The sequence below is a fragment of the Streptomyces sp. BJ20 genome (genome assembly GCF_022869105.1).
In the GTDB taxonomy this organism is placed as follows: Bacteria; Actinomycetota; Actinomycetes; order Streptomycetales; family Streptomycetaceae; genus Streptomyces; species Streptomyces griseoincarnatus.
This window is the reverse complement of sequence record NZ_CP094918.1, coordinates 2,168,328-2,224,210: the sequence shown is the minus strand read 5'-3', so window position 1 is coordinate 2,224,210 and position 55,883 is coordinate 2,168,328. Positions and strand designations below refer to the sequence as shown.

The window sequence follows — 55,883 nt, the reverse complement described above, 5'->3', positions numbered from 1 at the left end:
AACCCCAGGACCCCGACGTCGCCAGCCACCACAACGGCGCGGCGATGTCCCGGTTCCGCTGGCTGCTGATGAGCGACCAGCTCCCCGAGGCCCGTACGGCCATCACGGCGCTGCTGCGGGAAGCGCGGCGGCGCGGCATGGTCGAGAGCGAGGTGCACTTCTCCCGGCTCCTCGCCGACACCGAGCTGCGCTTCGGGCACTGCGGGCGCGCCCTGGACCTCGCCGGGGAGAGCCTGCGCCTCGCCCGTGACTCCGGCATCGGGGAGAGCGCGTCCGCGATGCTCGCCTCCGTCGCCGAGGCGTCCGGCGGGGACGTGGACCGGGCGCTCGCCCTGGCCCGCGAGTCCGCCGACCACGCCGAGGTGGACGGCGACCAGCTCTACCTGTCCCTCGCCCTGGCGGCCCTCGGGTACGCCCAGCTGGTGTCCGGGGAGGCGCAGGCCGCGGTGCACTCGCTGCGCCGGGTGCGCGAGCTGGAGCAGGGCATGGGCATCACCGACCCGGCGCGCGGCCGCTGGCAGGGCGACCTCGCCGAGGCGCTGGTGCGGATCGGCGAGCCCGGCGAGGCACAGGAGCTGATCAACGTCACCCGGGTGCACGCGCTGCGGCTGAACCGCGCGAGCGTGCTGGCGGTGCTCGACCGCGCGGAGGCGCTGGTGCGCGCGGCGCGCGGCGAACACCAGGCCGCCGTCGCCCAGCTGACGTCGGCGCAGGAACGCCTGGCCAAGCTGGGCTACGGCCTGGAGGAGGCGCGGGCCTCCTTCGCGCGGGCCCGGCTGCGCTCCCGGGGACCCGGTCCCGCCGGGTACGACGAGGCGGCGCGGCTGTTCCGGCGGTGCCGTGCGCTGCCGTGGCTGCGGCAGGTCGACGAGGCCGTGGCGGCCGGACCGGCGGAGGCCGACCCGGTGCCCTCGGCGACACCGGCCGCGCTGGACGGGCTGGCCTCGATGGAGCGTCAGGTCGCTGCGCTGGTCATGGAGGGCGCCACCAACCGGGAGATAGCCGGGCGCCTGTTCATCAGCGTCAAGACCGTCGAGGCGACGCTCACCCGGGTCTACCGCAAGCTGGGCATACGCTCCCGCGTGGACATCGTGCGGCTCGCGGCGGGGCGCCGGGCGCCGTAGGTGACCCGGGTCATCGGGCGTCCGTGACGCATGCCACGATGGACGCCGCGCTTCCGCCGTGGCGGACGCCGCGCCTCTGCCCCGACGGGCTCGTGTCGGCCTTCCGAGGGCGCCGTTGTCGGCCGCCGTGGCCGGAAACCGGCTGGTCCGGCCCCCGGTGACCGAGGGTTTTCCCTGTCCGACTCCCCTTAGGGGGTTCCCTCATTGGGACGGCCCCGGGACCGGTCCTAGCGTGTGACACGTGCCGATCGCTCGGGCACATCGGGGCTCGCTCCCGATGCCCGAACCCCCACCCGTGCGACCCCCACCGGCAACTGGAGGAGACCCATGCGAGGGCTCAGCCGCACCAGACGGTCCGCCCCCGGACGCGCCGCCGCCGCCGCGACCGACGCCGTCTCCTTCCTTCCTCTTCCTGTCCGCCCCGTCGTCGTCCGGGGCTGATCCCATGATTTCCTGAGCAACCCTCAGGTCACGACCAGGGGGCGTTGCGGGCTTCCACGAGCAGCCCGCAGCGCCCCCTATCCAATGCACCGGCGCCCCCTTCGGACGTCACCCCCGTACCGTCCCGAAGCGGATGTCGTACGCCGTCCCCGGGTGCAGGACGCCGAGCATCCGCTCCGCCTCCGCCGTCACCTCCGCCCACCGGGTCCGGTCGAGGTGCCCGAAGGGCTCGATCACGAGGGCGTCACCGTCCAGGCGCCACAGCCCCGCCAGCGCGCCGTCCACCAGCAGGGTGCGGTAGGCGATGTTCCCCTGCCAGTGCCGGCCCTTCAGCTCGGGCGGCACCACGCGGGTGCGGTCGGCGTGGGAGAGCAGCAGGTTGTCGAACTCGGGCAGGAAGCGGGGCGGGGCCGGGGTGTCCGGGTCCGGGCGGGGCGCGTCGGGGAGGTCGAAGAGTTCGGCGCCGTTCTCGTCCCGGAAGGTGACGAGCCGGGGCCGCAGGCGCTCGAAGGCGTCACGGAGCCGGGTGAGTCCGGCCCAGGTCTGCATGTCCTTCACGGAGGCGGGTCCGAAGGCGGCGAGGTAGCGCAGCACGGCGGCGTCCGGCGCGGGCGCGGGTCGGGCGGGCCGGCCCAGCCAGTGTTCGGCGGTGGTCAGCCGGACCTGGCCGCTGCGGCCCCACAGCCCGCGCGGGGTGACCTGCACCAGCGGCAGCTTGCAGCGGGCGGCGACGGAGAGGGCCTGCGGATCGGCGTCCGGCCAGTCCTCCAGGAGGGCCTCGCGCAGCTCCTTCATCGTGCGCGGCTCCTCCTCGACGAGGGCGCGCGCCGTGGCGGCGAGGCGGTCCAGGTCGACACCGGCGAGCCCGGCGCGGAAGTGGTGCAGCTCCCGGTCGCGGGCGGCCTGGACCAGGGGCCTCAGGGTGAGGCAGTCGTCGGCGGTGTGGGTGTGGATGGTCGAGCGCAGGGTGACGATCCGGACCACCTCGCGGTCGGCCATGGGCCGGGACAGCGCCTCCGGGGTGAAGCCGTCGAGGCGGGCGGCGAGGGCGTAGTAGGGCGGCTTGACGTTCTGCGCCTGAAGGCCGACCAGGTGGTCGACGGCGGCCGTCGCGGACATCGGCGAGCGGCTCAGCAGGAGCTGCCGGGCCAGGGTCGCCCGGTTCAGCGCGCGAGGGCCTAGGACGGGCGGCGACGGCGGGGCGGCGGTGGTCCGCTTCGACTTCGTCATGCGGCCACGCTAGCGAGGATGTAGGCCGGATCCTGTCCTCCTTCCTGTTCAGGACAGCTCTCTCTTTCCTGGACAAAACGCTGCGGAGTGTAACGCCGTGACCGTCCGGCGGCGCTGAACATCTGGGGCCGGACTCCGGCCCCGGTGCACGACATCCCCCCCACGAAGGAAAGACCCATGACTTCCTCCGCCCCCTCCCCCGACGGCCTCCCGGTCTACGACGAACTCGTGCGCGAGCGCGGTGACGTCGTGGCCGAGGTCCGTGAGGTGGCCGAGCGGACCCAGTTCGAGGTCCGCCAGGCGCTGGCGGGCACCGTCCGTCCCCGGCCGCCGCAGAACGGCCCGCGCCAGCAGCAGGGGCCCGGCGGCCCCCGCCACCCGCACGGTGGCCCGCGCCAGCCGCAGGGCGGACCCCGGCAGCAGCAGGGGCCGGGGCTGCCGCAGGGGCAGGGCCAGGGTCAGGGGTCGGCGCAGGGGCAGGGGCAGGGGCAGTCGCAGGGCCCTGGGCAGGGGCCTGGGCAGGCGCAGGATGGTCAGCGGCCTTCGCAGGAGGCCGGACTGCCCCAGAGGCCCGGACTGCCCCAGAGGCCCGGGCAGCCGCAGGGTCCCGGTCCGCAGGAAGGTGGTCCGCAGGGTGCCGGTCCCCAGGAAGGTGGTCCGCAGGGTCCCGGTCCGCGGCCGTTCGGGGACGGGCCCCGGCAGGACGACGGCGGCCCGCAGGAGGGCGGCGACGCGCGCCACGAGGAGCCGCGGCACCCCGACGCGGGCTGACCGCTGCTCGCGGAGGGCCCCGCCGACCTCGGCCGGGTGCCGACCGTCTCGGCGTGCGCAAGACCCTGGTCTCCGACCTCCGAATCTGGCGCATGCCGATTGCCGTCCGGCCGGGAGGGGCACTCGGTGCGCCGTGCGAGAGCAAAGCCGAACGGCACCGCGCAGGGTCCTGCTGACCGGATGGTTCAGCTTCCGCGACGGGGAGGCGACCGCCGGGGACGTGCTGGCCCTGCACCGGGTCGAGACGGTCCTGCGTGGGTCGGGCACCGCGTACGAGATCGCCTGGAGCCCCGGCTTCCGGCCGGACGCGCTGCACCTCGACGACGCACGGCCCCATGACTACTCGCACCTCGTGTTCGTGTGCGGGCCGCTGCACGGGCCGCAGGTGGAGGAGTTGCACCGGCGGTTCGCGCACTGTGTGCGGATCGCGGTGGGGACGTCGGTGATCGATCCCGACGAGCCGGCGGTCACCGGGTTCCACCGGGTGCTGGCCCGGGACGCGCCCGGCCGTGCGCCCACCGAGGACCTGGCGGCCCGCGCGCCCGCCGTGCCGCCGCGGCCGGTCGTGGGGGTGATCCTCACCCACGGACAGCACGAGTACGGGGCGCAGCGGCGGCACGGGGAGGTCGCCGAGCGGGTGACGCACTGGCTGGCCGGCAAGGACTGCGCGCGGCTGGAGCTGGAGACACGGCTCGACGCCCGGGACTGGCATCTGAACGCGACTCCGGCGCAGGTGCAGTCGGTGCTGGCGCGGCTCGACCTGGTCGTCACCGACCGGCTGCACGGGCTGGTGCTGGCCCTGCGGGTCGGCACGCCGGTGGTGGCGATCGACCCGGTGGCGGGGGGCGCGAAGGTGACGGCGCAGGCGCGGGCCTGCGCGTGGCCGGCGCTGCTGCAGGCGGAGCAAGTGGACGAGCGGCGGCTGGACCGGTGGTGGGACTGGTGTCTGACCTCGGGCCGGGTGGCCGCGCGGCAGGCCCGCGAGACGTTCCGCGAGGGGCGGCTGCCGGACGGCGCGGACCGTCTGCTGGAGGCTCTGACGTCCCGCGGGGGCGCCGGTTAGGGCGCGGATCCGCCGGGCACCCGGACTCCAGGTCCACCCTGGCGGTCGTTGGAGGAAGACGGTGTCCCTCGGTCGGCTCCCTGAACATGAGCAGCACATCCTCGACGAGATCGAGCGGTCGCTGCGGCGTGACCGTCGCCTCAACCGGCTGCTGCGGGGGCGTCCCGCCCGCCGCGGCCCCGATCCGAAGCGGTTCGCGGCCCGCGTGGCCCGCTGCGACCCGCGCGGCCGGACGGTCGCCCTCCTGACCGTGGTGTCGGTGGCCTTGATGGTGACGGGCCTCGTCACGTCGGCGCCGTGGGCGATCTGGACCTTCGCCGTGCTGTGGCCGGTGGTGGTGTTCCTGGGCTTCCGCCTGCTGTCCAGGTGGTCGGGCGACGCGGGCCCGCCCGGGGGACGCTAGCGATCCGGGCGGGCGGCGGGACGCCCACGCTCCGACCGCCCCCCGCCACGAGTCTGCCGCCGGGCGGAGGGGCACGGTGCGGGCGACGCCTGCGCACTCCCGGCGCAGGCGGGCAGCACCGCGCCGAGGGTGCCCGCGGGCCGCAGCCGTTCCCACCGGGCCCCCTGGCGCGAGGCTGCCGGGACGGCGGACCGCCCGACGAGCGCGAAGGAACCGCCGGGCGGAGGGGCACGGTGCGGGCGACGCCTTCGCGCTCCCGGCGCAGGCGGGCAGCACCGCGCCGAGGGTGCCCGCGGGCCGCAGCCGTTCCCACCGGGCCCCCTGGCGCGAGGCTGCCGGGACGGCGGACCGCCCCACGAGCGGGAAGGAACCGCCGGGCGGACGGGTGCCGTGCCGGACGAGGCCACCAGGCCTCAGACGCTCTCGCGCGGCCTCCCCCGGCACGAGCAGCCTGCCGCCGGAGCGGAGCAGCACCGTACGGGCGGTGACCCGCGCGCCGCGGGTACCCTCACACCGGCCATCCCGGCACCTGCCGGGCGGACGGCGGACCGGCCCGCCTGGGCGGGACGCCGCTCGAGCCCCCGGGGGCCGAGCACTTGGCCGGGGCGAAGGCCTGAACCCGCACGGGACGGGGGCGATGCGGGGAGCTCCGCACGGGGCCGGGGCGACGTCCGGAACCGGCACTGGGCCGCGGCGGCGCCCGGACCCGAGTGACGGGGCAACGCGATGACGCAAGGGACCGGGGGTGCGGTCCTCGCACCGTGGCCGGGCGTGAGGCCCGTTGGCTGGTGTGCGGGGTCAGCCCGTGTAGCGGCGGGCCTTCGAGGCGCGCTGCGTGGGTTCCAGGAGGCGGAGGCGGGTTTCGACCTCCGGCGGGAGCACGCGGCGTTCGCGGAGGATCCACGGGAGGGCGGCCGCCGCCTCCGTGAAGGCGAGGAGCGACGTCGTGTCGCGCGGAACCGTGCGGGCCAGGTCGAGGGTACGGCGCAGGGCGGGGACGACCGGGCGGCGGAGCCAGGTGAACCACAGGGTGTTGCGGATGCCGTGGCGGCGGCGCAGGGTCGCGTCGCGGGCCTCGGACGCGTGATGGTGGATCGTGAGGTCGTCGGCGTAGACGAGCCACCAGCCGTCGGCGGCGAGGTCGACGGCGAGCAGCTCCTCCTCCCCGCCGAGCCACAGCTTGGGGTGGAAGCCGCCCGCCTTCCGGAAGGCGTCCGTGCGCAGCACGGTGGCGGCGGCGAGGAAGGAGCCGAGGGCGGGTCCGGGCAGCCACGGTGGTCCCGGTACGGGCGACTCGCGCAGCTCGCGGACGATCGGGTCCTCGGTGCCGTGCGGCTCGACGACGATGCGCGCGGTGACGGAGACGACGCCGGGGTGCCGGTCGAGCAGGTCGGCGGCGCCGGTCAGGGAGCCGGGCGCCCACCAGGAGTCGTCGTCGCAGAAGGCGACGTACGGCGTGGTGACCTCGCGGACCGCCAGGTTGCGCCCGACCGCGCCCAGGTTGCGGCCGGGGCGCAGCAGCCGGACCTCCGGGTGGTGGCGGGCGACGGCGTCGGCGGTGCCGTCGGCGGAGGCGTTGTCGGTGACGATGACCTCGGGCCGTTCGGGGAGTTCGGCGAGCCGGTCGAGGGTCCGCAGCAGTTCCCGGCGGCGGTTGTGGGTGATGACGACGACGGTCGTGCGCGGGTCGGTCATGCGGTCGCCCCTTCGAGGTCCAGCAGCCGGGCGGCGCGTTCCACGTGCGGGGGCAGCGGGCGGCGGGCGCGCAGGGCGGCGGGCAGCAGGGCGAAGGTCTGGCGCAGGGCACGCCGGGCCGTCGTGTCGGCGCGGGCTTCGGCGGCGAGGGCGCCGGTGCGGGCGAGGGCGTAAGGGACGGGGCGGCGCAGCCACGCGGTGAGCACCTCGTTGCGGCGCTGCTGGACGGGCCGCCCAGGGCGGCTTGAGGTGGCCGGGTGGTGGTGGGCGACGACGTCGGGGCAGTGGGACACGCCCCAGCCGCGGGCGGCGAGGTCGTAGGCGAGGCAGGTCTCCTCCCCGCCGAAGAACAGCACCCGGTGGAAGCCGCCCGCGTCGAGGTAGGCGATGCGTCGGACGACGGAGGCGCAGGCGAGGAAGCCGAGCACCTGGATGCCGGGGAGATCGGTGGCGGGGCCGAGCGGGGAGCGGGCGAGGAGGTCGTTGAGCGGGTCCTCGGCGTTCCCGGGGCCGACCAGGGTGCGGGCGGCGATCAGTCCGAGCCGGGGGTGGGCGTCGAACAGGTCGGCGGCGCGGTCGAGCGCGCCGGGCGCCCACCAGGAGTCGTCGTCGGCGAACGCGACGTACGGGGTGTCCAGGGCGCGGGCTCCGTAGTTGCGGGCGAGGGCGCCGTGGTTGCGGGTGAGGGCGAGGACCCGCACGTGGGGGAAGTCGCGGGCGGCCATGGCGCGGGTGTCGTCGGTGGAGGCGTTGTCGGCGACGAGGATCTCCGGCCGCTCGGGCAGGTCGGTGAGGTGCCGCAGGGTGACCGCGAGGCGTTCGCTGCGGTTCCTGGTGGCGATGACGACGCCGACGCGGCGGTGGCGGGTCATGGGGCGGGCTCCTCGGGTGGGGGCAGGCGGTGCAGGGCGTCGAGTACGTCGTCGGGGGTGATGCGCAGCAGCGCCGGGTCGGGGCGGCGGGCGTGCGGGTCGCCCTCGGGGCCGTGCCACAGGGCGAGGTGCCGGGGGTGCGGAGGCGGGCCCCAGTGGCTCGGCGGGACGGGGCCGAAGAGGGTGACCGTGGGCGTGGCGTGGGCGACCGCGAGGTGGGCGATCCCGGTGTCGCCGCTGACGACCGCGCGGGCGCCGGCGACGAGGGCGGACAGCCGGTGGAACGGCAGGCCGCCGGAGAAGACGTCGGTGTCGGGCAGCCGGGCCTCCTTGGCGAGCCGGGCCACGAGGTCGTCCTCCCCCGCGCCCCCGGTGGCCACGACACGCAGCCCCCGCCCGCGCAGGGCGGAGGCGACGGCGACGTACCGCTCGACGGGCCAGCAGCGCGCGGGCGCGCCGGCGCCGGGATGCAGGACGACCGCGCCGGGGGCGGGTGAGGGGGCGTCCGGCCGGGGCAGCCGCAGGTCGGCGGGGTCGGCGTCGACGCCGTGGAAGTCCAGCAGCCTGCACCAGCGGTCGCGTTCGTGTTCGTCGCGGTACCAGGCCGGGCCCTCGATGTCGGGGGTGTCCGGGTGGGCGAAGGCGAACAGCCGCGCGGGGCGCAGGGCCTGCAGCAGGCGGTGGCTGGGCGGGCCGTTGCCGTGGAGGTCGACGGCGACGTCCGGGGGCGGGCCGGTCCAGCCGAGCGTGCGGGGGACGCCCCGGCCGGGCGCGGAGGCGGGCAGCAGCCGGTCGACGGCCCCGGTCGCCTCGGCGACGGGGGCGAGGGCGGCGGGCGCTGCCAGCACGATCTCGTGGCCCGGGAAACCCCGCCGCAGCGCCCGCAGCGCGGGCACCCCGGCGAGCAGGTCCCCGAGCCCGAGCGCCCGCAGGACGAGCACCCGGGGGGACGTCATCGCGTGACCTCTTTGAGGAGGCGTTCCCAGTCGTCGAGGAAGCGGGGCAGGCCGTAGCGGGCGAGGGCGGCGGCGCGGGCCAGTTCGCCGGTGCGGCGGGCGCTCAGCGGGTCGGCGACGAAGTCCCGTACGGCGTCGGTGAGCACGTCGAGGCGGTTGGAGACGACGCCCGCGCCGGGCGGCACCGCCTCGGTGACCTCGGTGGTGGCGAGGGCGACGACGGGCATGCCGAGGTGCATGGCCTCCAGCAGGGACAGGCCGAGGGAGGTCCAGCGCACCGGGTGGACGTAGACGCGGCGGCGGGCCATCTCGGCGTGCAGGCGGGCCTGGGTCAGCTCGTGGGAGCGGCACCGGTCGGCGGGCAGGCCGAGGTGGGCGGCGAGGCCCTCGGTGCCCATGCCGAACACGTCGAGCGGCGCGGCGGCGGCGAACGGCGGCAGCAGGTCGGTGCCGGTGGTACGGCCGCGCCGCACCGGTTCGTTGACGACGACGGCGGCGTGCGGCAGTTCGCCCGTCCACAGCGGGCCGGGGTCGACGATGCCGTGCTCGATCACCGTCGTGGAGGTGGAACCGGCGTCCCACATCAGCCGGTTGAAGTGGGTGACGTGCACGAGGGTCACGCCGGGGATGTCCGCCGCGGGGTGCCGGGTGTCGGGGACGTCGCCGTGCGGGGCGTTGTGCTCCAGGTAGACCAGGGGCGGGCGGCGGCGCAGCCAGCGGTCCACCAGGCCGATCTCGTGCGGGCGTTGCAGCACGACCACGTCGACGTCCTGCTCGGCCAGGAGTTCCGGCTCCACCTCGACGACCGTGTCGGGCCAGTCGAAGGTGCGGGCGCGGCCGAGCCCGTCGGGTCCGCGGTCCGGGGTGACGGGGACGACGTAGGTGTGCGGTCCCTGAACGAAGGCCGTGGTCCACGACCCGTGCACATGCCACAGCAGGATCCTCATGCCACCTCCACGAGCTTGTCGACCGCGGCGACGACGTCGAGCGCGGTCACGGTGTCCAGGCAGGGATGGCCCGGTACGGGGCAGCGCCGCGCGCGGCTTCCGGCGCACGGGGCGTCCTGGTCGCCGAGCAGCAGGTGGGGCACGCCGTAGGGGCGCCACCGCTCGGCGGGGACGACCGGCGCGAACAGCGACACCACGGGGGTGCCGACGGCGGCGGCGAGATGGGCGGGCCCGGTGTTGCCCGCGACGACGCAGTCGGCCCCGGCGAGCACCCCCGCGAGCCGCGCGGCGTCGGTGCGGCCGCCCAGGTCGAGGGCGCGGCCGCCGGCGACGTACGCGGTGAGGTCGCGCTCCCCCGCGCCTCCGGTGACGACGACGCGCCGTCCGGCGGCGGTCAGTTCGCGCACCGCCTGGGCGCAGCGTCCGGGGCTCCAGGCGCGGGCGGGCACGCTGGCGCCGGGGTGGACCACGACGTACGGTCCGTCGCCGGTCAGCGTGTCGGCGGCGGGCGGCGGGAGGACCCGCAGGCGGCCGTCGTCGACGCGGGGGAAGCCGGCCGCCTCGGCGAGGTCGAGGGCGGCCTCGGCCTCGTGGGCGTGCGGGGCGCGGTGGTGGCGTACGTCGAGGAGGCTGCCGGGGTGGTCCTCGCTGTCGGCGGCGACGAAGGGCACGCCGGCCAGCCGCAGCAGCAGCGCGGTGGGCAGCGGCGACTGGTGGAACGAGGTGAGGACGAGCGCGGCGTCGGCGTCGAGGGACGCGACGAGCTTGTCGATGTCGTCCCGGTCCACGGGCGGAGGCCGGAACCCGGTCCACGGGGACTCCCAGACGAGCACCTCGTCCACCCCGGGCAGCAGCCGCGCCGCGGGCGCCCCTTGCGGTCCGCACAGCAGGGTGACGTGGTCGGCGCGGGCGGCGACGGCCCGTACGGCGGGCCCGGCGAGCAGTACGTCGCCGAAGCTGTCGAGCCGGGTGACGAGGGCTCTCACAGGTACCTCCGGGTCCGGGGCGGCGACGGGTCAGGGCCGCCGGACAGGTGCCGGGCAGGCCGGCCCGCCGCCCGCGCGTGTTCGGCGCCGGCGTGCGGCCCGGGCGCGGGGGCGCCGTCCGGGGCCTCCCACGGCGGGCCGTCGAGGATCATCCGTACGGCCGCGGGCAGGTCGCGTGCCACGTGCGGGGCGGCAGCGGTCTCCTCGGCGCGCGTGACGGGTGTGGGGACGAGGACGGCGTGCGCGCCGGCCCGGCAGGCGGCCTCGACGTCGGAGCCGATGTCGCCGACGACGACGCAGTCGGCGGGATCGACGCCCAGCTGCCCGGCGGCGTCGAGGATCATGCCGGGCCGGGGCTTGCGGCAGGGGCAGCCGTCGTCGGGTCCGTGCGGGCAGAAGGCCCGGACGTCGAACGGGCCGAGGAGCTCTTCCACGCGCTTGTTGACGCGCCGGACGTCGGCCTCGGTCAGCAGGCCGCGGGCGACGCCGGACTGGTTGGTGACGACGCCGAGGCGGATGCCGCGGGCGCGCAGCGCGTCGAGCGCCTCGCGCGCCCCTTCTACGGGGCGCACGCGCTCCGGGGCGGCGTTGTAGGGAACGTCGTGCACCAGGGTGCCGTCGCGGTCGAACAGCACCGCCCGTACGGGGCTCATCGGGCCACCTCCCGCCAGGCGGGGGCGTGTCGGTGGCGCCAGGCGCCGGCCAGGCGGTGCCAGGTGGCGGCGGGCGGGATGACCACGCTGGTGGCGAGCACGGTCGCCACCTCCTCGGGAGTGCGCGGCCCGGGCGCGATGCGGGCGCGGGCGAACTCGGCGGTGCCGGCCGCCCATCCCGCCGCGCAGGCCGCGGCGGCTCCGCGGTGTCCGGTGACGGCGAGCGCGCACGCGGCGGCGCCGGCGGCGGTGATCGCGGCGTGCCGGCGGATGCGTCCGCGCGGCGCGACGGCCCTCTCCCACCAGCCGGGGCCGTGCAGCCTCCGCATGAGGGCGTCGTCGGCGTGGCCGCGCTGCTTGCGCACCGACGCCCAGCGGGAGGCCGGGCGCACGGGGTGCAGGGTGGTGCGGCAGCCGCGGCGGATGCGCCAGCCGGCGTCGAGGAGCCGCAGCGCGAGGTCGGCGTCCTCGCGGTGCGCGCGGGGGAAGCGTTCGTCGAAGCCTCCGGCCCTGCGGAGGACCTCGGTGCGGTAGGCCATGTCGGCGCTGATCCAGCGGGCGCGGGCCAGTCCCGCGGTGCCGCGTTCCCAGTCGGTGGGGCGGCGTCCGCCGGGCAGCGGCACGGTGACGACGCCCGGAACGCCCGCGGTGTCGGGCGTCGCCTCGTCGAGGTCCTCGTGGAGCTGGGCGCACCAGTGCGGCCCGACCTGGACGTCGTCGTCGACGAACACCACCCAGGGTTCGGTGACGGCGCGCAGTCCGGTGTTGCGGGCGGCGGCGGGGCCGCGCGCCTCTCCCGGCAGCACGGTGGTGCGGGCACGCAGGTCGCCGAGGACGTTCAGCGCGTGCTCCAGGGGTTCCGGGTCGGGGACGGGCGTGGCGGGACGGTCGTCGACGAGGACGATGCGCTCCGGGCGCGGTCCGCGCGCGGCGGCCAGCGCGGCGAGGCAGTCGGCGAGGCTCTCGCGGACCAGGGTGGGGATCACGACGGCGTACGGCGTCATCGCGGCGCCCACCTCCCGCGCCCGGCGTACGGCCCGCCCGGGCGCGGGCCCGCGGGGGTGGGGCGGCGCTCGGGGAACGGGGCGTGGTCACCGGGGTCGTGCATGGGGAGTCGGCTCCGTCCCTGGGTCGGGCGAGTACTGCGGGGAGCGGGTGCCGCACCCGACCTGCGTCAAACCGTTGGGCATGGCTTGTCCCGCTCCGTGTGGATATGCGGTGCTCTGCACCAGCGTGCACCGAGACGGAGGTCCGCGCAGGTCGGAGGGCGGGAGGGGCCGGGGGCCGCCCGGCGGTCCGGTGACAACTGCCACAGGGCGCGATCACCCGTTCGGAGGCACGCGACAGCGGACTACAGACCCGGCGTACAGCCGGTGTGTGCAGTCCGCGCATGCCTTTTCCGACCAGGAAGGCGACGACAACGGGGGCCGTGTTCCGCGCCCTTGCGGCCGGGACCGCGGTGGCCGCGCCGACGCCGACCGGGCGCACGCGCGCGCAGTCGACCGCGCGCGGCACCGTCCGGGGAAGGCGGAGCCGGAGGCGGTGTATCGCCGGGGGCGGGAGCGGCGTGGGGCTCCTAGGATCGGGGCGTGGCCACCTTCGAGCTCCAGCGCACCGTGTCCCTGCCCCCCGCCGAGGCCTGGCGACGGGTCACGACATGGCCCCGGCACGGTGAGGTGGTCCCGCTGACCCGGATCACCGTCACCACTCCCCCGCCCACCGGCGAGGGCACCCTGTTCGTCGCCCGCACGGGCGCGGGTCCGCTCGGCTTCGACGACCCGATGGAGGTCACGGCGTGGCGTCCCCCGGCGGGCGACTCCCCCGGGTTCTGCCGACTGGAGAAGCACGGACGGACCGTCCTGGGGTGGGCGGAGATCGAGGTGCACGCGCGTCCCGGCGGACGGTGCCGGGTGGTGTGGCGGGAGGACGTCCGTGTGCGGTTCCTCCCGGCCGCGTGCGACGGGCTGCTGGCGCGGGCGGGACGCGTGATGTTCGGTCGGGCGATGGACCGGCTGCTGCGGCGGGGCTGAGCTCCGGGAGGCCCGCCACGGGGTCCGGATTCCGTGCGCCGGAAAAGCAGTCGCGTCGCCCGGCGCGGGCCACTACCTTCCCCGTTGCATCTGCCCCGACCACGGGAAGGCCTGGCATGGGCACCGAGGGCGCACGGACCGACCGCTTGAGCATTCTGCTGGAGCAGTTCGACAAGGCGACGGACATGGCCCGTGCGCGACTGTCGGGACTGGGCGACGAGGAGTACCTCTGGGAGCCGGTCCCCGGCTGCTGGTCGATCCGGCGGCGCGGCGAGGCGGTGACGCCCCGGGCCTTCGGGCCCGGCGAGTGGGTGCTCGACGAGGGTGACCCGGACATCCCGGCGGGCGAGTACGCGGAAGTGGCCCGGCAGGCGGCCTCCGGGATGAGCGTCGAGAAGATCGCCGAGGACTGGAGCGTGAGCGTGGCACGGGTCGAGGAGGTCCTCGCCCACACCGGGGAACCGGAGCCCGACGACACGCCGCTCACGACGATCGCGTGGCGGCTGAGCCATCTGCACTACGAGTTCGCGGGCGGCTGGGAGTGGGCCTTCGGTGAGCGGCGGCAGGACCCGAAGCAGATGGTCGACTTCACGCCCTCCGCCGCCGTCGCGCTGGAGCGGTTCTGGGAGACCGTCGACCGGTGGCGGACCGCCGTGGGCGGCGTCACCGAGGAGGAGCTCGACACGATCGGCTTCTCGCAGTACCCCTACGGTTCCGACCCCGACGATCCGTTCGTCGGCGTGATCGCGGGAGCCAATCTGGAGTTCGTCCACCACATGGCCGAGATCGCGCTGCTGCGGGACCTGTGGCGGATCCGGCACGCGTGGTCGGGGCGGTGACGGCCCCGGCAGCCTGGTGGACGGCGGTGGCGAGAGCTCTCTCCCTCCGCGCCCCTGTCCGGACGGTGACCGGCCCGGCCGCCGAGCCACCGGGCTGATGCGGCGGGCCGGGCCCGCGGGTGCGTGGTGGACGGGTGCGGGACGGCGCTCCCCGCGCCCTCCGGCGGGTCAGACGCGCACGCGGGGCAGCGACCGACGAGGCCCCCTCAGGCCACCGGGCCCATGGTGCGGGCCGGAGGCCGGGGGTCGCGGTGGATGGGGGTGTGCGCTCCCGTGAGGGCGGCGCCCGTGCCGCCTCGGCGGTCGGCGACGATCTCCGCCGCGATGGACAGGGCCGTCTCCTCCGGGGTACGGGCGCCCAGGTCGAGGCCGATCGGGGACCGCAGCCGGGCCAGCTCCAGCTCGGTGACGCCGGCCTCGCGCAGGCGGGCGTTGCGGTCCAGGTGGGTGCGGCGGGAACCCATCGCGCCGACGTAGGCGACCGGCAGACGCAGCGCCAGCTTCAGCAGCGGCACGTCGAACTTGGCGTCGTGGGTGAGCACGCACAGCACCGTGCGGGCGTCGACCTCCGTGCGGGCCAGATACTCGTGCGGCCACTCCACGACGATCTCGTCCGCCTCCGGGAAACGCGCCCGGGTCGCGAACACCGGCCGCGCGTCGCACACCGTGACGTGGTGGCCGAGGAACGAGCCGACCCGTACCAGCGCCGCCGCGAAGTCGATCGCGCCGAACACGATCATCCGGGGCGGCGGCACCGACGACTCGACCAGCACGGTGACCGGCGCCCCGCAGCGCGACCCCTCCTCCCCGATCTCCACGGTGCCGGTGCGGCCCGCGTCCAGGAAGGCGCCCGCCTCTGCGGCGACCGTGCGGTCCAGCTCCGGACGCGCGCCGAAGCCACCCTCGTACGAGCCGTCGGGTCGGACCGTGAGCGCGCGGCCGCGCAGGTGGCCGGGGCCCTCGACGACGCGCGCGAGCGCCGCCGCCCGCCCGCCGGCCGCCGCGGCGAGCGCGGAGGCCAGCACAGGGCGCGCGGGGTCGGACGCCCTCACGGGGGTGACCATGACGTCGATGATCCCGCCGCAGGTGAGGCCGACGGCGAAGGCGTCCTCGTCGCTGTAGCCGAACCGCTCGAGGACGGTCACGCCGTCCTCGAGCGCCCGGACACACAGCTCGTACACCGCGCCCTCCACGCACCCGCCGGAGACCGAGCCGACCGCCGTGCCGTCGGCGTCGACCGCGAGCGCGGCGCCGGCCCCGCGGGGCGCGCTGCCGCCGACGGCCACAACGGTGGCTACGGCGAAGTCACGGCCCTCGGCGACCCACCGGTCCAGCTCCTCGGCGATGTCCAGCATGTCTCGCTCTCCTCAACTGCGGTGACGTGAAAGGCGGAGTGGCCCTCTCAGCGCACCCCGAGCCAGCTCTCGATCGGGGCGAGCGCGAAGAAGACCAGGAAGACGAGGGTCAGGACCCACATGAACGGTCCGACCTCCCGCGCCCGGCCCTGACCGGTCTTGATCGCGACGTACGAGACGACACCGGCGGCCACGCCCGCGGTGATCGAGTAGGTGAACGGCATGACCACCACGGTCAGGAAGACCGGGGTCGCGGTGGCCCGGTCGGCCCAGTCGACGTGACGGGCGTTCGACATCATCATCGCGCCGATGACCACCAGGGCCGCGGCGGCGACCTCGCCCGGCACGATCGCCGTCAGCGGCGTGAAGAACAGGCACGCGGCGAAGAACAGGCCGGTGACGACGGAGGACAGGCCGGTACGGGCGCCCTCCCCCACGCCGGTCGCGGACTCGACGAACACCGTCTGGCCGGACGCGCCCGAGACGCCGCCGATCGCGCCGCCGGCCCCGTCGATGAACAGCGCCTTCGACAACCCCGGCATCCGGCCCTTGGCGTCGGCGAGCTTCGCCTCCGTGCCGACGCCGATGATCGTCGCCATCGCGTCGAAGAAGCCGGCCAGGACGAGGGTGAAGACGATCATCCCGACGGTCATCGCGCCGACCTCGCCCCAGCCGCCGAACTCGACGTGCCCGAAGAGGGAGAAGTCCGGCATCGACACCGCGCCGCCGTTCAACTCGGGCGGGCCGCTCGCCCACTGCTTCGGGTCGATCACGCCGGACGCGTTGAGCACGACGGCGAGTACGGTGCCGCCGACGATGCCGATGAGGATGGCGCCGGGGACCCCCCGGGCCTGCAGCACGAAGACGGCGAGCAGGGTGATCGCGAACAACAGCACCGGCCAGCCCGCGAGTTCGCCCGACGGGCCGAGGGAGACCGGGGTGGACTCGCCCTGGTGCACGAAGCCCGCCTTGTAGAAGCCGATCAGGGCGATGAACAGACCGATGCCCATGGTGATCGCGTGCTTCAGGGCGAGCGGGATGGCGTTCATGATCATCTCGCGGAGGCCGGTGACGACCAGCAGCATGATGACCACGCCGTACATCACGCACATGCCCATCGCCTGCGGCCAGGTCATCTCCGGGGCGACCTGGGAGGCGAGGACGCCGGACACGGAGAGGCCGGCGGCCAGGGCGAGGGGCACCTTGCCGAAGAAGCCCATGAGGAGCGTGGAGAGGGCGGCGGCGAAGGCGGTGGCGGTGATGAGAGCGGTGGGGGCGAGGGTGTTCCCGGCGGCGTCCTCGCCGGACAGGATCAGGGGGTTGAGGAGGAGGATGTACGCCATCGCCATGAAGGTGGTGGTGCCGCCGCGGAGTTCGCGGGCGAGGGTCGATCCTCTGTGGGTGATGTGGAAGTAGCGGTCCAGCCAGGACCGTCCGGCCGGGACGCGGGATCCTGTTCCCGCGTCCTCGGCCGTGGTCGTCGGTTGCAGTGACTGTTGGGTCATGTGGGCCTGCTCCCAAGGTTCATAGGGGCACCCGGCACCCACCCTGCGGTGGGGACGGGATTTGGGGAGGTGCACGACCCGGGGGACGGCCCGAGACGAACGAGGTACGCCTGAACGGCGTTGGTGTGCCTGCGGCGGCCGGGGCTGAAGCACGCCTTCAGGGGCGGGTGCGGGGCTCTTGCAGCGGGCGTGACGGCACCGCGCCTTCAAGGGCGCGGGGAACTGCGCGACCAGCCACGGAGGACCCGCACCCGGCGTCGGCGGGGTGCCGCTGCGCCCACCCGTGCCGCCCTGGGGTCCCCCCAGGCCCTCAAGGCACTGGGGGAGGCACGACCGCCCGCAGCCAGGGCGGCAGCCGGCCCGCACCCGGCGTCACGACGTGCCCGTCAGGTGTTCCGGCCGGACCGGAGTTCTGTTCAACTCCAGACCCGTCGCCGCCCGGATCGCCGCCAGGACCGCCGGGGTCGACGACAGCGTCGGGGCCTCCCCGACGCCTCGGAGGCCGTACGGGGCGTGGTCGTCGGCGAGTTCCAGGACGTCGACCGGGATGGTCGGGGTGTCGAGGATCGTCGGGATGAGGTAGTCCGTGAAGGACGGATTCCGTACCTTCGCCGTCCGCGGGTCTACCAGGATCTCCTCCATGACCGCCACGCCCAGGCCCTGGGTGGTCCCGCCCTGGATCTGGCCCACGACGGACAGCGGGTTCAGCGCCTTGCCGACGTCCTGCGCGCAGGCCAGCTCGATCACCTTCACCAGGCCCAGCTCCGTGTCGACCTCGACCACCGCGCGGTGTGCGGCGAAGGAGTACTGGACGTGGCCGTTGCCCTGGCCGGTGCGCAGGTCGAAGGGTTCGGTGGGGCGGTGGCGCCACTCCTCCTCGACCTCGACGGCCTCGTCGCCGAGGACGTCCACGAGATCGGCGAGGACCTCTCCCCCGTCGGTGACGACCTTGCCGCCCTCCAGCAGGAGTTCGGCGTGCGCCCAGGCCGGGTGGTAGGAGCCCAGCTTGCGCCGGCCGAGCTCCAGCACCTTCTCCCGGACCAGCCCGCAGGCGTGTCTGATCGCGCCGCCGGTGACGTACGTCTGGCGGGACGCGGACGTCGAACCGGCCGAGCCGACGCGGGTGTCGGCCGGGTGGATCGTCACCTGGGTGACGCCCAGCTCCGTGCGGGCGATCTGGGCGTGTACGGTGACGCCGCCCTGGCCGACCTCGGCCATCGCCGTGTGCACGGTGGCGACGGGCTCGCCGCCGACGACCTCCATGCGGACGCGGGCGGTGGAGTAGTCGTCGAAGCCCTCGGAGAAGCCGACGTTCTTGATGCCGACCGCGTAGCCGACACCCCGGACGACGCCCTCGCCGTGCGTGGTGTTGGACAGGCCGCCGGGGAGCTGACGCACGTCGGCTCCCTCGCTGGACTCCCACTGGCGCTCGGGCGGCATGGGCATCGCCTTGACGCGGCGCAGGAGTTCGGCGACCGGTGCCGGCGAGTCGACCGGCTGCCCCGTGGGCAGGAGCGTGCCCTGCTCCATGGCGTTGCGCTGCCGCAGCTCCACCGGGTCGATGCCGAGCCGAGCCGCGAGCTTGTCCATCTGCGCCTCGTAGGCGAAGCACGCCTGGACCGCGCCGAAGCCGCGCATGGCGCCGCAGGGCGGGTTGTTGGTGTAGAGGGCGATCGCCTCGATGTCGACGTCGTCGACGGCGTACGGCCCGACGCCGAGGGAGGAGGCGTTGCCGACCACGGCCGGGGAGGCGGAGGCGTACGCGCCGCCGTCGAGGACGATGCGCGCCTTGACGTGGGTCAGCCTGCCGTCGGCGGTGGCGCCGTGCTCGTAGTACAGCTTGGCGGGGTGGCGGTGGACATGGCCGAAGAAGGACTCGAAGCGGTTGTAGACGATCTTGACGGGTTTGCCGGTGCGCAGGGCGAGCAGACAGGCGTGGATCTGCATGGACAGGTCCTCGCGCCCGCCGAACGCGCCGCCGACGCCGGCCAGGGTCATCCGCACCTTGTCCTCGGGAAGGCCGAGCACGGGCGCGATCTGGCGCAGGTCGGAGTGGAGCCACTGGGTGGCGATGTAGAGGTGGACGCCACCGTCCTCCTCGGGCACGGCGAGGCCGGACTCGGGGCCGAGGAAGGCCTGATCCTGCATGCCGAAGGTGTACTCGCCCTCCACGATCACGTCGGCGCGCCCGCGGGCCGCCGCGACGTCGCCGCGCACGATGGGCTGGCGGTGCACGATGTTGGGGTGCGGGACGTGCCCGATGTGGTGGTCGTCGCGGTGCTCGTGGACCAGGACCGCGTCCGGTGCGGTCGCCGACGCCTCGTCGGTGATCACGGGCAGTTCGCGGTAGTCCACCTTGATCTTCGCGGCGGCGCGGCGGGCCGTCTCGGGGTGGTCGGCGGCGACGATCGCGACGGGCTCGCCGTGGTGGCGTACCTTGCCGTGCGCGAGGACCGGGGTGTCCTGGATCTCCAGGCCGTAGTGCTTCACCTCGGTGGGCAGGTCGTCGTACGTCATGACGGCGTACACGCCCGGCGTGGCGAGGGCCTCGGCGGTGTCGATGGAGACGATCTCGGCGTGGGCGACGGTGGAGCGCAGGATCTGGCCCCAGAGCATGTCCTCGTGCCACATGTCGGAGGAGTACGCGAACTCTCCGGTGACCTTGAGGGTGCCGTCGGGGCGGAGGGTGGACTCCCCGATGCCGCCCTTGGTGCCGGACCCCTGTGTGATCTTCGTGGGAACGCCGTTCGTGGGCATGCTCAGACCCCCTCGGACTGGCGGGCGGCCGCGAGGCGGACCGCGTCCATGATCTTCTCGTAGCCGGTGCAGCGGCACAGGTTGCCGGAGAGCGCCTCGCGGATGTCCGCGTCGGACGGGTTGGGACGGCGCTCCAGCATCTCGTCGGCGGCGACCAGCAGCCCGGGGGTGCAGAAGCCGCACTGGACGGCGCCGGCGTCGATGAACGCCTGCTGCACGGGTGAGAGTTCCGCGCCCTCACCGGTCTGCGAGTCGGTGCCGTCGGCCGTCCATCCCTTGGCCTCGTCGAGGGAGGTGCCACAGGTGCCGCCGGCCCCGCGGGCGCGCCGCCGGGCGTGGTCGGCGAGGCCCTCCACGGTGACGACCTCGCGGCCCTCGGCCTGGCCTGCGGCGACCAGACAGGAGCACACGGGCACGCCGTCGAGCCGTACGGTGCAGGAGCCGCACTCGCCCTGTTCGCAGGCGTTCTTCGAGCCGGGCAGGCCGAGGCGCTCGCGCAGGACGTAGAGGAGGGACTCGCCCTCCCAGACGTCGTCGGCCTGCTGGGGGCGTCCGTTGACGGTGAAGTTGACGCGCATTACGCGGCTCCCTCCGTGGTGCGGTGGGCGCCGCGGTACGACTCCCAGGTCCAGGTCAGGGTGCGGCGGGCCATCACGCCGACCGCGTGACGGCGGTAGCTCGCGGTGCCGCGCACGTCGTCGATGGGGTTGCAGGCGGCGGCGCACAGGTCGGCGAACCGCTTCGCCACGGACGGGGTGATGATCTTCCCGTTGTCCCAGAAGCCGCCCTCCTCCAGGGCCGCGTTGAGGAAGTCCTCGGCGGCCCGCGCGCGGATCGGGGTCGGGGCGGCCGAGCCGATGCCGGTGCGGACCGTGCGGGTCTCCGGGTGCAGGGCGAGGCCGAAGGCGCACACGGCGATGACCATGGCGTTGCGGGTGCCGACCTTGGAGTACTGCTGCGGTCCGTCTGCCTTGTCGATGTGGACGGCGCGGATCAGCTCGTCGGGCGCGAGCGCGTTGCGCTTCACACCGGTGTAGAAGTCGTCGATGGGGATGCGGCGGGATCCGCGCACGGACTCCACCTCGACCTCGGCGCCGGCCGCGAGCAGGGCGGGGTGGGCGTCGCCGGCCGGGGAGGCGGTGCCGAGGTTGCCGCCGACGCCGCCGCGGTTGCGGATCTGCGGGGAGGCGACCGTGTGGGAGGCGAGGGCGAGGCCCGGCAGCTCGGGGCGCAGATGCTCCATGATCTCCGCGTAGGGGACGGAGGCGCCGAGCCGTACGGTGTCGTCGCCCACCTCCCATGCGTGGAGATCACCGATGCGGGTGAGGTCCATCAGGTACTCGGGACGGCGGTGGTCGAAGTTGATCTCGACCATCACGTCGGTGCCGCCCGCGATCGGCACAGCGGTGGGGTGCTCGGCCTTCGCGGCGAGCGCCTCCTCCCAGCTGGCGGGTCGAAGGAAGTCCATGACCGGCTCTCTTCTTCGTCTCGTGGGGCGTACAGATTGAGCCAATCCGTGTGCGGCGGGCCCGGCTCGTTCCTGCGGTGTTCACGTGGAGTGCGCCCAGTACACCGCCGCGTACTCCGCCCGGGTCAGTCACGGAAACCATGAAGGAGTTGGCTGGCCAACGCGGGCATCTTGTAGATTCATATGAACGGAGAGCCTCAGTAACCTTCCGGTCTTCCTCCAGTAACGCGGAAGGCGATCGGGAGCCGGCGGAGCATGTCCGCAGGCCAGTCCCCCGGGGCCTCTCCCGACCATCCCTTCCCCCTCCCACGGGTGACGAGACAAGGAACGGCGGCGACGAGAATGCGGCTGCGCGCACTGCTGGACACCGACGCGCTGGGCCTGAAGCTGCTCGGCGGGGAGGACGAGCTGGACCGCGGGGTGCGCGGGGTGATGACCACCGACCTGCGCGATCCCAGCCGCTATCTGTCCGGCGGCGAACTGGTGCTGACGGGGCTGGCCTGGCGCCGCGACGCCGCCGACTCCGAGCCGTTCGTACGGATCCTGGTCCAGGCCGGGGTGGCCGCGCTGGCCGCGGGCGAGGCGGAGCTGGGGGACGTCCCCGACGACCTGGTCGAGGCGTGCGCGCGGCACAGGCTGCCGCTGTTCGCGGTGCACGAGTCGGTGGCGTTCGCGACCATCACCGAGCACGTCGTGCGGCAGGTGTCCGGCGAGCGCGCCGGGGACCTGGCGGCCGTCGTCGACCGGCACCGGCGGATGATGACCTCCGGACCGGCGGGCGGCGGCCCCGACGTGGTGCTCGACCTGCTCGGCTCCGACCTGGACCTGCGCGCGTGGGTGCTCTCGCCCACCGGCCGGCTGATCGCGGCGCCCAAGGAGACCTCGGGGGCGCGCGGAGGCGTGCCCGCGCTGGACACCGAGGCGTGCGCGCGGCTCGCGGCGGAGCATCTGGCGGCCGTGCGGACCGGGCGGCGCGGCCCGCACCGGGTGGTGCTGGACCGGACGACGTACAGCCTCTTCCCGGTGCGGGGCAGCGGGCACGGTCCGTCCTCCGAGCCGGCCGACCCGCGCGAGACGATGCTCGCGGACTGGCTGCTGGCGGTCGAGGCGGACGCGGGTGACTGGGCAGAGGAGCGGCTGGACCTGCTTCAGGGTGTCACGCAGCTGATCGCCGTCGAGCGGGACCGGCGGGACGCGGCGCGCACGGTGCGGCGGCGGCTCGCCCAGGAGGTGCTGGAGCTGGTGCAGACGGGCGCCGCGCCCGGGGAGATCGCGGCGCGCCTGCGGGTCGCCGCGCCGGTGCTGCTGCCCGGTCTCGGCACCGCGCCGCACTGGCAGGTCGTGGTCGCCCGGGTCGAGTGGGAGGACGGGCGCGGCGACGCCGGCCCGGTCACACAGGCGCTGCTCGAGGAGATCCTGGTCGACCCGGCGTCGACCGGACCCGAGCCGTCCGACCGGATCGCGGTGGCGCACACCGGCGACGAGGCGATCGCGCTGGTCCCGCTGCCCTCCGTGGCCGACGAGCACGACGAGGCCGAGGCGGGTGTGCTGGCCGACGCGCTGCTGGAGTCCGTACGCGGGCCGCTGACGGCGGGCCTGGACGGCGACGGACGGCTCACCGTCGGCGTGTCCGCGGCGGTGCACTCGGCCGAGGGGCTGCGCGGCGCGCTGGAGGAGGCCCGGCACGCACGCCGGGTCGCGGCGGCGCGCCCCGGCCGGGTGTGCGCGGCCGGACACCAGGAGCTGGCATCGCACGTGCTGCTGCTGCCGTTCGTGCCCGACGACGTGCGGCGCGCGTTCACCGCCCGGCTGCTGGACCCGCTGCGCGAGTACGACCGCCGGCACCGCGCCGAGCTGATCCCCACCCTGGAGGCGTTCCTCGACTCCGACGGCTCCTGGACCCGCTGCGCCACCCGCCTCCACCTGCACGTCAACACACTGCGCTACCGCGTCGGCCGCATCGAGCAGTTGACGGGGCGCGACCTGTCACGGCTGGAGGACAAGCTGGACTTCTTCCTGGCGCTGCGGATGAGCTGAGCACCGCCCAGGACTGCAACACCCCGCGGAACGCGGGGGCTTACGCAACCACCCTCAGGGCAACCCCCTCAGGAGCGCGGGGAACTGCGCGACCAGCCACGACCGGGCCCGCACCCGCCGCACGACCCCACCGGCCGCGAGGCCCATCCGTCCAAGCGCCCAACCGACCGCAGGTCCAAACACCCCCAGGGGCGCGGGGAACTGCGCGACCAGCCACAACCAACCCGCACGACCGAGACCGACCGCGACGCTCGCGCCCGACCGCAGGCGCAACACCTCACGGAGGCGCGGGGAACTGCGGGACCGACCGCAGGTCCAAACACCCCCAAGGGCGCGAGGAACTGCGCGACCAGCCACAACCGGCCCGCACCCGCCGCGCGACGGATCCAGCCACGAGGGTGCCGCCCTCCCCCGACCCGGCCACAGGCCGGACTCCCCGCTTCCGCCCCGCCCCCCATGACTTTGTGAAATCCTTCACCCGCCCTCTTGGCCGGGCCCGGTGGTTCGTGCTGAGATGCGGCCACCACTCAACAGCTCGATGGCGTGCTCGGGGAGGGCAACGTGGCGCATACCGCCATGTCCGGTGACGGAACGACCGCCGAAGACGATCCCCTCCAGACGGCGGTGTGGCGGCTTCGCTCCCGCGCCTGCTGGGTGGACGCGGCCGCACTGCTCGCCCCCGCCACCCCCCAGGCCGCCCTGCAGCGGGCGTCGCTGCTGGTGGAGCGGTGTCTGTACACCGAGGCGGGGTGGGAGGACGCGGAGGACGCGCTGCGCACGGCGGAGGCGCTGGCGCACACCGACGACGAGCGGGGCGCGGCCGCTTGTGAACGCGGGTACTTGGCCTACGCCGCCACGCTGTTGCAGGTCCGGGACCGGGCCGACGAGGCGCGCGCCGCGCTGGGCCGGGCCGCCGCGCTGATCGCGCCGGGCGCGGCGGGGCGGCCGCTGCTGGACTTCCGGCGCGGTCTGATCGCGGAGAACCTCACCCGCTCCCCGCAGGCCGCCCGCGCGGCGTACCGGCGGGCCCACGCGGGCGCCACGGCCCACGCCGACCCGCTGCTGCTGTCCGCCACCTGGCGCCATCTCGCCGGACTGGCCCTGCGCGAGGGCGAGCTGACGGAGGCCCGGCACGGGTTCGCGGAGTCGCTGCGGATCCGCGAGGAGCTGGGGTACCTGGTCGGCACGGCGCCGGCACTGGTGTCCCTGGCGGACACGGAGACGGAGCCCGAGGCCGCCCGTCTCCGCGAGGAGGCCCGCCGCCTGTTCCGCCTCCTGGGCGGAGTCCCCACCTGGCTCGCCCACCGCCTCGCCCCTCCGGAGGAGGACGCGGCGACGGCGTGAGCCGCTTCAAGGGGGCCTCGTTCGGGTGAACCGAGGGACCGGGCACCCGGGGGTTCCGGGTTCCGGTCGAAGGGCCCGTGCTCGAGGCCGCCGGGGCGTGTGTCGGAGGGGGTGCCCCCTCCTACTCCGCTCCGTTGAAGTGCTCCCCCACCAGCGCCCGCACCACGTCCAGGTCGCCCGCGATCAACGCGTCCAACAGGGCCGTGTGTTCGTGGGCGTCCGCGATGAGTTCGGCGCGGGTGCCGCCGCCGGGAGCGCCGCCGCCCGCCAGGGGCCACTGGGCGCGCCGGTGCAACTCCTCGGCCACGCCGACCAGTTGCTGGTTGCCGGCGAGGGCGAGGACCGCGCTGTGGAAGGCACGGTCGGCCTCGGCGTACGTGGCGCGGCAGCCGGAGGAGGCGGCGCGGACGGTGGCCTCGGCGAGCGGGCGCAGTCCGGCCCACCGCTCGGCCGGCACGGTACGGGCCAGCCGCAGCATCACCGGGACCTCGATCAGCGCGCGCACCTCCGCCAGCTCGGCCAGCTCCCGCGGGCCGCGCTCGACGACCCGGAAGCCCCGGTTGGGCACGACCTCGACCGCGCCCTCCTGGGCGAGCTGCTGCATGGCCTCGCGGACGGGCGTGGCGGAGACGCCGAAGCGCTCGGCCAGCACGGGCCCCGAGTAGACCTCGCCGGGCCGCAGGTCGCCGGTGACCAGCGCGGTGCGCAGGGCGGCGAGGACCTGACCGCGTACGGACGACCGCTGGACGGCGGGCCGGGGCCGCGGAAGGGCGGGCTCGCCGTGGGTGTGCTCACCGCGCGCGGACCCCTCGGTGGCGGCTCCGGCGTCGCGGCGCCGGTCCGCTTCACCTGCGGCCGGCTGGGAGGGCACCCGGTAGCGGCTCCGTGCGGTCCCGGCGGCGGCCTCGGCGGCCGCGGCCGCCTCGCCCGTCGTCGTCCCGGCGGAGCCCTGCGTGCCCTGCTTCACAAGGTCCTCCTGCGGACGTGTCGGTACTTGGGGTCATTACGGCGGGTTGGCACCTGTGCGTCAAGCACCATAAGCGCATCGGACGCCAGTTCACATCTCCGCGATGTTGGGTAAGGTGAGGCTTACCTTTTATTGCCCGGCTCCACGAGACGTGAAGGGGTGGTCCCATGGCCGTGCCCGGTTCGGCCGTCGCGGACGCGTACGCCCGCCTGGCGGAGGCCTTCCCGGCCCTCGCCGTCACCGAGCTCGGCGCGGGTGAGGCGGCCCCCCGGGGCGGCGGCTGGGTCGCCGCCGCCGACCTCGCCGCAGGCGGGGAGACCATGGACGCCTTCCTCGCCTGGGACGACACGCAGGTGCGGCGGGACTACGGGCAGCAGGGCCGCCCGGACGTCATCGCCAGCTTCGGTCTGCACCGGTACGCCTGGCCGGCCTGCCTGCTGATCACCGTGCCATGGTTCCTGCACCGCCGAGTCCCGCGCTACCCCGTGACGCACGTCTCGTTCGACCGCACCGCCGCCGGGCTCGCCGTCGGCCGCATGGCCGTACGCCCCGCCGGTTTCGCCTGCCTGCCGGACGACCCGGCCGCCGCCCTGCCCGGCGCGCGCGTCGTGGAGGACGAGGAGGCGCTGCGGGCGGAGGTGCGCGCGGCGGTCGCCGAGCACCTGGAGCCCGTACTGGCCGGATTCGGCCCCCGCATGCGCCGGCGCGGCCGGGCGCTGTGGGGCATGGCGACCGACGAGATCGTCGAGAGCCTCTGGTACGTCGCGGGGCTGCTCGGCGAGGAGGAGCGGGCTCTGCGCGAGCTCGAGCTGCTGCTGCCGGGCGCGACGCAGCCGTACGTCGGCGCGGTGACGTTCCGCAGGCCGTCCGAGCCCGGCGGGGAACCGGCCGCCGCCACCCGGGAGCGGGTGAGCTGCTGCATGTTCTACACGCTGCGCCCGGCGGACGTCTGCGCCACCTGCCCGCGCACCTGCGCCAAGGAGCGGACCGCGGTGCGCGCCCCCGAACGGGAGAAGGAGCTGGTCGGGCAGGCCGGTTGACGCGACGTAGGACAAGGCGGGGCGGCCGGACGACGTAAGATCGTCCGGGCCGCCCCATCGTTGTGTCCGCCGCCGACGCGCGCCGGACGGAGCGGCGAGGTCACGAGCACTTCACAATTTCCTCACCGCCCGCAGGATTACTCCGTGGAACCATCCGTACGGGTAGTCTTATTCGAACTCAACTCCCGCCCCTCATGCGGCAGTTCGAGCAGAAAGCCGCCCAGGACACCCCCCTCGCACCACGTTGGCGGCCTCTTGCCCCGAAACCCCCTGAGGGACGCCGGGATTGGGCCACCATGGCGGGCGTTACGCCCTATCCCAATGCAAGGGACCCCTAGATGAGACTGACCGACATATCGCTGAACTGGCTGCTTCCGGGCGCCGTGCTGCTCCTGGGCATGCTGGCGGCGGTGGCGGTGCTGGCGCGCGGCAAGCGCTCCTCGGTCAAGGACACGAGCGCCGACGACTCGTGGGAGCGCAGCGAGGAGCGCCGCAGGCGCAAGGAGGCCATCTACGGCACCGTCTCCTACGTGCTGCTGTTCTGCTGCGCGGCGGTGGCCGCCGCCCTGTCCTTCCACGGCCTGGTCGGCTTCGGTGAACAGAACCTCGGCCTGTCCGGCGGGTGGCAGTACCTCGTCCCCTTCGGCCTGGACGGCGCGGCGATGTTCTGCTCGGTGCTCGCCGTGCGCGAGGCCAGCCACGGTGACGCGGCCCTCGGCTCGCGCATACTCGTATGGACGTTCGCCTTCGCCGCGGCCTGGTTCAACTGGGTCCACGCGCCGCGTGGCATCGGCCACGCGGGCGCCCCGCACTTCTTCGCGGGCATGTCCCTGTCCGCCGCGGTCCTCTTCGACCGCGCGCTGAAGCAGACCCGCCGCGCCGCGCTGCGGGAACAGGGCCTGGTGCCGCGGCCGTTGCCGCAGATCCGCATCGTCCGCTGGCTGCGCGCCCCCCGCGAGACCTACCGCGCCTGGTCGCTGATGCTGCTGGAGGGCGTGCGCAGCCTCGACGAAGCGGTCGAGGAGGTCCGCGAGGACAAGCTCCGCAAGGAGCAGGAGAAGCGGCGCCGGCGGGAGCAGGAGCGCATGGAGCGGGCCCGCCTGAAGGCGATCAGCCGCGGCCACCGGGGGTTCGGCGGCCGGGGCGGACGCGAGCTGGAGGCCACGGTGGAGCGCGAGTCCGACGTGGTCACCGCGGAGCCTGCCATAGCGGCGCCGGAGGCCCTGCCCGCACCCGCCCAGCGTCCCTCCCTGCAGCCGGTCCGCCGCTCCGGCGGTGAGGCGCGGACGGTCGATCTCACGGCCGAGGACGACACCCAGGCGCTGCCGCGTCTGGACAGCCTGGAGCGCAAGCTCAAGGACCTGGAACAGCAGTTCGGCTGACGGCCCGTACGACGCGGCCGGGCGCCGGACGACGACGCGACGCGGCGTGAGGGGCGCGGTGGGAAACCGCCTCCCTCACGCCGCGTCGGCGTCCGTCCCCGTTTCCGTCTCCGGCCCGAGCGCGAACCAGACGGACTTGCCCACGCCGTGTCGTCTGACGCCCCAGGCGTCGGCGAGGGACTCCACGAGCACCAGGCCCCGCCCGTTCGTGGTGTCGTTGCCCGTCCGCGGGCGCGGGCGGGGCTCGCGGGAGGTGAAGTCACGTACTTCCACGCGCAGTCCCCAGGGGCCGACGTCCGCGGTGAGGACCGCGTCGCGGTCGGTGTGGACGAGGGCGTTGGTCACCAGTTCGCTGGTGAGCAGTTCCGCGACCGCGGACCGCTCCGGATCGCACCGGTGGCGTAACAGCTCGCGCAGGGCGCGGCGGGACTCGGCCACCGCCCGCAGATCCGCACGCCCCAGTGTGCGCCTCAGCCGATCCGCCGAAGCCTGACTTCTCATGACCCCCGCCCGCGTGCCGCTGCCGATTCCCCCACCTGCTCGAACGCCTACACGGGAATGCTTGCCCGGTCGTTCACACGGCAGTCATACGGAGCGGTCGTGAGCCGTGGTTGTCCGAAGTGCAACGGCCACACAACGGGGTGCGGGGCCGTCCTCCCGACCCCCGTGGCGAGAGGACGACCCCGGCTCTCACACGGTGGTCGCGGAACTGAGGTGCCTCAGTAGAGCTTGGTGACCGCCTTCTTCGCGGTCTTCTTGAACGCGGCGAGCGGGGCGTCGTCGAAGTCGCCCATCCGGCCCCAGCCGACGACGGTCACGGTGCGGCCGTCACGTCCCACGGACAGCAGGTTGACGTCCGTGGCGCCGTACGACGTCTCGGTGTGCAGGCCGTGCACCGTCGCCCCCTCCTCGACGGGCAGGGTGCCGAAGAACCGGCCCTCGGCCTCGATCTCCGGGTACAGCCGCTCCAGCCGGGCGGCGCAGGTGCGGATCTCCTTGTTCAGCCGGTCCGCCAGCGCCTTGCCCTTCGCCGCGGACCCGGTCACGACGGTGACCTGCACGGCGCTGGTGTCCAGCTCGGTGTGGAACAGGCGGTGCCGGTAGTCGTACGCCGGCACGCCCTCGCCCAGGCAGTACGCGAGCTGCTCGGGGAAGCCGTCGGTGACCGGACCCGCGGTCCAGCCGGTCGGGTGCGGGGGCAGCTCGGACGCCGCGAGGAACCTGGGGGCGGCGGCCTTCTTCGGCGCGGACGCGCTTTTCGCTGCCGCGTTCTTCTGTACGGTCTCGCCCGGCGCGGCGCCGGCCTGTGTGGTGGCGGCCGCGCCTACGGCGAGGGCGGTGGCGGTGAGCGCGGCGAGCGCCGCGACACGTGTGCGGACGGGCATGGGTGACCCCCGTGGGATGTGCGTGGTGGAATGACGAACACGTGCGCCGCGACGGCCGGGATGGTCCGTCCGGGCCGTCGGAGCGGTTCGCCGTGGTCAGAGCATCCGCCGTCGCGGACGACCGGCGCAAGCGCAGCCGCCCGATTCCCCGGCATGGAACCGTCCCAGCCCGTCCGACGTGCAGTGATACAGGGTGCCTGGGATGCCCTGGGACGCCCGGTGGAGGCGGACGCGGACGAGCGACGGGGAGAGGGAGCCGGTGTCGGCACAGGACGAGGTGACGGAGTTCGCGGCGCTGCTGCGGGAGCTGAAGGGGCGCACGGACCGCAGCTACGGCCGGCTGGCCCGCCGCCTCGGGATGAACACCTCGACCCTGCACCGCTACTGCGCGGGCGACGCGGTCCCGGTCGACTTCGCCCCGCTCGAACGCTTCGCCGCGTTGTGCGGCGCGACCCCCGAGGAACGCCTCGACCTCCACCGCCTGTGGCTCCGCGCGGCGGAGGCACGCAGGCGGCCGCGGGGCGGGGCGGCTTCGCCCCAGGTGCCGGACTCGACGGCTTCGGACGCGCCCGGTGAGGCGGGCCGGCGTGCGCCCGCCGTGGAACAGGACTCCGGGGCGGACGTCTCGCCCGAGGCGGCACGATACGACGGCCCTGACACCCCCTCCCACGGCGAGCTGCCCGGCTCCTCCTCGGGCCCCGCCGTCGAGGCGAACGATTTCGGCCACGCCGAGGGGCCGGGCGGGGACGACACGCATGTCGTGAGCGGGCCCGTGGGCCGTCCCCCCGCACCCAGGCCCCGCCGCTGGCGGCGCAAGCGCGTCGTCGTGGCCGTCGCCGCCATGTGTGCCGTGCTCGCCACCGTCGGGAGTCTGTCGTTCCTGCCGGACGACCGGAAGACGTCCGGGACCGGGGCCGTCGGGGCGGCGGAGGAAAGTCAGGAGAGCGGCATCGGGGACGGTGCGGGCCCCGCCCGGTCCGTCGCGCCCACCGGCTCCCCCTCGGCCTCGACGTCGTCCTCACCGTCCCCCTCCCCCTCCGCCCGTCACGGCGGGAACGGCACCGCGTCCAGGACGCCGAGCCCTGCGGGCTCCCCCACCGCACCGGACGACGCGCCGGCGGGGCCACCGCCCCTCACCTGGTCGGTGAACGACCACGTCTGGGCGCACGGCTGCGGGCACGACTACGTGGTGGCCAAGCCGCCCGCCCAGGTGCCTCCGCCGCCCGCCCCGCAGGACGCCCGGACCTGGGCGGCCGCACAGGGCGCCGTGCACGGCAAGGAGACGCTGGTGGAGCTGTCGGTGCAGGGCAAGTCCGACACGGCCGTCGTCCTCACGGCGCTGCGCGTCCGGGTGACCGGCCGTTCGGCCCCGGCGCCCGGCACCGCGTACGCGATGGACCAGGGCTGCGGTGGCGCGCTGACCCCGCGCTACTTCGACGTGGACCTGGACAAGGACCGGCCGATCGCCCGCGCGGTCGCCGGGAACGACGCGGGCACGCCGGTCCCCGCGGTGCGGATGCCGTACCGGGTGTCTGCGACCGACCCCGAGGTGCTGCTGATCACCGCCCGCACCGAGGGCTGCGACTGCCGCTGGTGGCTGGAGCTGGACTGGTCCTCGCAGGGCCGCACCGGCACGGTGCGGATCGACGACCGGGGCCGTCCCTTCCGCACCAGTGCCCTCGGGGGCCTGCCGCACTACGAGTACGACACCCTGAACCGCTCCTGGCGGGCCCGGAACAACTGAACGTGCCTACGGGCGCGGCACGTTCCGCAGGTTGGAGCGGGCCATCTGGACCATCCGGCCGACCCCGCCGTCCAGCACGATCTTGGAGGCGGACAGGGCGAACCCGGTCACCATCTCCTTGCTGATCTTCGGCGGGATGGACAGCGCGTTGGGGTCGGTCACGACGTCCACCAGCGCCGGCCCCTTGTGCTTGAACGCCGCCTTCAGCGCGCCCGCCAGCTCCTTCGGCTTCTCCACCCGCGCCCCGTACGCCCCGCAGGCGCGCGCCACGGCGGCGAAGTCGGGGTTCTTCAGCCCCGTGCCGTACGACGGCAGTCCGGCGACCAGCATCTCCAACTCCACCATGCTGAGCGAGGAGTTGTTGAACAGGACCACCTTCACCGGCAGGTCGTACTGCACGAGCGTGAGGAAGTCGCCCATCATCATGGTGAATCCGCCGTCGCCGGACATCGACACGACCTGCCGGTGCCGGTCGGTGAACTGCGCCCCGACCGCCATCGGCAGCGCGTTGGCCATCGAGCCGTGGGAAAACGAACCGATGATCCTGCGGCGGCCGTTGGGCGAGACGTAGCGGGCGGCCCAGACGTTGCACATGCCGGTGTCGACGGTGAAGACGGCGTCGTCGTCGGCCACGTCGTCCAGGACGGACGCCACGTACTCGGGGTGGATCGGCACATGCTTCTCCACCTTGCGGGTGTACGCCTTCACCACCCCCTCCAGCGCCTCCGCGTGCTTCTTCAGCATCCGGTCGAGGAACTTGCGGTTGTCCTTGGTGCGCACCCGGGGCGTGAGACAGCGCAGCGTCTCCTTCACATCGCCCCACACCGCGAGGTCCAGCTTGGAGCGCCGTCCGATGATCTCGGGCCGCACGTCCACCTGGACGATCTTCACGTCGTCGCCGGGCAGGAACGCGTTGTACGGGAAGTCGGTGCCGAGCAGGATCAGCAGGTCGCACTCGTGCGTCGCCTCGTACGCCGCGCCGTAGCCGAGCAGCCCGCTCATGCCGACGTCGTACGGATTGTCGTACTGGATCCACTCCTTGCCGCGCAGGGCGTGCCCCACCGGCGCCTTGATCTTCCCGGCGAACTCCATCACCTCGGCGTGCGCGCCCTTGGTGCCGGCGCCGCAGAACAGGGTGACCTTCTCGGCGCGGTCGATCATGTCGACGAGCTTGTCGATCTCGTCGTCGCCGGGGCGGACCGTGGGCCGGGAGGTGACCAGCGCGGTCTCGGGCGCCTGGTCGGGGGCGGGTTGGTCGGCGAGGTCGCCGGGCAGCGAGACGACGCTGACGCCGGACCGGCCGACCGCGTGCTGGATGGCCGTGTCCAGCAGCCGGGGCATCTGCCGGGGGCTGGAGATCAGCTCGCAGTAGTGGCTGCACTCCCGGAACAGCTGGTCCGGGTGGGTCTCCTGGAAGTAGCCGAGGCCGATCTCGCTGGACGGGATGTGGGAGGCGAGGGCGAGGACGGGCGCCATGGAGCGGTGGGCGTCGTAGAGGCCGTTGATGAGGTGGAGGTTGCCGGGCCCGCAGGAGCCGGCGCAGGCGGCGAGCCGGCCGGTGACCTGCGCCTCCGCGCCGGCCGCGAACGCGGCGGTCTCCTCGTGGCGGACATGGATCCAGTCGATGGCGGAGTTGCGGCGCACGGCGTCCACGACCGGGTTGAGGCTGTCACCGACCACGCCGTACAGGCGTTTGACTCCCGCGCGGACGAGGATGTCGACGAACTGTTCCGCGATGTTTTGTTTGGCCATGGTTTCCGTCCGCCCCTCGGGTGCCGGAGATGCCTGACGGATTCCATGAATTCACACCGGGCGCGCTCACGCCTCCCAGACGGCCACGGCCGTACGGTCGTCGGCGTACCCCTTCACCCGTACCTGGGTGTCCGCCAGATACGCCGTCAGTCCCGGCGGTTCGGGACCGGACCACCGGTCGGCGAGGTGGGCGCGCAGTCCGGGCTCGCCGCGCAGCGGTTCGGCGAACCCGGTGCCGCACATCAGCAGCACATCACCCGGGCGGGCTACGGAGGTACGGAAACGGAAGGGCTCGCGGGGCGGTCCGGGGGCCGGTTCGTACGGGCTAGGGGGTGTGGGGATGCCGAGGTCCATGGTGAGGCGGTCGCCGTCCGGCGTCTCGTGCGGCGCCGAGCCGAAGCCGAGCACCGGCTCGCCCTTCACCTCAGCGACCTCCGGCTCGATGTCCTGCCACTCGCGCTCCCGCAGCCGGAACAGCCCCCCGGGGCCCACCCCGAAGAACACCCGGGTGCGGCACTCGGGATCGCCGGACAGCAGCAGGCAGCGCATCGAGGCGGCGTAGTCGTCGGGGTCGAGGCCCTGCTCCGTCGCGGCGGCGCGCAGCTTGCCGAGACCGCGGTCGGTGAGGCGGTGCAGGCCGGCCTTGAGGTCGGTGCGGCGGGCCGCCCGGATGTCGGCGGCGAGCCGCTCGTGGCTGCGGCCGACCGCCGCGGCGATCCAGCGGCACACCTCGGCGGCGGCCAGATGCGCGCCGGGAGCGGTCCTGGTGCCGGTGGCCAGCGCCACCAGCACCAGGGCCCGCTCCCCCGACCCGAACCGCGCGGTCAGCAACGCGTCACGGCGGGGCTCGCCCCGGTACCGGGCGGAGTCCCCGCGGACGGAGACGGCCCGCAGGGTGCAGGCGCCGTAGCGGGCGCCGTCCAGCACGGTGTCCGGGACGAGCGCGTCCAGATCGTCGGGGTCGGCGGCGGGGAGGGCGGTGGGTTCCGCGTCGTAGGTGGGCGGGCGGGTGCCGACGTGAACGCGGGAGGGAAGCGGGGGCGGGAGGGGCCCGAGCCTGGACGCGGGACTCGCGTCCGCCGGTTCACCGTCGGACGGCGCGGCAGGGGTCCAGTCACCGTAGGCGGGGGCGGCGGTGGGCCCGGAGGGCGGCGGCCGGCCGGGAAGAGCGGGGGCGGGGGCGTCGGGTGCGGAGGGGTTCGCCTCCGACGCGGCGGCCCTGTCGTCCGGCCGACTTGGCTCGGTCGCCGGATGCCGGGCGGGCGACGCTTCCGGGACGGACGGACGGCCCACCCCCTGCGGGGGCGGGGACGCCGGCCCGGGCGCCGACACCGGCGGCGACTCCGGGCCGGAAGGCGACTCCCGGCCGGTGGACCCGTCGGAGGCGTCGGCCGGTGGCGTCCGGCCCGGCGGCGAGGCCCCAGGGGGCAAGGGTGCCGCGGGCGGCTCCGGTGAAAGCGGCGCCTCAGGAGCGACCGGCGAGTCGGCCGGACGGCCCGCCCCCTGCAGGGGCGCGGGCGCCGGCCCGGGCGCCGACACCGGCGGCGACTCCGGGCCGGAAGGCGACTCCCGGCCGGTGGACCCGTCGGAGGCGTCGGCCGTTGGCGTCCGGCCCGGCGGCGAGGCCCCAGGGGGCAAGGGTGCCGCGGGCGGCTCCGGTGAAAGCGGTGCCTCAGGAGCGACCGGCGAGTCGGCCGGACGGCCCGTCCCCTGCGGGGGCGCGGGCGCCGGCCCGGGCGCCGACACCGGCGGCGACTCCGGGCCGGAGGGCGGTCTCGGGGCGGGCGCCGTCGGCCGCGTGGACGGGGATTCCGGCGGGGCGGCCGGGACGTCGGACGGCTCCGTGGCCGGAGGGGCGTCGGCCGGGCCGGGCCGTTCCGGAGGTGCGGACACCGGAGGGGTGTCCGTGGACGGCTCGGGCTCCCACCACGCGCGTGGTGGTGCGCCGCCGGAGTCGGGCGGGGCCGCCTTCGGCGACGGTGGCGAAGTCCGGCGCGGGCCCGGCAGCACCGAGGGCCCGGGGACGTCCCTGGGCTCCGGGGCCGACGGGGCGGGCGCCCCGTCTCCGCCGACCGCTCCCGCCGCCGAGGCGAACCGGTCGTCCAGGGAGTCGGCCGCGGGCGCCGGCCCCGTGTCGTCGGAGGCGTCGTCGTACAGCTGCCCCCACCAGTCGTCCTCGGGACCGGGACCGGTGGGCCCGCCGGGCCTTCCCCCCTGCTGACTCATGCCCTCAATTGTCCACCGGACGGGCCGGAGGAAAACGGGGCATCGGGAAAATCGCCGCCACGCGCGACGGCGCCCGGGCTTCCGATCTGCGCCGTTCCGCACCCTCCTGCACCCTGGACAGATGGGAGCGTGGGACCTCCTGCTCACCGGACTGGTGCTCCTGTTCGGTCTGTGCGGAGTGCTGGTGCCCGGAGTGCCCGGGTCCTGGCTGGTGTGGGCCGCGGTCCTGTGGTGGGCGCTGAAGGACCCGCAGGCGGTCGCGTGGTGGGTGCTGGTGGGGGCGACCGTGGTGCTGTTCCTGTCGCAGGTGATCCGCTGGGCGCTGCCGCCGCGCAGACTCCGGGCGGGCGGCGTGGACGCCCGGCTGCTGACGTACGCGGGCGGCGGCTCGTTCGCGGGTTTCGTCGTACTGCCGGTGATCGGCGCGATCCCCGGCTTCCTCGCCGGGGTGTACGTCCACGAGCGGATCCGTCTCGGCCGCCGCGGGGAGGCGAGGGCGGCGGTGCGCACGGTGATGCGGTCGGGCGGGTGGAGCCTGCTGACGGAGCTGTTCACCTGCCAGCTGATCGCGGCGGCGTGGCTGGGCGCGGTGTTCTTCGGCTGACCGGCGCGCCGCCGAGGGCTCACGCCGGCGGCAGCACGCCCTCGTGGGTGAGCAGCCGCACCTTGCGCTCCAGCCCTCCCGCGTACCCCGTGAGGGAGCCGTCGGCGCCGATGACGCGGTGGCAGGGGCGGACGATCAGCAGCGGGTTCGCGCCGATGGCGCCGCCGACGGCGCGAACGGCGGCCCGGGGCGCCCCGACGCGCGCGGCGATCTCCCCGTAGGTGACGGTCCCGCCGTACGGCACGTCGTCGAGGGCGGCCCACACCTTCTCCCGGAAGGGAGTGCCGACGGCCCGCACGGGCAGCCGGAACTCCTTGAGGTCGCCGGCGAAGTACGCGGCGAGCTGCCGTTCCGCCTCCCGGAAGGGCCCGGGGTCCCGCCTCCAGTCGTCCCGCACCACGGTCGCCTTCTTCTGCCCGGGCACGGTGAGCGAGGTCAGCTCGCCGGTCGGGGCGGCGGTGAGCAGCAGCGGCCCGAGCGGGCTGTCCACGTGCGTCCAGTACGTCGTCGTCATGAGGGTCACTCCAACTCCCCTGCGGCGCGCAGGTGGTTGAGGGCGTACGAGCGCCAGGGGCGCCAGCTGTCGGGGGCGTCGAGGCCGGGCGGGGCCACGTCGGGGTCGCCGAGCGCACGGGTGCGGATCTCGGCGGCCGTACGGTCGTCGAGGCCGGGGACGGCGGCGAGGGCGTCCCGCGCCGCGTCCCGGTCGGCGCCGGGCCCGAGCCGTACGGCGCCGTCGGCGAGGGCGGCGGTGAGCGCGCCCAGGGTGCCGTCGGGTTCGGCGCCGGCGAGGACGGCGGACTCCGGGAACAGGTGGGTGAGGCCGCCGCAGGGCGCGTCGAGCCGTTTGCCGTAGCGGCGGACCAGCTCGGCGGCCGTGTCGCGGCCCACGAGCGCCCGTACCGCGACCTCGTCGGGGTCGGCGGCGCCGGGCGAGCGCAGTCCGGGGCGGGCCGCGACCAGCGGGGCGAGCCGGGCGTCGGCGCCGAGGCGCTCGTCGACGGCATAGGGGTCGGCGTCCAGGTCGAACAGCCGGCGCAGCCGCTGCACGGCGGTGGTCAGGTCGCGGAGGTCGGTGAGGTGGACGCGGGCGTCGAGCCAGCCGCCGGGGCGGGCACCCGTGCCGGTGTGCGGGCGCTCCTCGACGGCGGCGATGCCGGTGCCGTAGGGCAGGCGCAGGGTACGCCGGTAGGTGCGGGCGCCGGGCGTCCCGGTCATCACCTCGACGCCGGGGACGGCCTCCCGTTCCAGCAGGTCGAAGACGAGGCTCGCCCGGTAGGGGCCCCGGTGGGCGAGGCGCAGGGGCACCCCGGCGGTGGGGGTGCCGGGGCGGGGCCTGCCCCTGCGGGACGCGGTGGCGCGCAGTCCGGTGGGCGTGGTGGCGTACACGGCGCGGACGGTGTCGTTGAACTGCCTGACGCTGGCGAAACCGGCGGCCCAGGCCACCTCCGTGACCGGCAGGCCGGTGGTCTGGAGCAGGACGCGCGCGGTGTGGGCGCGCTGGGCGCGGGCCAGGGCGACCGGTCCGGCGCCCAGCTCCGCGGTGAGCTGCCGCTGCACCTGGCGGGCGCTGTAGCCGAGGCGCGCGGCGAGCCCGGCGACGCCCTCGCGGTCGACGACGCCGTCGGCGATGAGCCGCATGGCGCGGCCCACGGCGTCGGCCCGAACGTTCCACTCGGCGGAGCCGGGCACGGCGTCGGGGCGGCAGCGCCGACAGGCGCGGAAGCCCGCGCCCTGGGCCGCGGCGGCGGTCGGGAAGAAGCGCACGTGGGCGCGTTTCGCGGTGACTGCGGGGCAGCTGGGCCGGCAGTAGATGCCGGTGGTCTCGACGGCGAAGAAGAACACGCCGTCGAACCGCGCGTCCCGGCTGCGCACCGCCTCGTACCTGCTGTCCTCGTCCGTCATACGGTCCAGTGTCCCTTGGCGGCGACGGCGCGGCTGGCGGAAATCGGACAGGGAACCTGAGGGGCCTCCCTCGGGTTCTTGACCCTGACACGGTGAGAAGGTCTTCACTGGCGTGCCTGGAGGTGCTCCGATGACCACGCCCAAGGCGGAGACGACGACAACAGCACGGGTGCTCGCGGGACTGCGGCACGACGACTCCTCGGTGCGGCTGCGCGCGGCGCTGGCGTCCGGGTCGGCCCCGGACCCGGGGTTCGTGGAGCCGCTGGTGGAGCGGTGCGGGGTGGAACCCGTGTTCCATGTGCGGGACATGCTGACGTGGGCCCTGACCCGGCACCCTGCGACGGTGACGGTGCCGCGGGTCCTGGCCGAGCTGGGGTCGCCGAACGCCCGCGCCCGGAGCCAGGCGCTGCACACCCTGTCCAAGATCGGGGACCGGAGCGTGTGGCCCGCTGTTCCCCGGTCGCTGCTGACCGACCCGGACGACGAGGTGGCGCGGACCGCCTGGCGCACGGCGGTGCTGCTGGCGCCGGAGGACGAGGCGGCGGAGCTGGCGGAGGTGCTGGTGTCGCAGCTCGGGCGGGGCGGGCGGGAGACGCATCTGAGTCTCAGCAGGGCGCTGGTCGAGCTGGGCGAGCCGGCGGTCCCGCCGGTGCGGGCCGCGGCGGACCGTCCGGACCCGCGGGTCCGGGGGCACGCGCTCGCGACGGAGCTGCTGCGGCGCGACCCTGAGGCGGGGTTCGCGTACGCGGTGGAGGAGGCGAAGCGGGTGGTGTCACTGGGGCCGGACGGGCCTCCAGGCGGGGAGGAGTGGGACGGGCGTGCTGATCGGTGAGATGGCGCGGCGGTCCGGGGTCAGCCCCCGCATGCTGCGGCACTACGAGTCGCTGGGCCTGGTGCGGCCGACAGGCCGTACGGCGGCCGGGTACCGCGCGTACACGCAGGAGGACATCCGGCGGATCTTCCACGTGGAGAGCCTGCGGTCGCTGGGGTTGTCGCTGCGGGACGTGGGCCGCGCCCTGGACGACCCCGGATTCACCCCGTCCGGTCTCGTGGCGGACCTGGCGCGGCGGACGCGGGAGCGCATCGCGCGGGAGACGGAGCTGCTGACGCGGCTCCAGCGGATCGACGCGGCGGAACCCGCCGACTGGCAGGAGGTCCTCCAGGTCGTCGCGCTGCTACGGAACCTGCGGTCGGGTGACGCGGGGATGCGGCAGCGCGCGGCCCTGTCGTCGGTGGACACCGCGCCGGTGCCGGTGGAGGCGCTGGTGGAGGCGGTGCTGAGCGAGACGGACCCCAATGTCGCCGGGGCCCTGCGGTGGGCGCTGGCGCAGGCGGGCGAACGGGGCCCGGAGCTGCTGGCGGCGGGGCTGGGGTCGGCGCTGCCGGAGGTGCGGGGGCGGGCGGTGCGGTGCCTGGCGGAGATCCCGGGCGAGCGGGCCACGGCGCTGCTGCGGGAGGCGCTCGGGGACACGGACCCGTCCGTACGCCGGACCGCGGCCCTGGAGCTGGGGGCGCGCGGGGTGGCGGAGGCGATGCCGGAACTGGTCGGCATGGTCGTCGAGGAGGCGAACGACGTCGACGCGGCGGACGCGCTGGGGACGCTGGCGGGCGACGCGGCGGTGGCGGACCGTATCGTGACGGCACTGTCGGACCGCCTGGCCGACGCCGCCCTGGATTCGTCCGCGCGCCGCCGCGTGACGCAGGCGCTGGCCGAGATCCCGGGCCCGGCGGCCAGGGACACGCTGACCTCCCTGACCGGGGACGGGGACCGGGCGGTGGCGTTGACGGCGCGGTACGTGCTGGAGCTGCGGGAGGCGGGCTGAGCCGCCCCGCCGGGTGCCGTCGAGGGCACCCGGCGGGGCGGGGTGTCAGCGCGGCGGGGGTGTCAGCGCAGCCGCCCGCGCTTGGCCTCCATGGCGGCCTTGCCGATGGCGCCCTTGCGCTTCCAGTCCTTGCGCAGCTCGGCGCGGAGGCGGGCGTCGGTCTTGGCGACGATGTACTGGTTCTCCCGGAGCAGCTTGCGGTAGCTGTCCAGGCGGCGCTGCGGCAGCTCTCCCGTCGCGATCGCGTCGAGGACGGCACAGCCGGGTTCGCCCTCATGGGCGCAGTCGTGGAACCGGCAGTTCTCGGCGAGATCCTCGATCTCGGAGAACACCTGGCCGACTCCGGTGCCGGCGTCCCACAGGCCGACGCCCCGCAGACCGGGTGTGTCGATGAGGACTCCCCCGCCGGGCATCAGGAGCAGGTTGCGGGTCGTGGTGGTGTGCCGGCCCTTGCCGTCGACGTCCCGGGTGGCCTGGACGTCCATCACGTCCTCGCCGAGGAGGGCGTTCGCCAGGGTGGACTTGCCGGCGCCGGACTGCCCGAGCAGCACCGAGGTCCCGCCGGACACGATCGCGGCGAGCACGTCGAGCCCTTCGCCGTCCTGCGCGCTGACGGTGAGGACGGGCACGCCCGGCGCGGTCGTCCCGACGTCCTGCACGAGGTACGCCCGGGTCACCGCGTCCGGTACGAGGTCGGCCTTGGTGAGCACCACGACCGGCTGCGCCCCGGACTCCCACGCCAGCGCGAGGAACCGCTCGATCCGGGCGAGGTCCAGCTCGACGGCGAGGGACACGGCGACGACCGCGTGGTCGACGTTCGCGGCGAGGATCTGCCCCTCGGACCGCTTGGAGGAGGTGGACCGCACGAACGCGGTACGGCGGGGCAGCAGCGTCCGCACGTAACGGGGGCGGGCGCCCTCGGCGTCGACGGCGGCCCAGTCGCCCGTGCAGACGACCTTCATCGGGTCACGGGGGACGACGTACTCGGTGTCGGCACGGATCACCCCGTCCGGGGTGGCCAGGTCGCACAGCCCCCGGTCGACCCGGACCACCCGGCCCGGCACCAGCCCCTGGGCGCCGTACGGGGCGAAGGCCCGCTCCCAATCCTCGTCCCAGCCGTAGGGAGCGAGCGGGTGCGATGAGGTGGAGGTGGAAGGAGAGGAGAGATTCAAGGGGAACCCTTCGAAGGGCGGCCCCGGCGGCGCGCGTTCACGGACGCGCGAGAAAAGGAGAGGTCAGCCGGAGACCACGGAGGTGAACGAAACGAACGACTGAATGCGGGCACGGCCCCTCACAGAGACAGCCATCGGTCACACCTCCCAGTAATCCTCGTCACGAACGGCGCCCGGGGGCGCCTTGCCGACCCGCCACACATTAGGAGACCCGGAGTCGGCCCGCCATCGATTTTCCACATGCCCGGTGAGGCGCACCGGCGGTCCGCCGGGCTGGGTTCCACACACACGCGTTCGGGCGGGTGAGGCCCGCGTGCTCCCCTCGCGGCCCGCCTTCTCAGGTGGAGGGCGGACCAGGCTGCCGCGTCAGTGCGGGGCCGTCCCTGCGGCCGACCCCTGGCCTGGTGGAGACCGTGCCGCCCTTGCGACGGGTCACCGCGCTCACCGTCGGCTGCCCCGTCGGCCGCCCCGCCTCAGCCTCGGGCGGCCGCCAGCAGGATGAAGGCCGCGGCGATCAGGGCGAGGCGGCCGTAGTGGTAGCGGACCCAGCGGTCGAGCTGCTCCCTCCAGTCGGCGGGGCGGTTCTCGGGCGTCCAGGTCTTGTTGCGGCTGTTGATCGGGACGAGCAGCAGCAGCGACATGATCACGCTGAGGACGAGCAGCGCGGCCGCGGTGACGAGGAGGCTGGTGCCGGGGTCGGGGTCGTGCCGTCCCGCGACGGCCCATCCGGCGACCAGGACGAGCGAGCCGATGTACCAGACCGGCATCACCGCGCCGAGCATGCGGCCGCCGTGGGCGTGGGCCTGTTGGGCGCTGTCTTCGGGGAGTGCGTCGATGACGCGGTTCATGACGAAGACGACGGAGAACTCCACGCCGACCATCAGGCCGACGAGGACGACGGTGGCCACTTCGAGTGTGCCGAGCATGTGATCCCCCCGGATCTAGCATTGCTAGCTGACGAGTCGACGCTAGACCTGCCGATGCTCGCTTGTCTAGCGGTGCTAGGATCGGGGCATGTCGGTACAGGAACGCAAGCAGCGCGAGCGGGCGGAGCGGGAGCGGCTCATCGTCGCCACGGCGCGGGAACTCGCCGAGGAGCAGGGTTGGGACGCGGTCACGACCCGGCGGCTCGCCGAGCGGATCGAGTACAGCCAGCCCGTGCTGTACAGCCACTTCCGGGGGAAGCGGGAGATCATCGGAGCCGTGGCCCTTCAGGGGGCCGCGGAGCTGGCGGCGGAGCTGCGGCGCGCTTCGACGGAGGCGGAGGCTGGGGCTGGGGCGGGTGCGTCCGCTTCGGTGGAGGGGGTGCGGGGGCGGGTCACCGCGCTGGCCCGGGCGTATCTGGACTTCGCCGAGCGGAACCCCGCTGTCTACGACGCGATGTTCCAGCTGGACGGGGGGCTGGCGTTCGCGGCGGAGGACACGCCGGAGGCGTTGAAGGACGGGTTCGCGGCGCTGTTGGAGACGTTGAGGGACGTGGCGGGGGAGGGTGTCGAGCCGGGGCTGTTCACGGAGGTGTTCTGGGCGTCGTTGCACGGGTTGGCGACGCTGACGCGGGCGGGGCGGTTGCCGGTGGGGGACGCGGAGCGGAGGGTTTGGCTGTTGGTCAGCCGTCTTGCCGTTGTCTGAGCATCTTGGCGTGTCGCTGCGTCACCCGTGGTGCAGTGGGCCGGGGGGTGCGGCGCAGCCCGGCGCCGACGGGGTGCCGCCGCGCCCACCCGTGCCGCCCCAGCGGCACGCATGCCCGCGGGGTGCGGGGTACTGCGGCCGTGTGGCACGGAGCACGCCGTCGGCCAGGCGGCACCCCTGGCGCGCGGATCGCGCTGCCGGCGCGTCCGCGCGGTCGTAGCGTGCGTCGGTGCTCCCGGGGGTGCTCGAAGCGCCCCCTCACGCCACCGCGCACGTTCGGCCGTCGAGGGTGAAGTCGGACGCCCGGGTGTCCGAGCCCTGGCGGGCTGTGAGGAAGCCGAAGGACAGGCGGGCGCCTGCCGGGACGTGGGCGTTGTAGTCGGCCGCCGTGGCGGTCACCCGCGTGTCGGTCTGGTGGGACGACGCGTCCCACATGTGGGTGACGCGGTGGCCCTCGGGGACGGTGAAGGCGACGCGCCAGCCGTCCAGGGCGTGGCGGGTCGTCACGGTGACGGCGGCCTGGTAGCCCTCCGGCCACTGGTTGAGCACGTCGTAGTCGACCAGGCAGGCGGCCTGGGAGTCGTCGCCCGGCGTCGCGGGGGCGCCCGAGGACGTGCCCTGCGGTTCCGGGTCGGGCTCGGGGGTCGGGTGCGCCGTACGGGAGGACGGGGCGGTACGGCTCGGCGGGGCGCTGGGCGTCGAGGGTTCCGGCGCCTCCGCGCCGGCGGAACCGGACGGCGCCGCGCTCACCGGCGGCAGGGACGGCGCGGGCGCGGCCACCGGGCCGCCGCGGTCGTTGTCGGCGGCGGGTGTCCCCGGCTCACCGCCGTCCCCGAACGGCATCAGCGACACCGCGAGCGCCAGCAGCGAGACGACGACGGCCGCGGCCATCGGCCCGTGCCGGACGACCCGCGCCTTGCGGCCCCGTTCGCCCGCCGGGTCCTCGTGGTCCCCGTCCGGCCCGTCCGGGTGCCCCGCGCCCAGCCGGACCTCGGCGGCGCGCCGGCGGCGCTCCAGGTAGGCGAGGCCGCCCCAGCCGATGACGCCGCCGGCCAGCGCGCCGGGCAGGGTGCCGGTGTTCAGCCGCAGACAGGCCGCCGCCTCCGCGCACTGGCGGCAGGTGGCGAGGTGCCGGGACAGGTCCTCGGGGGTGTCCGCGGCGGGCGAGCGGGTGACGGCGTCGAGCAGCCGGGCGTAGCTGCGGCACTCGGCGGTCATCGGGGAGTCGAGGTGGTTGCGGTGGCAGCGGTCCCGGAACAGGCGGGCGACCTGGGCGAGTTCGTCGGCCGTGGTGGCGGGGTCGAGGCCCAGCCGACGGGCCACGAGGGGCAGCGGCAGCGCCTCCGCCTCGGTCAGCCACAGCAGTTCGGCGTCCGCCTGCTGGAGGTCGCGCAACGCCCGCAGCGCGATGGGGCGTTCGAGGGGCGGCCCGGTGTGGCGGGCGGCCTCGTCCGAGTGCAGCCACAGCCGCAGCCCGGGGTCGAGCTTGTGGCCGCGCCCCTCCTTCTCCCACGCGGCGGCCGTGGTGCGCACGGCGGTCAGCAGCAGGGGGATGCGGGGCAGCCGGGAGGAGCGGCGGCCGGTCCCGCGCACGCTTCCCGACTCGGCGGCGCGCAGGTCCCGTATGCCCTCGGCGAAGGCCTCGCGGGCCAGTTCCGCGGCGGCGCTCGAACCCGCCGTGCACAGGTCGGCGTAGGAGAGCACCGCGTCCCAGCATTCGGAGAACAGGGCCGCTTCGGCGGCGTCCTGAGGGCTCGGCAGGTCGGGCATGAGACTCCTGCATCCACAAGCGAGGTCAACTCGCCATACCGGCGGGTGGAGTTGAAGGGAACCTCGCGGCAGTGGACGAGAGCTTCGCACGTCTCCGACACAACTGACAAGCGCTGTCTTCACTTTGTGTAGAGGTGCCGCGACCCCTCGCAGGGACCATACGCGGAGAAGGCCGGAACGTCTCGGTTCCGGCCTTTCCCGCTCACTTCTGTCACATCCGGCTCACCGCCGGCGGCCCCTCAGACCGCCTCCACGGGCTCCGTCGCGGGCAGGCTGTCCATGAAGGAGCTGACGGAGAACACCGCGTTGCCGGGTCCGGGCGGGCCGTAGCCGGGGGGCGAGGAGAGACCGAAGTCCTCCATCGTCTGCCGGTACGCCTGGAGCAGCCGGATGTGGTACTCCAGCGGCGCGCCCTGCGGGTTGGCCTTGCCGAGCGGGGTGGTCGGCTCCGGGCACCAGGTGGTGAAGCGGGGCGTGATCCCCTTCGACATGAAGAAGCGCAGGCCCTCCGTGGTGGACGCGATCGCCTCGTCGACGGTCTTGAAGCCGAACGGCTCGGCCATCTCCACGCCCGCCACGAAGTTGGGGATCACGTTGCGCGCGCCGAAGATCTCCGCGGAGTCGAGGATGCGGCGGTGCCACTCGTCCCGGCCGACGTACCGCTCCTTGCCGGGGCAGTACATCTTGAACAGGTACTCGTCCCACACCTCGTAGTTGGGGTGGTAGATCTGCACGCCGTAGTCCTTGAAGCGCTGCACGTCGTCCTTGGGCAGCGCCTGGGCGACGACCTTGCCGATCCAGCGGCCGGGGAAGCGTTCCTCGATGGCCTTGGCGTAGTGGCCGTAGAAGTCGGCCTCGTCGCGGCCGGAGACGGTCCTGGTGATGGCGCCGCCGGTGAGGGTGTAGGCGGTGGACGCCTTCGCCGTGTCGTACTTGTCGATGATCTCCAGGGCCTCGAGGACCTCCTCGACGTCCTTCACCCCGGTGTAGGGCCGGCCGGCCGCCTTGTGCTGGCGCCAGTTGTGATTGATGTCGCAGTACTGGCACTCCTCCTTGGCGCCGAAGTACTGGCAGACCCGGAAGACCGTCAGGTAGATCAGATAGCCCCACTGGATGGTGGGGGCGACCTCCATCACCGACTTCCCGTTGGACAGCTTGTGCCGGTAGTACTCCGGCATCGGCGGCACGCCCACGTCGGAGATCCGCCTGCCGTCCAGGTAGAGGCCGAGCATGCCGTGCTCGTCGGCGGCCACCCGGTACGGGGACGACGGGTTCACCCGGACGGACACGACCGTGCGGCGCAGGTCGTACGGTCCTCCGGTGAGGATGATCTCCTCCGGCGGGCGGCGCAGCGCGGCCTCGCCCAGCTCCGGCAGGGTGCCGTGGTCGAAGGAGAAGATGAAGTACGACTTCGGTTTGACCTCGCCGCTCTCGTTGTCGCTGAGCGCGGAGGGGTCGAAGGCCACGCCGCCGCGCAGCAGGTCCTCCTTGAAGACGGCCTCGCGCGGAACGTGCGGGAACCGCTCCATCAGATCCTCGACCAGCGCGGTACGGCTGCCCATCGCGTGTTCTCCTCCCGGTGCCGACGTACGACTCCTCACGGTATGCCCCCGGCCGGACATCCGGGGCGGCGGGTCCCCCCACATGGCACGAGTCACTCCCGAGGTAGGTTCCCTCGTGGCCCATGTCACGGGCCCGCGGGCGGGAAGGACGAGGGATGACCGAGAGCGTGACCAACTGGGCGGGCAACATCACGTACGCCGCCAAGGAACTGCGCCGTCCGCACACGACGGACGCGCTGCGCGCACTGGTCGCGGACGCCTCGCGGGTGCGGGTGCTGGGCAGCGGCCACTCCTTCAACGAGATCGCCGACGCCGGCGAGGACGGCGTCCTCGTGTCCCTGGCCGCCATGCCCCCGCTGATCGAGGTGGACGCCGGGGCGCGCACGGTACGGGTCGGCGGCGGGGTGAGGTACGCGGAGCTGGCCCGCGAGGTGCACCGGCACGGTCTCGCGCTGGCGAACATGGCGTCGCTCCCCCACATCTCGGTGGCCGGGTCGGTCGCCACCGGCACGCACGGCTCGGGCGTCGGCAACGGCCCGCTCGCGTCGTCCGTGCGCGGGGTGGAACTGGTCACGGCGGACGGCTCGCTGCTCACCCTGGAGCGCGGCGACGAGCAGTTCGGCGGCGCGGTCACCGCGCTGGGCGCGCTGGGTGTGGTCACGGCGCTCACCCTGGACCTGGAGCCCGCGTACGAGGTGGAGCAGCGGGTGTTCACCGAGCTGCCGCTCGACGTGCTGGACGCGGACACGTTCGAGGCGGTGATGTCCGCCGCGTACAGCGTGAGCCTGTTCACCGACTGGCGGGAGCCCGGCTTCCGGCAGGTGTGGGTGAAGCACCGCGCCGACCGGTCGCGCACCGGCTTCCCGTGGGCGGCGCCCGCGACGGAGAAGATGCACCCGGTGCCGGGGATGCCCGGGGTGAACTGCACCGAGCAGTTCGGGACGCCGGGCCCCTGGCACGAGCGGCTGCCGCACTTCCGGGCGGAGTTCACCCCGAGCAGCGGCGCGGAGCTCCAGTCGGAGTACCTGCTGCCCCGGGAGACCGCCGTGGACGCGCTGCGCGCCCTGGACGGCGTCCGGGAGACGGTCGCGCCGGTGCTGCAGACCTGCGAGGTGCGCACGGTCGCCGCCGACGACCAGTGGATGAGCCCGTCCTACGGGCGGGACACGGTGGCTTTGCACTTCACCTGGATCGAGGACACGGCGACGGTCCTGCCGGTGGTGCGGCGGGTCGAGGAGGCGCTCGCGCCGTTCGCGCCGCGCCCCCACTGGGGCAAGGTGTTCACCACCCCGCCGGCCGGCCTGCACGCCCGCTACCCGCGCCTCCACGACTTCCGCGCCCTGGTCCGCGCGCTGGACCCGGAGGGCGTGTTCGGGAACGCGTTCGTGCGGGAGGTGCTGGGCGACTGACCGGGCGCGGGTCCCGGCGGGCCCGCGCACACGGCAGTCTCAGCGGCCGGCCCGGCACGGTGCCGCGTCCGGCCCGCCCGCGTCCGCGGTGGGCGCGTGCGCCGTCACGACGGCAGCACCCACACGGGGTTCGCGTAGAACCACAGGTCGAGCCACGGATCGGCGTCTCCCATGACGTCCTGGGCGGGGCCCGCCGGGTCGGCCTTGGCGCCCATGACGCCGACGGCGGACCGGTTGCCGTCGGTGCCGCGCAGCCGGACGTACAGCGGGCGGTCGACCGGGCCGAGGTCGTAGGTGAGCCGTACGCCGCCCGTGGACTTCCCGATGTCGTACGACCGGACGACCGCCGCCGTCGGCGCGGTGAACGCGTCCCGGTCGGGGACCGGGCCGGTGACGTCGCCCTGGATGACGTCCACGCGGGCCAGTCGGGGCGTGAACCCGGCCCAGTTGGCGCCGCCGGCGAGCGCCACGTCGGCGGTCAGCGTGACCTTCGTCCCCTTGCGGACGTGCAGGGCGCCGCCGAGGGTGGCCCAGCGGCCGCCGCCGGTGACGCGGACGCCGAGGCCGGAGATGAGCTGCCCGTGGTCGACCCAGATGCGGCCGGCGCGGATGCCGTCCATGACGGCGGCGTAGGAGAAGCCGTCGGCGCCGACATGGGTGCGGCTGTACTGGCCGGGCCAGTAGTCGACCGCCTTGGTGTCGATCTTCCCGGCGTACACGGGGTCGCCGTGCCGGCCGTCGGTGGCGAAGTCGCCGGGGCCGCGGGCGGTGGTGTCGGCGTACACGTGGTGGGAGTCGGAGTTGGCGGTGATCCACCAGGGGCGGCCCTCGGCCAGGAGGCTGTCCCACAGGCCGCCGACGGTGGCGGTCATCCAGTCGAAGCCGCCCCAGGTGCGGTAGCTCTCGAGCGGGTAGCCGGGAAAGGAGTGCGGGCCGGGGCCGCCGTCGTAGTACCCGCGGGCGCGGCCCGGGCCGAGCGGGGCGGGCAGTCCGGCGGCCTGGTGGCCGGGGGCGCCCTCGAAGCCGACGGCGATCGGCCGGTCGGGGCCGGTGGCGTCGCGCCAGGCGCGGATCTCGTGCGGGGAGTCGACGCCCTTGCGGGAGGGGTGGTGGGCAAGCATCAGTGCGTCGTCCACCGTGCGGCTGCGCACCTGTTCGGCGAGGAACCGGAGGCCGGCGACGGCGAGGGCCTCGTTGGCGGGGCCGGAGTCGCCCGTGCCGTTCACGATGCCGTCGTAGTCGGTCTCGAACTGCTTGAGCACGGCGACCTCGTTGCGTCCGGGGTGGACGAACACGGTGCCGTGGTCGGCGGCCGGGACGTTCCACTCCAGGCCCTGGAAGACGAGGGTGTCCCGGTGGGCGGCGCGCGCCTGTCTGATGTCCGGATTGACCTTCTCGACGCCGATCCTCGCGTGCGTCGCGCTGCCGTGGTCGGTGATGACCAGCCAGTCCAGGCCGTGCCGGGCGCCCTGGCGGACCTGGTCGACGACGCGGTACTTGCCGTCGCTGCTGTACCGGGTGTGGATGTGGTGGTCGCCCGCGAGCCACAGGAAGTCACTCCTCGGGCCTCTGCGGTCGCCCGCGGCGGGTGGGACCGCGGCCGCGCTGCCGGACAGCACGCTGCCCGCGGCGAGGCCCGCGCCCAGCAGGCCCGCCCGGCGTAACAGGGCGCGGCGGGACGCCTGCCCGGGATCCAGTGCCTCGTCGGGCACGGAGGTGTCGAAGGCGGCGGGCAGGGGCGCCGACGTGCCGGGCCCGTGGTCGTGATCGTGGTGGTGACGGTGGTGCGGTCCGTGTGCGTGCCCGTGCCCCAAGACTGCCTCCTCGTCTCGAACTGCGCCCCAGTGGAGCATTCGGGCGGCGTGTGAACCACGGTCGTCCATGGAGTTGACCGCGCATGCCACCGACACGACGGCTGCGGGCCGGCGGGGGCCGTTCGCGTGGTCTCCCGCACCCCTCGGGGGCGCGGGCACCGGCGCGAGCAACCACTACCCACCGGCAGGTGCCCCGCAACCCGCCCGCCTCGTCGGCTACATTCACCTGTCCGAAACCCGCCCGCCCCACAGCCGGAGGCACACATCCCCCGCGCCGGACTCACCGCCGACCGCCTCGTCGCGGCCGCCGCCGACCTCGCCGACGAGGCCGGCTACGAGAACGTCACCCTGTCCGCGCTGGCCCGGCGTTTCAACGTGAAGGACGCGAGCCTGTACACGCATGTGCGCGGGCTGGGGGACCTGCGCACCCGGATGGCGCTGCTGGCGGGCGGAGAGATGATCGACCGGATCGCGACGGCAGTCGAGGGCCGCACCGGCAAGGACGCGCTGGCCGCGTTCGCCGGCGCCTACCGGGACTACGCCCTCACCCACCCCGGACGGTACGCCGCCACCCAGATCCGTCTGGACGAGGCCACGGTGACGGACTCCCCCGCACTGCGCCGCACCGCCGAGATCACCTACGGACTGCTCCGCGCGTACGGTCTGGAGGAACCCGATCTCACCGACGCGGTCAGGCTGTTGCGCAGTTCCTTCCACGGTTACTGCGCCCTGGAGTCCGCCGGCGCGTTCGGCGCCCCGCGCGACCTGGAGGCGTCATGGGACCGGATGATCGACGCGCTGCACCTGACCCTGCTGAACTGGCCCCGCAGAGACGCGCCTTGACTCACCTTCAGCCGACGAGTTCCTGCACCTCCCGGTACGACGGCACCGTGCCCTCCCCCGCCTCCCGCCCTTCCCGCACCGCGACCACCGCGTCCAGTGCCGCGCCGAGCGCCCGCCGGTACGGCAGTGAACCGAGACTGACGCGCCGCACGCCGTGGTCGCCGAGCCGGGCGAGGGACGGACCGCCGGGCGCGTACAGGACGTTGAGGGGGCACCCCTCCAGGTCGCGCACGAGGGCGGCGATCGCCCCGAGGTCGGTCAGCCCCGGCACGAACACCCCGTCCGCACCGGCGTCCCGGTAGGCCAGCACCCGTTCCCTCGTCCCCTCACCGTCCCCGAGCCAGTACGTGTCCGTCCGGGCGTTGACGAAGAGACCGGGCGCGGCGACGCGCACGGCCCGGATCTTCGCCACATGCCTGCCGACCGGCCCGAGCCCGTCCTCGAGGTTGATCCCGACCGCACCCCGCGCCCGCAGCTCCGCCGCGAAGGCGCCCACTTCGCCGGGATCGTCGCTGAAGCCGTCCTCCGCGTCGACGGAGAGCAGGAAGGGCAGCGCGCCCAGGGTGCCGGCGAGCCGCAGGGTCTCCTCGCGCGTGGCCCGGACCCCGTCGGGCAGCCCGGCCGCCGCGGCGACGCCCAGGCTGGTCGTGCCGACGGCGGGGAAGCCGTGGGCGTGGAGAAGGGCCGCCGAGGCGTGGTCCCAGGCGTTGGGCAGCAGCAGGGGCCGGTCCTGCTGGTGGAGCGCGGCGAAGGTCTCGACGGGGCGGGCGGCGTGGTCGTCGGTCATGCGGGCCACGCTAGGCCCGGGACGCTTCGGCGCCCGCCGAACCGTCCCGGGCTCACTCCGGCGCGAACGTGTGCATCTCGTCCCCCTCCGGCTGCACCACTCCGTACGAGCTCTCCGGGACCTCGTTCCAGGCGCCGGGCAGGTCTCCGAGGGGTTCGGAGACGATGAGGCGGGCGTCGTCCGCGATGTCCCGCAGGAACGCCACGTCCGGGTGGAGGGACTTCAGCGTCTCGACGCGGGTGCTGTAGAAGAGGGACCGGGACGTGCGCTGCGTCGAGTAGCGGAAGGACCACAGCCGTACGCCGTCGGTGACCGCGACGGTCATCTGCATCGGGTGCTCGACGCCGTGCTCGTGTCCGGTGCGCTCGACCAGGCCGGCCATGCGGGCGACGGCGCCGCGCGGGTCGTCCTCCAGGCCGAAGGTGAGCGCCAGGTAGAACATCATCTCGGAGTCCGTGGACCCCTCGAGGTACGGGAAGAGGTCCGGGCGGACGGCCAGGGCGAGGTCGCGCCGCAGCAGGGGGAAGCCGTCGATGGCCCCGTTGTGCATCCACATCCAGCGGCCGTACCGGAAGGGGTGGCAGTTGGTCTGCTGCACCGCCGTACCGGTGGAGGCACGGATGTGGGCGAAGAACAGCGGGGAGACGACGTGCCCGGCGATCTCCCGCAGATTGCGGTCGCTCCAGGCGGGGCCGATGTCCCTGACCACGGCGGGACTGTCCTTGTCCGGCATGTACCAGCCGACGCCGAAGCCGTCACCGTTGGTGGTCTCCACACCCATCCGGGCGTGCAGGCTCTGGTCGATCAGGGAGTGGACCGGCCGGTAGAGCAGGTTCTCGAGCAGGATCGGGGAGCCCGAATAGGCGAGCCAACGGCACATGTCCACCGCCTTCCCGGTCGGGACGGGAGCCGCGTACGCCCGGGCGGGCGTGAGCCGAGGGGCCCACGCCCGCCCGGGACACCGCACGCACCGCCGGGTACCCAGCGCGCCGCGGGGGACGCGTCCCGCGTCAGGTGCGGGAGCGGCCGCCCACGCACAGCGCCCAGATGACGAACCCGGAGAAGGCGATCATCACCACGGACCAGACCGGGTAGTACGGCAGGGACAGGAAGTTGGCGATGACGACGAGGCCGGCGATCACCACGCCCGAGACCCGGGCCCACAGGGCACCGCGGCCCAGGCCGAGACCGACGAGCACCGCGATCGCGCCGAGGACGAGGTGGGTCCAGCCCCAGGCCGTCAGGTCGAACTTGAAGACGTAGTTCTGTGTCGCCACGAAGACGTCGTCCTCGGCGATGCCCATGATCCCGCGGAAGATGTCCAGCACCCCCACGAGCATCAGGGTGACGGCGGCGAAGACCGTCAGGCCGCCCGCCCACTCGCGCTTCGCCGACGGCGCGTGCGCCCCGTGTGTCGGATGTGTGGCTGTCATCGCAGTGCCTCGGTTCCGTGTCGTGTCCGCGCCGCGGCGGACGGTGTCCCACCGTGTCGGCGGGCGGGAGGGCCCGGTCACGTCCCGCTCAGGAGCGGGGCCCGTGCCCGCTCAGGACCAGTTCCTTGGCCCTGCGGAACTCCTCGTCCGAGATGTCCCCGCGCGCCTTGATCTCGGAGAGCCGGGCCAGTTCGTCCACGCTGCTGGTCCGCTCCCCCGTCCCCTTCGGCGTCTCCCGGATGTAGCTGTCGAGCGCCTCCTGCTGGGCGCGCGCCTGGGCCAGCTCACGGCTGCCCATGTTCCGGCCGCGGGCGATCACGTAGACGAAGACGCCCAGGAAGGGCAGGACGATCGTGAAGACCATCCAGCCCGTCTTGGCCCAGCCGCTGAGGGAGTCGTCGCGGACGATGTCGACGATCACCCGGAAGAGCAGGATGAACCACATGATCCACAGGAAGAAGACCAGCATCGTCAGCAGTGCGCTGAGCAGCGGGTAGTCGTACGCGAGATACGTCATGCCGGTCATCTCCTCCTGGCTCGCGGGCCCTCTGCGCCCGCCCGCGGCGCGCGCCGTCGCGTCGTGCCGACCTCAGCGTGCCCCTTACGGCGTCCCGGTCGCCTCACCCGGCGCGGGTGATCCGGCGGGCGGGGCGCACGGGATGGGATGGACTGCGTGGAGTCGTGTCCGTGCGCGACGGGAGGACGACGATGGCGGTACCGGACGTGTTCGACGCGCGGGCGGCTGCCTCCCCGGCCGCGCGGGCCTCGCACGGCAGGCGGGCGCGGGGGCGTGCGCCCCGCTCGTCCCATGCCGGGTTCACGCCGGTGCCGGGACGGCCGGACCCCGTGGACGTGCTGGAACGGCAGTCCGCGTCCCGGCTGCCCGAGCTGGTGCCGGTCCGCCACGGCCGGATGCTGGAGTCGCCGTTCCGCTTCTACCGGGGCGCGGCCGCGATCATGGCGGCGGACCTCGGGCCGCTCCCGGACACCGGGCTCACCGTGCAGCTGTGCGGGGACGCGCATCTGCTGAACTTCCGGCTGCTGGCCTCCCCCGAGCGCCACCTCGTCTTCGACATCAACGACTTCGACGAGACGCACACCGGCCCGTTCGAATGGGACGTCAAGCGGCTCGCCGCCAGCTTCGCCATCGCCGGGCGGGCCAACGGCTTCACCGTCGCGGAGCAGAGCGACGCGGTGCGGGCCTGCGTCGCCGCGTACCGGCTGCGCATGCGGGAGTTCGCCGGGATGCGCACACTGGACGTCTGGTACGCGCAGGACGACGCGGACCGGCTGCGCGAGCTGGCCTCGGCCCTGAACGCAAAGGCCCGGCGGCGTACCGACGAGGCGGCCCGCAAGGCCCGCGGCCGCACCCACCTCCAGGCGTACGCGAAGCTCACCCGGGTCACGCCCGAGGGGCGGCGCATCGAGGCGGACCCGCCGCTGGTCATCCCGCTGCGGGACCTGCTGGACGGCGCGTCGGCCGAGGAGGAGGGCCTGCGCGCGGTGCTGGACGGCTACGCGCGGTCGCTGGCGTCGGACCGCCGGCATCTGCTGAGCCGCTACCGCCTGGTCGACGTGGCCCGGAAGGTGGTGGGCGTCGGCAGTGTGGGCACCCGCTGCTGGATCGTGCTGCTGCTCGGCCGGGACGACGACGATCCGCTGCTGCTCCAGGCCAAGGAGGCACAGGAGTCGGTGCTCGCCCCGTACACGGACGGCGAGGAGCCCGACAACCAGGGCCGGCGGGTCGTGGAGGGGCAGCGGCTGATCCAGACGACCAGCGACATCCTGCTCGGCTGGACCCACGCCACCGGTCTCGACGGCCGGCCCCGCGACTTCTACGTACGGCAGCTGCGCGACTGGAAGGGCATCGCCCGGCCCGAGACGATGGACCCCGGTCTGCTGCGCCAGTTCGCCCGCCTGTGCGGGGCGAGTCTGGCACGGGCCCACGCGAGGTCCGGCGACCCGGTCGCCCTCGCCGCCTACCTGGGGCGCGGCGACCGCTTCGACCGGGCGCTCGCGGCGTTCGCGCAGGACTACGCCGACCGCAACGAACGCGACTTCGCGGCGCTGGGGGGAGCGGTGCGGGCCGGCCGGGTGCGGGCCGAGGGGCATCCCTGAGCGTGGCCGAGGGCGGCCCTGAGCGCCGGCGGCCCTCCCGGTGCTCACCGGGGCGCCTGGCGCAGCTCCAGGATCCGCAGGCCGAGGGACTGGCAGCGGGCCAGCAGCCCGTAGAGGTGCGCCTCGTCGACCACCTGCCCGAACAGCAGGGTCTGCCCGGCCATCGTCACGTGGTCCAGCTCCGGGAACATGCGGATCAGCGGTTCCGAGAGCTGCCCCTCGACGCGGATCTCGTAGCGCATCAGCCGCTCCCCGGGTGGTGCCTGGACCGGGCGGACCACGCCCGCCCCTTCCCATGCTCCGTCCCCCGACGGCCGGCACGGCTCACCCCGGGCAGGTGAGAGGGGCGGCCCGGGGCACGGTCAGTGCGTCAGCCACAGCTTGCTCGCCAGGATGACCAGCCCCAGGACGAGGTTGACCAGGGCCGACAGCACCGGCAGCCGTCCCGGCGCTCCCGCCTGTCGTGCCGCTGCCACGGACCAGCCCACCTGGCCCGTCACGGCGACGGACAGCGCGAGCCACTGGCCGCCCTGCACGTCGGGTCCCGGCACGGGCCCGACGCCCACGGCGACCGCCGGAGGCACCGCGGCCCTGACGATCGTCCACTCCTCCCGGCACACCCGCCGGACCACGGCGAGATCCGGCGGACGCTGCGCCAGCCGCGCCCCGAACAGATGGGCGTGCGCATGGGCGATCCAGAACACCACGCCGGTGAGCAGGAGCAGGAGCACGAGTTCCAGCCGGGGGAAGGTCCCGAACGTACCCGGCACCCACGACGACGGAGGCGGCGAGCATGGATCCGCAGACGCCACCGGTGCAGTCGGCGTGCGCACGGGGGCGGCGGACGCGCCGTCCGCCGGCTCCGCAGGGGTGCGCGCGGATGGCTCCGCCGCCGCGGCCACGTCCCGCCCGGGGCCTGGTGGCGTCGCCTCCTACGATGCCCGCGCCGGGGTGCGCCGCCTCACAGCAGGCCCAGTTCGCGGGCTCGGCGGACCGCCTCGCTGCGGCGGCCGACCGACAGTTTCCGGTAGGCGTTCTTCAGGTGCGTCTTCACCGTGTTCACCGAGACGTACAGGTCGGCGGCGATCTCCTCCGTGGACATCGCCAGGGCGAGTCTCCGCACCACGTCCCGTTCGCGGCCGCTCAGCTCCTCGACGGGCGGGGGCGGGCTCCCGGTGGGGCGGGGAGGGGTGGGGCGGCGGTGACGTGGGGTGGGGGTCAGGTAGGGGCGGATCCATGAACCCGCCTCGGCGAGGGGGCGGCGCAGGCCCTCCCGGTGTGCTTCCGCCACCGCGTGCGCGACCAGACGGCGGGCCGCGGAGGCGTCCCCCGCGCGGTCGGCGGCCCGGGCCCGCACCAGCGCGGCCCGTACGGTCACGGACGGGCCCGCGTGCTCGTCGACGGCCGCCCGGTCGAGGAGTCGTACGGCCGCCTCGGGCTGTCCGGCGGCCAGCAGTACCCGCGCCTCGCCCACCACGCAGGCGGGCTGGTCGCGGGGCACCTCGGGCAGCAGCGCCGCGGCGTCCGGCGGCCGGCCCTCCGCGAGGCCGGCGACCGCCGCGACCAGGGCCGTCTCGCCCCGGGCCCAAGGCGAGACGGCGTCGGCCGGCACCCCGGGCTCGACCGCCCTCCACGCCGCGCCGGGCTCGCCGCGGGCCAGGTGCAGACGTGCGGCGACGAGGGCACGCCCGGCCTCGAGGACGGGGTCCCGCAGCGCGGGGTGCGACTCACCCGCCGTGTCGAGCAGCGCACGCGCCTGCCCCAGGTCCTCGCGCTCCACGGCCACGGCGGCGAGGACGAGGCGTTCGACGCCGGAGGAGGCGGGCCGGGCGATCCCGGACCGTTCCGTCTCCGCGAGGGCCGCGCGTGCCGTGCGTTCGGCGCGGCCGGGCCAGCCGTGCAGGACGTCGAGGAGGGCGAGCCGCGCCAGCGCGTCCTCGCGGGGCAGGGCGGTGGCCGGGGCGCCGGGTCCGGTCGCCGCCGCCCGGGTCAGCGCGTCCCGCGCCCCCGCGAAGTCCCCGGCCCACAGCCGGGCGGACCCC

Annotated in this window: 49 protein-coding genes and 1 pseudogene (2 of these 50 cut by a window edge); 18 read left to right on the top strand and 32 right to left on the bottom strand. The window is 74.7% G+C overall.

What is annotated here, in order from left to right; genetic code table 11:
• A protein-coding gene (locus tag MTR79_RS10135) for a LuxR family transcriptional regulator (protein WP_244789796.1) crosses the window boundary here: on the top strand, positions 1-1,124 show its 3' portion. Its footprint begins 1,687 nt before the window's first position; 1,124 of the gene's 2,811 nt are visible here — the last part of the coding sequence; its start codon lies off the left edge, out of view; its stop codon occupies positions 1,122-1,124.
• A 549-nt stretch (positions 1,125-1,673) separates the two neighbouring features.
• On the opposite strand, the gene MTR79_RS10130 is transcribed toward MTR79_RS10135, so the two are convergent.
• Positions 1,674-2,795 carry a winged helix DNA-binding domain-containing protein gene (locus MTR79_RS10130; protein ID WP_189363470.1) on the bottom strand — a complete coding sequence of 374 codons (1,122 nt, stop codon included), beginning with the start codon at positions 2,793-2,795 and terminating at the stop codon, positions 1,674-1,676.
• A gap of 177 nt (positions 2,796-2,972) precedes the next feature.
• On the opposite strand from MTR79_RS10130, the gene MTR79_RS10125 reads away from it, so the two are divergent.
• The 3 genes from MTR79_RS10125 to MTR79_RS10115 all read left to right on the top strand — a co-directional run bounded on the left by MTR79_RS10125 (position 2,973) and on the right by MTR79_RS10115 (position 5,032).
• On the top strand, positions 2,973-3,566 hold the full coding sequence (locus tag MTR79_RS10125; RefSeq protein ID WP_244789795.1) for a hypothetical protein: 594 nt from the start codon (positions 2,973-2,975) through the stop codon (positions 3,564-3,566).
• A 133-nt stretch (positions 3,567-3,699) separates the two neighbouring features.
• Positions 3,700-4,629 (top strand): polysaccharide pyruvyl transferase family protein, encoded by a 930-nt coding sequence (locus MTR79_RS10120; RefSeq protein ID WP_189363468.1) that lies wholly within the window; start codon positions 3,700-3,702, stop codon positions 4,627-4,629.
• 61 nt (positions 4,630-4,690) lie between these two features.
• The gene (locus MTR79_RS10115; protein WP_086704993.1) at positions 4,691-5,032 is read left to right on the top strand and encodes a DUF3040 domain-containing protein; all 342 of its coding nucleotides are present in this window, start codon (positions 4,691-4,693) and stop codon (positions 5,030-5,032) included.
• Positions 5,033-5,830: 798 nt separating this feature from the next.
• Here MTR79_RS10115 and MTR79_RS10110 read toward each other — a convergent pair.
• From MTR79_RS10110 to MTR79_RS10080, 7 genes are read right to left on the bottom strand one after another with little or no spacing between them, the layout of a single operon-like run.
• The gene (locus MTR79_RS10110; RefSeq protein WP_086704994.1) at positions 5,831-6,727 is read right to left on the bottom strand and encodes a glycosyltransferase; all 897 of its coding nucleotides are present in this window, start codon (positions 6,725-6,727) and stop codon (positions 5,831-5,833) included.
• Positions 6,724-7,599: a glycosyltransferase gene (locus tag MTR79_RS10105; protein ID WP_189363467.1), complete on the bottom strand. Its 876-nt coding sequence runs from the start codon at positions 7,597-7,599 to the stop codon at positions 6,724-6,726. Before MTR79_RS10105 ends, MTR79_RS10110 begins: the two co-directional genes overlap by 4 nt.
• Positions 7,596-8,555 carry a glycosyltransferase family 9 protein gene (locus MTR79_RS10100; protein WP_244789794.1) on the bottom strand — a complete coding sequence of 320 codons (960 nt, stop codon included), beginning with the start codon at positions 8,553-8,555 and terminating at the stop codon, positions 7,596-7,598. Before MTR79_RS10100 ends, MTR79_RS10105 begins: the two co-directional genes overlap by 4 nt.
• Complete coding sequence (locus MTR79_RS10095; protein ID WP_244789793.1) at positions 8,552-9,502, bottom strand: glycosyltransferase; 951 nt, start codon at positions 9,500-9,502, stop codon at positions 8,552-8,554. Before MTR79_RS10095 ends, MTR79_RS10100 begins: the two co-directional genes overlap by 4 nt.
• Positions 9,499-10,488, bottom strand: a complete 990-nt coding sequence (locus tag MTR79_RS10090) for a glycosyltransferase family 9 protein (protein ID WP_121718739.1) — start codon at positions 10,486-10,488, stop codon at positions 9,499-9,501. Before MTR79_RS10090 ends, MTR79_RS10095 begins: the two co-directional genes overlap by 4 nt.
• Entirely contained in the window at positions 10,485-11,141 is a 657-nt protein-coding gene (locus tag MTR79_RS10085) for an HAD family hydrolase (protein WP_244789792.1), read from the bottom strand. Before MTR79_RS10085 ends, MTR79_RS10090 begins: the two co-directional genes overlap by 4 nt.
• A complete protein-coding gene (locus MTR79_RS10080; protein ID WP_048455468.1) occupies positions 11,138-12,145 on the bottom strand; it encodes a glycosyltransferase in 1,008 nt (335 codons plus the stop codon). The genes MTR79_RS10085 and MTR79_RS10080 overlap by 4 nt, the downstream gene beginning before the upstream one ends.
• Positions 12,146-12,730: 585 nt before the next feature.
• On the opposite strand from MTR79_RS10080, the gene MTR79_RS10075 reads away from it, so the two are divergent.
• Both MTR79_RS10075 and MTR79_RS10070 read left to right on the top strand, forming a co-directional pair.
• Positions 12,731-13,171: an SRPBCC family protein gene (locus MTR79_RS10075; RefSeq protein WP_086703522.1), complete on the top strand. Its 441-nt coding sequence runs from the start codon at positions 12,731-12,733 to the stop codon at positions 13,169-13,171.
• A 116-nt stretch (positions 13,172-13,287) separates the two neighbouring features.
• A complete protein-coding gene (locus MTR79_RS10070; protein ID WP_244789791.1) occupies positions 13,288-14,010 on the top strand; it encodes a DinB family protein in 723 nt (240 codons plus the stop codon).
• 206 nt (positions 14,011-14,216) lie between these two features.
• On the opposite strand, the gene MTR79_RS10065 is transcribed toward MTR79_RS10070, so the two are convergent.
• The 5 genes from MTR79_RS10065 to MTR79_RS10045 form a co-directional block, all read right to left on the bottom strand.
• Entirely contained in the window at positions 14,217-15,365 is a 1,149-nt protein-coding gene (locus MTR79_RS10065; RefSeq protein ID WP_244789790.1) for an XdhC/CoxI family protein, read from the bottom strand.
• 47 nt (positions 15,366-15,412) lie between these two features.
• Positions 15,413-16,870, bottom strand: a complete 1,458-nt coding sequence (locus MTR79_RS10060; RefSeq protein ID WP_244789789.1) for an NCS2 family permease — start codon at positions 16,868-16,870, stop codon at positions 15,413-15,415.
• Between the two features lie 372 nt (positions 16,871-17,242).
• Positions 17,243-19,627 (bottom strand): molybdopterin cofactor-binding domain-containing protein, encoded by a 2,385-nt coding sequence (locus MTR79_RS10055; protein ID WP_244789788.1) that lies wholly within the window; start codon positions 19,625-19,627, stop codon positions 17,243-17,245.
• 2 nt (positions 19,628-19,629) lie between these two features.
• Positions 19,630-20,205, bottom strand: coding sequence for a (2Fe-2S)-binding protein (locus MTR79_RS10050; RefSeq protein WP_086703510.1), 576 nt, complete (start codon positions 20,203-20,205; stop codon positions 19,630-19,632).
• On the bottom strand, positions 20,205-21,095 hold the full coding sequence (locus MTR79_RS10045) for a xanthine dehydrogenase family protein subunit M (RefSeq protein ID WP_244789787.1): 891 nt from the start codon (positions 21,093-21,095) through the stop codon (positions 20,205-20,207). Before MTR79_RS10045 ends, MTR79_RS10050 begins: the two co-directional genes overlap by 1 nt.
• A 342-nt stretch (positions 21,096-21,437) precedes the next feature.
• On the opposite strand from MTR79_RS10045, the gene MTR79_RS10040 reads away from it, so the two are divergent.
• The gene (locus tag MTR79_RS10040) at positions 21,438-23,132 is read left to right on the top strand and encodes a PucR family transcriptional regulator ligand-binding domain-containing protein (RefSeq protein ID WP_244789786.1); all 1,695 of its coding nucleotides are present in this window, start codon (positions 21,438-21,440) and stop codon (positions 23,130-23,132) included.
• Between the two features lie 576 nt (positions 23,133-23,708).
• Complete coding sequence (locus MTR79_RS10035; RefSeq protein WP_086703878.1) at positions 23,709-24,476, top strand: hypothetical protein; 768 nt, start codon at positions 23,709-23,711, stop codon at positions 24,474-24,476.
• Between the two features lie 121 nt (positions 24,477-24,597).
• Here the strand turns inward: MTR79_RS10035 and MTR79_RS10030 are convergent, their stop codons facing one another.
• Positions 24,598-25,443, bottom strand: coding sequence for a GntR family transcriptional regulator (locus tag MTR79_RS10030; RefSeq protein ID WP_244789785.1), 846 nt, complete (start codon positions 25,441-25,443; stop codon positions 24,598-24,600).
• A 167-nt stretch (positions 25,444-25,610) separates the two neighbouring features.
• Between MTR79_RS10030 and MTR79_RS10025 the strand changes: the two genes are divergently transcribed.
• Positions 25,611-26,483 (top strand): (2Fe-2S)-binding protein, encoded by an 873-nt coding sequence (locus MTR79_RS10025; RefSeq protein WP_244789784.1) that lies wholly within the window; start codon positions 25,611-25,613, stop codon positions 26,481-26,483.
• 338 nt (positions 26,484-26,821) lie between these two features.
• Positions 26,822-27,865 carry a DUF2637 domain-containing protein gene (locus MTR79_RS10020; RefSeq protein WP_086703872.1) on the top strand — a complete coding sequence of 348 codons (1,044 nt, stop codon included), beginning with the start codon at positions 26,822-26,824 and terminating at the stop codon, positions 27,863-27,865.
• Between the two features lie 75 nt (positions 27,866-27,940).
• On the opposite strand, the gene MTR79_RS10015 is transcribed toward MTR79_RS10020, so the two are convergent.
• Positions 27,941-28,366 (bottom strand): ATP-binding protein, encoded by a 426-nt coding sequence (locus tag MTR79_RS10015; protein ID WP_086703874.1) that lies wholly within the window; start codon positions 28,364-28,366, stop codon positions 27,941-27,943.
• A 218-nt stretch (positions 28,367-28,584) separates the two neighbouring features.
• On the bottom strand, positions 28,585-29,250 hold the full coding sequence (locus MTR79_RS10010) for a hypothetical protein (protein ID WP_086703875.1): 666 nt from the start codon (positions 29,248-29,250) through the stop codon (positions 28,585-28,587).
• A gap of 259 nt (positions 29,251-29,509) precedes the next feature.
• Here MTR79_RS10010 and MTR79_RS10005 point away from each other — a divergent pair, with 259 nt between their 5' ends.
• Complete coding sequence (locus tag MTR79_RS10005; protein WP_244789783.1) at positions 29,510-30,994, top strand: helix-turn-helix transcriptional regulator; 1,485 nt, start codon at positions 29,510-29,512, stop codon at positions 30,992-30,994.
• Positions 30,995-31,000: 6 nt separating this feature from the next.
• On the opposite strand, the gene MTR79_RS10000 is transcribed toward MTR79_RS10005, so the two are convergent.
• Both MTR79_RS10000 and MTR79_RS09995 read right to left on the bottom strand, forming a co-directional pair.
• On the bottom strand, positions 31,001-32,746 hold the full coding sequence (locus tag MTR79_RS10000) for a pyruvate dehydrogenase (RefSeq protein ID WP_189363457.1): 1,746 nt from the start codon (positions 32,744-32,746) through the stop codon (positions 31,001-31,003).
• A gap of 66 nt (positions 32,747-32,812) precedes the next feature.
• On the bottom strand, positions 32,813-34,972 hold the full coding sequence (locus MTR79_RS09995) for a protein phosphatase 2C domain-containing protein (protein ID WP_244789782.1): 2,160 nt from the start codon (positions 34,970-34,972) through the stop codon (positions 32,813-32,815).
• 121 nt (positions 34,973-35,093) lie between these two features.
• Between MTR79_RS09995 and MTR79_RS09990 the strand changes: the two genes are divergently transcribed.
• Positions 35,094-35,576 (top strand): DUF456 domain-containing protein, encoded by a 483-nt coding sequence (locus tag MTR79_RS09990; RefSeq protein ID WP_048455485.1) that lies wholly within the window; start codon positions 35,094-35,096, stop codon positions 35,574-35,576.
• Positions 35,577-35,595: 19 nt separating this feature from the next.
• Here MTR79_RS09990 and MTR79_RS09985 read toward each other — a convergent pair whose 3' ends face one another.
• A complete protein-coding gene (locus MTR79_RS09985) occupies positions 35,596-36,090 on the bottom strand; it encodes a methylated-DNA--[protein]-cysteine S-methyltransferase (protein ID WP_048455616.1) in 495 nt (164 codons plus the stop codon).
• 5 nt (positions 36,091-36,095) lie between these two features.
• A complete protein-coding gene (locus MTR79_RS09980; protein WP_244789781.1) occupies positions 36,096-37,481 on the bottom strand; it encodes an AlkA N-terminal domain-containing protein in 1,386 nt (461 codons plus the stop codon).
• Positions 37,482-37,611: 130 nt separating this feature from the next.
• On the opposite strand from MTR79_RS09980, the gene MTR79_RS09975 reads away from it, so the two are divergent.
• On the top strand, positions 37,612-38,313 hold the full coding sequence (locus MTR79_RS09975) for a HEAT repeat domain-containing protein (protein WP_189363454.1): 702 nt from the start codon (positions 37,612-37,614) through the stop codon (positions 38,311-38,313).
• Complete coding sequence (locus MTR79_RS09970; protein ID WP_244789780.1) at positions 38,300-39,304, top strand: HEAT repeat domain-containing protein; 1,005 nt, start codon at positions 38,300-38,302, stop codon at positions 39,302-39,304. Before MTR79_RS09975 ends, MTR79_RS09970 begins: the two co-directional genes overlap by 14 nt.
• Before the next feature lie 62 nt (positions 39,305-39,366).
• Here the strand turns inward: MTR79_RS09970 and rsgA are convergent, their stop codons facing one another.
• Together rsgA and MTR79_RS09960 are read right to left on the bottom strand one after the other, a co-directional pair.
• Positions 39,367-40,476, bottom strand: coding sequence for a ribosome small subunit-dependent GTPase A (gene rsgA, locus MTR79_RS09965; protein ID WP_244789779.1), 1,110 nt, complete (start codon positions 40,474-40,476; stop codon positions 39,367-39,369).
• A gap of 473 nt (positions 40,477-40,949) precedes the next feature.
• The gene (locus MTR79_RS09960) at positions 40,950-41,402 is read right to left on the bottom strand and encodes a DUF1772 domain-containing protein (protein WP_244789778.1); all 453 of its coding nucleotides are present in this window, start codon (positions 41,400-41,402) and stop codon (positions 40,950-40,952) included.
• Between the two features lie 88 nt (positions 41,403-41,490).
• On the opposite strand from MTR79_RS09960, the gene MTR79_RS09955 reads away from it, so the two are divergent.
• Positions 41,491-42,105 (top strand): TetR/AcrR family transcriptional regulator, encoded by a 615-nt coding sequence (locus MTR79_RS09955; RefSeq protein ID WP_244789777.1) that lies wholly within the window; start codon positions 41,491-41,493, stop codon positions 42,103-42,105.
• A 258-nt stretch (positions 42,106-42,363) separates the two neighbouring features.
• Here the strand turns inward: MTR79_RS09955 and MTR79_RS09950 are convergent, their stop codons facing one another.
• On the bottom strand, positions 42,364-43,875 hold the full coding sequence (locus tag MTR79_RS09950; RefSeq protein WP_244789776.1) for a cellulose-binding domain-containing protein: 1,512 nt from the start codon (positions 43,873-43,875) through the stop codon (positions 42,364-42,366).
• Between the two features lie 239 nt (positions 43,876-44,114).
• Positions 44,115-45,437 (bottom strand): radical SAM protein, encoded by a 1,323-nt coding sequence (locus MTR79_RS09945; RefSeq protein WP_086698554.1) that lies wholly within the window; start codon positions 45,435-45,437, stop codon positions 44,115-44,117.
• 155 nt (positions 45,438-45,592) lie between these two features.
• Between MTR79_RS09945 and MTR79_RS09940 the strand changes: the two genes are divergently transcribed.
• Positions 45,593-46,846, top strand: coding sequence for an FAD-binding protein (locus tag MTR79_RS09940; protein ID WP_244789775.1), 1,254 nt, complete (start codon positions 45,593-45,595; stop codon positions 46,844-46,846).
• 104 nt (positions 46,847-46,950) lie between these two features.
• Here the strand turns inward: MTR79_RS09940 and MTR79_RS09935 are convergent, their stop codons facing one another.
• Positions 46,951-48,660, bottom strand: a complete 1,710-nt coding sequence (locus MTR79_RS09935; RefSeq protein ID WP_244789774.1) for a PHP domain-containing protein — start codon at positions 48,658-48,660, stop codon at positions 46,951-46,953.
• A 264-nt stretch (positions 48,661-48,924) separates the two neighbouring features.
• Between MTR79_RS09935 and MTR79_RS09930 the strand changes: the two genes are divergently transcribed.
• Positions 48,925-49,503, top strand: a complete 579-nt coding sequence (locus MTR79_RS09930) for a TetR-like C-terminal domain-containing protein (RefSeq protein WP_086698563.1) — start codon at positions 48,925-48,927, stop codon at positions 49,501-49,503.
• Positions 49,504-49,510: 7 nt separating this feature from the next.
• On the opposite strand, the gene MTR79_RS09925 is transcribed toward MTR79_RS09930, so the two are convergent.
• The 4 genes from MTR79_RS09925 to MTR79_RS09910 all read right to left on the bottom strand — a co-directional run bounded on the left by MTR79_RS09925 (position 49,511) and on the right by MTR79_RS09910 (position 52,249).
• On the bottom strand, positions 49,511-50,290 hold the full coding sequence (locus MTR79_RS09925; RefSeq protein ID WP_244789773.1) for an isocitrate lyase/phosphoenolpyruvate mutase family protein: 780 nt from the start codon (positions 50,288-50,290) through the stop codon (positions 49,511-49,513).
• Between the two features lie 52 nt (positions 50,291-50,342).
• Positions 50,343-51,170 carry a class II glutamine amidotransferase gene (locus MTR79_RS09920; protein ID WP_086698566.1) on the bottom strand — a complete coding sequence of 276 codons (828 nt, stop codon included), beginning with the start codon at positions 51,168-51,170 and terminating at the stop codon, positions 50,343-50,345.
• A gap of 130 nt (positions 51,171-51,300) precedes the next feature.
• Positions 51,301-51,723: a hypothetical protein gene (locus MTR79_RS09915; RefSeq protein ID WP_189363448.1), complete on the bottom strand. Its 423-nt coding sequence runs from the start codon at positions 51,721-51,723 to the stop codon at positions 51,301-51,303.
• Between the two features lie 88 nt (positions 51,724-51,811).
• Complete coding sequence (locus MTR79_RS09910) at positions 51,812-52,249, bottom strand: SHOCT domain-containing protein (protein ID WP_244789772.1); 438 nt, start codon at positions 52,247-52,249, stop codon at positions 51,812-51,814.
• 182 nt (positions 52,250-52,431) lie between these two features.
• On the opposite strand from MTR79_RS09910, the gene MTR79_RS09905 reads away from it, so the two are divergent.
• A complete protein-coding gene (locus tag MTR79_RS09905) occupies positions 52,432-53,841 on the top strand; it encodes a DUF2252 domain-containing protein (RefSeq protein WP_244789771.1) in 1,410 nt (469 codons plus the stop codon).
• Positions 53,842-53,885: 44 nt separating this feature from the next.
• Here the strand turns inward: MTR79_RS09905 and MTR79_RS09900 are convergent, their stop codons facing one another.
• The 3 genes and pseudogenes from MTR79_RS09900 to MTR79_RS09890 all read right to left on the bottom strand — a co-directional run.
• Positions 53,886-54,083 (bottom strand): hypothetical protein, encoded by a 198-nt coding sequence (locus MTR79_RS09900; protein ID WP_048455502.1) that lies wholly within the window; start codon positions 54,081-54,083, stop codon positions 53,886-53,888.
• A 120-nt stretch (positions 54,084-54,203) separates the two neighbouring features.
• Positions 54,204-54,723: pseudogene (locus MTR79_RS09895) on the bottom strand (hypothetical protein).
• A gap of 79 nt (positions 54,724-54,802) precedes the next feature.
• Positions 54,803-55,883, bottom strand: partial view of a LuxR C-terminal-related transcriptional regulator gene (locus MTR79_RS09890; RefSeq protein ID WP_244793105.1) — the final stretch only. It continues 1,505 nt past the right edge of the window; the window shows 1,081 of its 2,586 coding nt (coding positions 1,506-2,586); the start codon falls outside the window, past its right edge — the gene reads right to left on this strand; the stop codon is at positions 54,803-54,805.

Coding starts and splice junctions, on each gene's coding strand:
- MTR79_RS10130 (WP_189363470.1), bottom strand. CDS start 2,795: ATGACGAAGTCGAAGCGGACCACCGCCGCCCCGCCGTCGCCGCCCGTC.
- MTR79_RS10125 (WP_244789795.1), top strand. CDS start 2,973: ATGACTTCCTCCGCCCCCTCCCCCGACGGCCTCCCGGTCTACGACGAA.
- MTR79_RS10110 (WP_086704994.1), bottom strand. CDS start 6,727: ATGACCGACCCGCGCACGACCGTCGTCGTCATCACCCACAACCGCCGC.
- MTR79_RS10105 (WP_189363467.1), bottom strand. CDS start 7,599: ATGACCCGCCACCGCCGCGTCGGCGTCGTCATCGCCACCAGGAACCGC.
- MTR79_RS10100 (WP_244789794.1), bottom strand. CDS start 8,555: ATGACGTCCCCCCGGGTGCTCGTCCTGCGGGCGCTCGGGCTCGGGGAC.
- MTR79_RS10095 (WP_244789793.1), bottom strand. CDS start 9,502: ATGAGGATCCTGCTGTGGCATGTGCACGGGTCGTGGACCACGGCCTTC.
- MTR79_RS10085 (WP_244789792.1), bottom strand. CDS start 11,141: ATGAGCCCCGTACGGGCGGTGCTGTTCGACCGCGACGGCACCCTGGTG.
- MTR79_RS10080 (WP_048455468.1), bottom strand. CDS start 12,145: ATGACGCCGTACGCCGTCGTGATCCCCACCCTGGTCCGCGAGAGCCTC.
- MTR79_RS10070 (WP_244789791.1), top strand. CDS start 13,288: ATGGGCACCGAGGGCGCACGGACCGACCGCTTGAGCATTCTGCTGGAG.
- MTR79_RS10065 (WP_244789790.1), bottom strand. CDS start 15,365: ATGCTGGACATCGCCGAGGAGCTGGACCGGTGGGTCGCCGAGGGCCGT.
- MTR79_RS10060 (WP_244789789.1), bottom strand. CDS start 16,870: ATGACCCAACAGTCACTGCAACCGACGACCACGGCCGAGGACGCGGGA.
- MTR79_RS10055 (WP_244789788.1), bottom strand. CDS start 19,627: ATGCCCACGAACGGCGTTCCCACGAAGATCACACAGGGGTCCGGCACC.
- MTR79_RS10050 (WP_086703510.1), bottom strand. CDS start 20,205: ATGCGCGTCAACTTCACCGTCAACGGACGCCCCCAGCAGGCCGACGAC.
- MTR79_RS10045 (WP_244789787.1), bottom strand. CDS start 21,095: ATGGACTTCCTTCGACCCGCCAGCTGGGAGGAGGCGCTCGCCGCGAAG.
- MTR79_RS10040 (WP_244789786.1), top strand. CDS start 21,438: ATGCGGCTGCGCGCACTGCTGGACACCGACGCGCTGGGCCTGAAGCTG.
- MTR79_RS10035 (WP_086703878.1), top strand. CDS start 23,709: ATGTCCGGTGACGGAACGACCGCCGAAGACGATCCCCTCCAGACGGCG.
- MTR79_RS10025 (WP_244789784.1), top strand. CDS start 25,611: ATGGCCGTGCCCGGTTCGGCCGTCGCGGACGCGTACGCCCGCCTGGCG.
- MTR79_RS10020 (WP_086703872.1), top strand. CDS start 26,822: ATGAGACTGACCGACATATCGCTGAACTGGCTGCTTCCGGGCGCCGTG.
- MTR79_RS10015 (WP_086703874.1), bottom strand. CDS start 28,366: ATGAGAAGTCAGGCTTCGGCGGATCGGCTGAGGCGCACACTGGGGCGT.
- MTR79_RS10010 (WP_086703875.1), bottom strand. CDS start 29,250: ATGCCCGTCCGCACACGTGTCGCGGCGCTCGCCGCGCTCACCGCCACC.
- MTR79_RS10000 (WP_189363457.1), bottom strand. CDS start 32,746: ATGGCCAAACAAAACATCGCGGAACAGTTCGTCGACATCCTCGTCCGC.
- MTR79_RS09995 (WP_244789782.1), bottom strand. CDS start 34,972: ATGAGTCAGCAGGGGGGAAGGCCCGGCGGGCCCACCGGTCCCGGTCCC.
- MTR79_RS09990 (WP_048455485.1), top strand. CDS start 35,094: ATGGGAGCGTGGGACCTCCTGCTCACCGGACTGGTGCTCCTGTTCGGT.
- MTR79_RS09985 (WP_048455616.1), bottom strand. CDS start 36,090: ATGACGACGACGTACTGGACGCACGTGGACAGCCCGCTCGGGCCGCTG.
- MTR79_RS09980 (WP_244789781.1), bottom strand. CDS start 37,481: ATGACGGACGAGGACAGCAGGTACGAGGCGGTGCGCAGCCGGGACGCG.
- MTR79_RS09975 (WP_189363454.1), top strand. CDS start 37,612: ATGACCACGCCCAAGGCGGAGACGACGACAACAGCACGGGTGCTCGCG.
- MTR79_RS09960 (WP_244789778.1), bottom strand. CDS start 41,402: ATGCTCGGCACACTCGAAGTGGCCACCGTCGTCCTCGTCGGCCTGATG.
- MTR79_RS09955 (WP_244789777.1), top strand. CDS start 41,491: ATGTCGGTACAGGAACGCAAGCAGCGCGAGCGGGCGGAGCGGGAGCGG.
- MTR79_RS09950 (WP_244789776.1), bottom strand. CDS start 43,875: ATGCCCGACCTGCCGAGCCCTCAGGACGCCGCCGAAGCGGCCCTGTTC.
- MTR79_RS09945 (WP_086698554.1), bottom strand. CDS start 45,437: ATGGGCAGCCGTACCGCGCTGGTCGAGGATCTGATGGAGCGGTTCCCG.
- MTR79_RS09940 (WP_244789775.1), top strand. CDS start 45,593: ATGACCGAGAGCGTGACCAACTGGGCGGGCAACATCACGTACGCCGCC.
- MTR79_RS09925 (WP_244789773.1), bottom strand. CDS start 50,290: ATGACCGACGACCACGCCGCCCGCCCCGTCGAGACCTTCGCCGCGCTC.
- MTR79_RS09920 (WP_086698566.1), bottom strand. CDS start 51,170: ATGTGCCGTTGGCTCGCCTATTCGGGCTCCCCGATCCTGCTCGAGAAC.
- MTR79_RS09915 (WP_189363448.1), bottom strand. CDS start 51,723: ATGACAGCCACACATCCGACACACGGGGCGCACGCGCCGTCGGCGAAG.
- MTR79_RS09910 (WP_244789772.1), bottom strand. CDS start 52,249: ATGACCGGCATGACGTATCTCGCGTACGACTACCCGCTGCTCAGCGCA.
- MTR79_RS09905 (WP_244789771.1), top strand. CDS start 52,432: ATGGCGGTACCGGACGTGTTCGACGCGCGGGCGGCTGCCTCCCCGGCC.
- MTR79_RS09900 (WP_048455502.1), bottom strand. CDS start 54,083: ATGCGCTACGAGATCCGCGTCGAGGGGCAGCTCTCGGAACCGCTGATC.